This is a genomic window from Micromonospora sp. WMMA1998 (genome assembly GCF_027497375.1).
GTDB lineage: Bacteria > Actinomycetota > Actinomycetes > Mycobacteriales > Micromonosporaceae > Micromonospora > Micromonospora sediminicola.
Genome location: NZ_CP114911.1, coordinates 889,688 through 946,387, shown reverse-complemented (window position 1 = coordinate 946,387; position 56,700 = coordinate 889,688). Strand labels below are relative to the sequence as shown.

The window sequence follows — 56,700 nt, the reverse complement described above, 5'->3', positions numbered from 1 at the left end:
GCGCCGCCCAACTGGTCGTCGGCGTCGAACTGCTCGGCGGCGCGCCGACCCTCGCCCACCTCGCCGTCGCCTCCGCCGTCGGCGGGGTCGCCTCCGCCTTCGCCATGCCCACCGCGTCCCCGCTGGTCGCCGGCGTCGTCGACGGCGCGGGACGGCAGCGGGCCAACGCCCTGCTCGGCGCCACCACCAACGCCAGCCGGCTCGCCGGCCCGGCCCTGGCCGGCCTGCTGGTCTGGACCGCCGGCCCCGGCTGGGCGTTCGTCATCGACGCCGCCTCGTTCGGCGTCAGCGCCGCGCTGCTGGCCGCCATCCACGTCCGGCACGTGCCGGTCGAACGCCGCTCACTGCGCGCCGACCTGATCCTGGGGTGGCGGGAGGTCCGCGCCCGCGACTGGTACTGGAGCAGCCTGGTCGCCCACGCCGTCTGGAACGGGGCCGCCGCCGTGCTGCTCACCGTCGGCCCGGCCGTCGCCGTCACCCGGCTCGGCGGCGAGGGCGTCTGGGTGCTGCTGCAACAGGCCGGGGCCGTCGGGCTGCTGGTCGGTTCACTACTGGCCACCCGCGCCCGCCCCCGCCGCCCGGTGCTGGTGGGCAACCTGGCGCTGGCCACGTACGCGGCGCCGCTGCTGCTGCTCGCCGTGGCCGCGCCCGCCGCGCTGACCGTGGCCGCCTACTGCCTGGCGCTGAGCGCCCTGGGCTTCCTCAACCCGGTCTGGGAGACCGTGGTCCAGGCCCGCTTCCCCACCGAGGTGCTGGCCCGGGTCACCTCCTACGACTGGCTCATGTCGCTGGGCGCCATGCCCCTCGGCTACGCCCTCGCGCCGCTCGCCGCGTCGGCCTGGGGCGCCTCGACGCCCCTCGCGGTCGCCGGCGTGCTCGTGCTGCTCGCCTGCGCCGGAACCGCCGCCGTGCCCGGCGTACGCCGGGTGGGTTGGACCGTCGCCGCCGCACCGGCGCGCCCGGAGCCCGCGCGGCGGTGACCCCCGCCGGTCAGAGCGGGTGCCCGGTGGTGGCGTCGACGCTGTCGGGGACGGCGTCGTGCCGGTCCCCCACGCTGGACGTGCCGGACGGCTCGAACATCAGGATCGAGGCGCCGTCCGGCGCGTACGGCCGGTGCTGCACCCCGCGTGGCACCACGAACACCGCGCCGCGCGGCAGCGTCACCTCGCGCTGCGCCCCGTCCGCGCCGTCGCGCAGCGCGATGCGCAACTCCCCGTCGAGCACCAGGAAGAACTCGTCGGTACGGTCGTGGGCGTGCCACACGTGCTCGCCGGCCACCTTCGCGATCCGGACGTCGTAGTCGTTGACGGTGGTGACGATCCGCGGACTCCACAGCTGGTCGAAGCGCGCCAGGGCGGCGGCCAGCTCGATCGGCTCAGGGTTCATCCGACCATCCTCGCGCACCGGCGGCGGTCACAGGGGACGGTGCATGACGTGCAGGCCCACCCGACCCCGCGTCGGGTGGGCGAACGACTCCGGCACGGTGCCGATCACGGTGAAGCCCAACCGCCGGTACAGCGCCACGGCCGCCGCGTTGGTCTCCACCACGGCGTTGAACTGCATCGCGGCGAAGCCCTGCCGGCGGGTCCAGTCCAGCGCGTCCTCGCACAGCGCCCGGCCCACGCCGCGACCCCGCGCGCCGGCGGCCACCATGAAACTCGCGGTCGCCACGTGCGAGCCCGGCCCGGGCCGGTTCGCGCCCATCTTGGCGGTGCCGAGCACGGCGCCGTCGTCGTCCACCGCCACCGAGGTACGCCCCGGCGGGCGTTCCACCCACACGTCGTGGGCCACCTCGGCCGGCCAGGCGGGGTCGTAGGGGAACGTGTCCCCGGCGGTGACGACGTCGGAAAAGATTGGCCAGACCTGGCCCCAGTCGGCGTCGGTGTAGTCACGGATGCGCACGGCGGGCACGCTAGCCGGGACCCGACCGTCCGGCCACCGGATTCCGGCCACCCGGCCGAGCCCGGCGGGACGACGGCGGACCGCCCCGCCGGGTCATCATGGGCGGGTGGCCGAATCAGTCGCCGACGTCGATCGCCGCGAGGCCGCCACGCCCGCCGGGCCGCCGCCGGCCGGGCCACGCACGGCGGTCCCCTGGCTGGTCGGCGCCGCCCTCACCACCGTCCTGCTGGCCCTCGCCGGCCGCTACGGCTACCACCGCGACGAGCTCTACTTCCTGCTCTGCGGCCGGCACCTCGACTGGGGCTACGTCGACCAGGGGCCGCTCGTGCCCGCCCTGGCCCGGCTGGCCGACACCGTCGCGCCGGGCAGCCTGGTGCTGCTGCGTACCCCGTCGGCGGTCATCGGCGGCGCCGCGGTGGTGCTGGTCGCCGCGACCGCCCGGGAGTTCGGCGCCGGCCGGGTCGCCCAGTCGGCGGCGGCGGTGCTCGCCGCCGCCTCGGGCATCGTCCTGGCCGGCGGGCACCTGCTCAGCACCACCAGCGTCGACCTGCTGGTGTGGCTGGTCGCCGCGTGCTGCGTGGCCCGGATGCTGCGCACCGGCGACACCCGCTGGGCGCTCGGCGCCGGGCTCGCCCTCGGCGTGGGAATGCTCAACAAGCCACTGCCCGCCCTGCTCGGCGTCGGACTGGTCGCCGGGGTCGTGATCGCCGGGCCGCGTCGCCTGCTCCGGGACCGGTGGGTGCTGGCCGGGGCGGTGATCGCCGTGCTGCTCGCCGTGCCGTACGGGGCGTGGCAGGCCGCGCACGGCTTCCCGCAGCTCTCCGTCGCCTCGGCCATCGCCGGTGGCGACAGCTCCTACAGCGGTCGGCTGGACGCGCTCGTGCTGAACCTGCTCATCATCAGCCCGTTCGCCGTCCCGGTGTGGGTGGCCGGGCTGGTGGCGCTGCTGCGCCGGCCGGCCTGGTCGGCGTACCGGGCGTTGGCCTGGGCGTGGCTGGTGGTGGTCGCGGTCGTCGTGCTGGCCGGCGGCAAGGGCTACTACGACGCGCCGCTGCTGCTGGTGCTCACCGCCGCCGGTGTGACGCCCACCCTCGACTGGGCGCGGCGCGGTGCCGCCCGGGCCCGGCAGACGGCGCTCGCCACCGCCGCCGTGCTGATGGCGGCCAGCAGCGCGGTGCTGCTGCTGCCCACGCTGCCGGCCGACCGGCTGCCCGGTTTCGTCGTCGCGGCCAACTACGACGCCGGCGAGACGATCGGGTGGCCGGAGTTCGCCGATTCGGTCGCCGCCGTGCACCGGGGTCTGCCGCCGGCCGAACGCGACCGGGTGGTCGTGCTCACCGCCAACTACGGCGAGGCCGGCGCGCTGGCCCGCTACGGCCCGGCGCGTGGCCTGCCCCGCGCGTACTCCGGACACAACAGCATGGTCACGTTCGGCCGGCCGCCCGACGACGCCGACGTGGTGATCGCCGTCGGCTGGTCCCGACCCGACCGGCTGCGCTCCTGGTTCACCGAGGTCACCGAGGCCGGCCGGGTCGACCAGCGGGTCGACGTCGACAACGAGGAGAACGGCGGGCCGATCTTCGTCGCCCGTGGTCCGCGCCGCCCCTGGTCGCAGATCTGGGACAGCGAGGTCCGACACGCCTCCTGAGGCCGCCGGGCCATACTTGTCGCCATGCTCTGGGGTGTCAGCGGGCCGCTCTTCCTCCTCGACTACCTGGGGGCGGTCGTCGTGGCCGCCGCGATCGCCCTGGCCGTACGAGAACTGACCGGCCGGCGGGCCCGCGGCGCGACGCCCGACCGGGTCGAACTGGCCTACCTCACCGACCGCGCGCTGCTGGCCTGCCAGGTGGGGATCGCCGCGCTGCGCCGCGCCGGCGGGGTGAGCACCGGCGAACTCGCCACGCTGCGCGCCGACGGCCCCCCACCGGCCCGACCACCCGCGCTGGTCCGCGCCCTGCACACCGCGCTGCGCCGCCCGCAGACCTGGGCCGCCGTCCTCGCCGACCCCGACGTCGGTCGGGCGCTGCGCCGGATGGTCGGCCGGCTGGTCCGCGACGGTTGGCTGCTCACCCGCGCCCAACGCCGCCGGATCGCGCTGGGCACCCTGCCGCTGTTCGCGGTCGCCGCCGTCGGCGTGACCCGGCTCGTGGACAGCGCCGTCGAGGGACGCTCCGCCGGTGGCCCGGCGTCGGTCGCCGGGCTGCTGCTGTGCTGCCTGGCCACCGCGCTGGGCGGCTGGTGGCTGACCGAGGTGCCGGAGACCGGCGCCGCCGCCCGCCGCCTGCTGCGCCGGCTACGAGGCGAACACGCCGACCTCGACCCCGAACGCCGCCCCACCTGGCAGGGACGGGACACCGACGCGCTGCTGACCGCCATGGCGCTGTTCGGTCCCCGCCCGCTGCTCGCCGTCGACCCGGCCTTCGCCGTGCAGGTCGGCGTCGATCCGGAGCGCGGCCGACCCCGCCCGGAGCCGAAACCCGCCCGCCGCTGAGCCCTCGGCAGGCGGCGGCGACGCCGATGCGGCAGAGTGGCCCCACGACCGCGAGCAGGAGGTGACCCGTGGACGGCCCGACCGGGGTGGTGTTCCCCCCGACCACCGACGGCCGGCGCAGCACGACCGCGCTGGGACGCGCCGTGGTCGCCGACGCGCTGCGCGCGGTCGACCCCATCGGCGCGCGCTCCGCCGAGCACGAGACCGACTGGCGGCGGGGCTACGTCGGCCACTTCCGCCGCCTGGTCGAGGCCGGGCTGCTCTCCCGCGACGCCGCGCTCACCGTCGCCCGCGACGGTCTCGCCGCGCTGCACACCCGCATGCGGTACGCCCCGCCGCACGGCGGCCCCGAGACCACGCCGGCCGAGGCGCTCGCGTCGGACGACCGGGAGCCGCCGCTGCGGACCGCCACGGTCACCGGCGCCGGGCCGGTGGAGCGCGAGCTGTCCCTGCCCTACCGGGGGCAACGCCTGCGCGGCGACGACCTGCGCCGCCGGCTCGACGCCTGGGTCGACGCCGGGGTCATCGAGCCCAGCTGCGCCGAGGCGGTCGGCCTGGTGCTGGCCAACCCGGACTGGCTGGACCTGCGCGACCAACGGATCGTGGTGCTCGGCGCCGGCGCCGAAATGGGCCCGCTGCCCTCGGTGCTGCGCTGGGGCGGCGACGTCGTCGCGGTCGACCTGCCCCGCCCGGAGATCTGGCGCCGCGTCCTGCACACCGCCCGCCGCCACGGCGGCCGACTGCACCTGCCCGTGCCGCCCGGCGCCGGGGACGACGACGCGGCGCTGACCGCCGCCGCCGGGGCGGACCTGCTGCACCGCCTCCCGCAGGCCGCCCGCTGGCTCGCCAGGCTCGACGGCCGGCTCGTGCTCGGCAACTACGTCTACGCCGACGGCGCCACCAACGTCCGGGTGGCCACCGCCGTCGACGCGCTCACCGTCGAGCTGACCCGGCAGCGCCCGGACGCCGCGCTGGCGTTCCTGGCCACCCCCACCGACGTGTACGCGGTCCCCGGCGACGCGGTCGCCCACGCCGAGCGCGGGTACGCCGCCCGTGGCCCGGCCCGACGGACCCTGCGGCTGATCTCCGGCGGCCGGCTGCTGCACCGCAACTACCCGCCCGGCGCCGACCCGGGCATCAACGACAGCCTGGTCCCCCAGCAGGGCCCGAACTACGCGTTGGCGAAGCGAATGCAACGCTGGCGCGCCGCGGTGGCCCGCGACGCCGGCGCCGTCGTGTCGTTCACCGTGGCGCCGCCCACCCGCACCCGGTCGGTGCTGCGCAACCGCGCGCTCGCCGCCGCGTACGCCGGGGCGCACCGCTTCGGCGTCGAGGTGTTCGAGCCGGCCACCAGCAACACCCTGATGGCCGCGCTGCTCGTGCACGACCTGCGCACCGGCGGTGGACCGGCGCAGGAGCACCCGTGGCGGGACGAAACGTACGCGGCGGCACACGGCGGACTGTGGCGCGTGCCGTACGCGCCGCGCAGCGCGCTCGGCCTGGCGGTGCTGCTGGGCCTCGGCGGGGCCCGGGCCTGAGCGGGTTTCCTTGTCTTGGGCGCCGGGAAGGCTCTCGTATGGCCGAGACATTCGTGAGCGAAGACCTGAAGACGCTGCAGTCGATGGCGCGCGGGGCCGGGATTCCGGATGCCGAGCGTCTGTCCCACGACGACCTGGTGGAGGTGTTGCGCCGGGCCGGGCTGGCCGACGGCAGCCAGGACGACTGGCCGGACCAGCCGATCGAGGATCCGGCGCACCTGGCCGGGCTGCCGCGCAGTTCGCTGCGGCAGGGTGACGAGAGCACCGGCGGCCGGGCCGCCGAGGAAGCGATCGGCGCCCGACCCGGCGAGTCCGGCACCGAGATCGACGACCGCACCGAACGCTGACCGTGGGAACGGGCGGCTCCCGCGGAGCGGGGGCCGCCCGCCTGTGCTGCCGGCACCACGACTGGGGCGTGCCGACCGGTTCCGGGAGGCTCGCCGGCAAACCGGGCATCAGTCCCGCCGCTGACAACCGATCGGGCCGCCTGATCTGTCTCCTCAGAGGCGGGCTCCACAGGGGAGCCCAGGTCAGGTCAGGCGGTGGCTCTGTTGCGCAGAAACTCGATCTTGGTCCTCGTTCCGATGCTGGCGGCTGTCGGCCTCGTCGCTCCCGGCCCGGCTGTCGCCGATGCCGCCGCTTCCTCCCCTCGCGTCGCCTCCAGCCCGTCTCACCGCACCCCCTTCCCGTCCCGCATCGCGTTGCCGGACGGCTTCACACCGGAGGGACTCACCATCGGCCGCGGTACCACGGTCTTCGTGGGCTCCATCCTCGACGGCGCGATCTGGCGGGGTGACCTGCGCACCGGACGGGGCGCCGTCCTGGTGCCGGGGGTGCCCGGCACCGACAAGGCGGGACTGAAGGTGGACGCGCGGGACCGGCTCTGGACCGCCGACTTCTCCGGCGGCGGCGCAAGCGTCTACCACGCCCGGACCGGTGCCCTGCTGGCTCGCTATCGATTCACCGATCAGCCCGGAAGCCTGGTCAACGACCTGGTGATCACTTCTCGGGCGGTGTACTTCACCGACTCCACCCGAGCGGTGCTGTACGTCGTGCCGCTTGGCCCCGGTGGCCGACTGCCGGCCGGCTCGGCTGTCCGGACGCTCGCCCTCAGCGGACCGGCGGCCGAACCGGACGCGTTCGCGAACGGGATCGTCGCGCTGCCCGACGGGGACCTGCTGGTCGCCCAGATGCTCGCCGGCCGGCTGGTCCGGGTCGATCCGGCCACCGGCGCCAGCCGCGTGTTCGACCTCGGCGGCTACTCCGTCAGTCGGGCCGACGGGTTGGTGCGGCGGGGCCACACCCTCTACGTCATCCGCAACCTGACCAATGTCGTGGCCGTCTTCCGGCTGTCGCCCGGGTACGACTCCGCGACCCTCGTCCGAGAGATCACCGACGTGCGACTGCGGGTGCCGGCGACCGGCGACCTCCTCGGGCCCTGGCTGTACGTGGTCAACGGCCGGTTCGACGTCGAACCGACACCGAGCACCGACTACGACATCGTCCGGCTGCCCGCCTGACAGCGAGACGACGACCGCCTGACCGGGGCCGAGGGCCCCGGTCAGGCGGTGGGCAGCAGCGGCCGGCGCGTCTGCCACACCCGCCACCAGCGTCGCCGGGCGACCCCGCCGAGCCCGGCAAGGGGCCGGCATCTGGCGGACCGGGGTCAGGACCGCAGCGCACTGTCGGAGGACCTCTCTACGCTTTCTGCATGCTGTCCCAGGTGACCGGCCTGTCCCGGCACTTCACGGAGGAATCACTGCGCTCCTACCTGCTGGCCCGCTCACAGCGCCTGCCGACGGGCTGTCTCGTGGTGCGTGGATATGGCAGCCAGCGCGGCGTCTACCAGAAACTCGCCGGACGCGCTTGGGCACACATCGCGGCATACGCGGTCTTCGTCGGCGGCTACCGGCCGGACCTCGACGTCCATCACGACTGCGGCGTGCCCGACTGCATCGAGCCGACCCACCTGCGTCAGCTCGGTCACGCCGACAACTGTCGGGAACGTCGACAGCAGCCGCTTTGCCGTAACGGACACGACCGGGAGGTCGACCCCGCCACCGGACGCTTCCGGAAGGCGTGTCGTCGCTGCAACAGCGAAGCGCAGAGGCGGTGGCGTGAGCGGCGCGCGGCCGAGGTGGCTGCGGCCAAGGCGCTCTATCGGCCGTGACCTGGGTCTGCTGGCGGCGGGATACACCAGCCTAGCGCATTACGCACAGGAACTGTCATTATGATGCAACGACCTTTCGTCCGTTATGTCGGAGCCAAATATCGGATTAGCGTTACCGGTAATCCGGAAAATGCGGCGCGGGCCTTCGGTAAAGCGCTTGAGACGTCCCTCGGCCCTCGCTTACGGTCGCCGCGACCCCGCACCCCTGAGGACAGAGGACGAACCCGCGTGACCCCACCTGCTCTCTGAACCTGACACGCCTTCCACCCACCCCGAGCCGACGCTTCCCCGTCGGCTCCGCCGGGCTGCCTCCGCGCGCCCGGTCACACGGCGATCGAGGCCGCGCGTCATCGGCCTCGGGTCAGGTCTACAGAGATCAGGTTTCCCCTCCTCATGTCTTCGTCACCCCATGTCGTGCTGCCCTGGTTCGTCCGCCGGACCAGGCTTCCGCTGCTGTCACTGCGCTGTGTGGACTGCCGATCGGAGTCCGCCACCACCGGCGACGGCCGGTTCCGGGTCAACGCGAACGGCAAACTGCTCGACGTCTGGCTGCTGGTCCGGTGCGTCTCCTGCGACCGGACCAGCAAGCTGACCGTTCACGAGCGGGCGCCGGTCAGCTCGCTCGACCCGGCCACGCTCCACGGCTACCACGTCAACGACCCGGTCCTGGTCGCCGCCGCACTGGTCGACCCGGCGCTGGCCCGGCGCGGTCGCTTCACGTTGGACTGGACGGACGCCTGGCGGCTGGACACCCCGACCGAACGGCCCGCCGAGGCGTGGCCGCTGCGGGTCGAGGTCACCTTCGAGGACCCGGTACCGGTGCGTCCGGACCGGCTCATCGCCCACGGGCTGGGCCTCAGCCGGCACGAGGTGCTGCGCCGGGTCAAGGGCGACGTGCCGCTGCGCCGCCCGCGAAGCACCGACTTCACCTTCACGGTGCTGGCCGAGGGCTAGCGGACGCGCCGGTCGCGGCGGGCGGGCCGCCCGCCGCGACCGGCGCCTCGGCGACACTTGCGGAGTGACGACGACGATCGTGCCCATTGCCTGTGCCCATCCGGCGTTCGACCAGACTGCGGCCCTGTTCGACGCCTACCGGGTGCACTACGGCCTACCATCATCTCCCGAGCTGACCCGCTCCTGGCTGCACGACCAGCTCTCGCAGCACCGGATCTCCGCGGCTGCCGCCGTCCAGGGCGATCAGGTCTGTGGCTTCATCACGGTCACGGTCATGCCCGCATCGCTCATGCTGGGCACCGCATGGTCGATCCGTGACCTGTACGTGGCCCCGCGCCATCGCCGTAGCGGTATCGCTGACGCACTCCTGCAGCACACCATCCACAGTGCTCGCGCTGCTGGTGCCTCTCGTCTGTCGCTCCAGACCGAGACCGACAACGTCCCGGCCCTGACGCTCTACGCCCAGGTCGGCTTCCGGCCCGTCACCGGCCTGGAACTCCTCAATCTCCGCCTCGACCCCATCCCGGAAGATCCAGGAGACAGGACCTAGGCTGGTTCCGTCGATGCGGATCCATCTCAGGAGGCACGATGGCGGATCGGGCACGGGAGGTCGTCGAGCGGATCCTGCGCGCCGGCCGGGACGGCGACGTCGAGGCGTTCGTGGCGCTGATGGCCCCCGAGGGCTACATCGAGTGGCCGTTCCGCCCCGCTGGCGTGCCCGGCCGGGTGCGGGGGCGGGCCGATGTCCGCCGGCACCTGATCGAGACGGCCGGGACCCTGATCACGTTCGACGAGTACCGCGACGTGGTGATTCACGAGACGCTCGACCCCGAGGTGGTCGTCGTGGAGTACGAGGCCGTCGGCAGCGTGGTCGCCACCGCAGAGCCGTTCGAGCAGACGGTGATCGCCGTGTTCCGCGTCCAGGACGGACTCGTCGTGTCCTACCGCGACTACATCAACCCGCTACCGCTGATGGAGGCGCTGACCGGCGGCGCGGGAAACCGCTGAGGCGAACCACGGAAAGGCCGGGTCCATGGGACACGACGACCAGCTCCGACACTCCTCGTCGTTCGGCGCGGCGGCGACCGCGTACGCCGAACACCGCCCGGACTACGCGCGCGACGCGGTGCGGTGGGCGCTCGCACACGCGCCCGGCCCGCGCGTGCTCGACCTCGGCGCCGGCACCGGCAAGCTCACCGCCGGGCTGCGCACGGCCGGCGTCGACGTCAGCGCGGTGGAACCCGATCCGGCGATGCTGGCCGAGCTGCGCCGCGCGCTGCCGGACGTCCGCGCGCTGCCGGGCAGCGCCGAGGCGATCCCGCTGCCGGACGCGTCCGTCGACGCCGTGCTGGCCGGCAACGCGATGCACTGGTTCGACATGGCCGTCGCCGGTCCCGAGATCGCCCGGGTGCTCGCGCCCGGCGGCACCCTGGCCGGCCTGTGGAACGTCCTGGACGACCGGGTTCCCTGGGTCGCCGAGTTGGCGCGGGTCAGCGGGAGCGCCGCCGTCGGCCCCCGGGACACACCCGCCTCCTGGCGTGTGGAGACGGCGCGGATGCACGTCCCAACCGACGGCGTCGCCCGCTTCGATTCGCCGGAGCAGGCCGAGTTTCCGCACGGACAGCGTCGCACCGCCGACTCCCTGGTGGCGACGCTGGCCACCCGCGCCGGGATGCTGGTCATGGCGGCGGAGGAACGCGACGCCACGCTCGGCCGGATCCGCGCGTTCCTGGCGAGCCGCCCGGAGACCGCGGCCGGCGAGTTCACGCTTCCGATGCTGACCTGCGTGCTGCGGGTGCGGTGGCGCTGAACCCGCGCGGATGCGGACGACATCGGGCCGGCAGCCTCGCGGGAGCGCAGGACCGGGTGGCGCTCCTCCCAGGCGTGCCGCACCCCCCGGGGAAGGTAGAGCTGGGGCCAGAGTCGGACGAGGGTGGGGCCGTGCAACCAGGTGCGTAGTTCGTCGGATCGGACGGCTTCGGTGAGCACGGTCTCGTACATCCAGGTCAACAGGCCCGGCCGGTCGAGGTCGACGTGCCGGTCAGGCTGCCAGAACAGGCGGTGGGGCAGCTCGACGACGCCGGTGGTCGGGCCTCTCAACTCGCCGAGATCAGCGACCACGGCGGGCCGTCGTCCCGGCCGCGCCTCGTGCGGTCGACGCGAGCTGCGGACGAAACCGCTCGGATCCATGTCCCCAGAATGGGCCCTGCTGACCTGCGTTCGGCCACGCCGGGCGCGGCCGGTCAGGAATCGGCGTTCCACACTTTTGTGCGGCGGCGCCCGGTCAGCGGCGCCACCAGCGCCAGCCGCGGCGGGTACGCGCCGGGGGTCGACCGGTGTCCTGCAGCTCCACCGTCGCGGCCACCGTCCGCTCGGCCGCGACGCGTTCCCGGTCGGCCCGCCACCGGCGCACCGCCTCGTCGACGTTGACCGGGCGGACCACCACCCGCGGCCCGGTCGGGGTGCGCAGCCAGGCCACCACCTCCGTGTTGAGCGCGGCCACGTACGACCGCACCGCCTCCTCGGTGGGCAGGTCGCGCAGCTCGGCCGGGAGCTGCTCGACGCGGCGGCGCAACTGCAACGGCGTGGGCAGCATCAGGTCGGACGGGATCTGTTCCCGCTCCATGAAGCTGCGGATCCACCAGCCCTCGTCGTAGGGCAGGTCCCGGCCCGGGATCGGCTTGCCCGCGCCCGGCAGGTTGTCGAACTCGCCGCGCTCCTGGGCCGAGCGGATCTGCGCCTCGACCGCGGCCTCCCAGCCTGTCGTCACCGCCGTCACCTCCCGTACCCACCATATCCGCCGGTCTCCGACCAGGGTCAGCGTCGGACGGGCCCGGGGTTGTTCCCGGCCATGCCGGGAGCAGGCGTAGCGTGCCCGGCATGCGCGACTGGCTGATCGGGCTCGGGGTGGCGCTGGCCTGCCTGGTGGTGAGCTGGGCGGTGCTCGTGCTGCTGGCCCGGCGGCTGCCGCCCGGGCCGCTGCGTGACCTGGCCGCGTTCCTGCCCGACTGCTTTACCACGGTGCGGCGGCTGCGCCGGGACCCGAGGGTGCCGCGCCGCGCCCGGATCGCGATCGTGGTCGCCGGTGTCTGGGTGGCCAGCCCGATCGACCTGATCCCGGAGTTCCTGCCGGTGATCGGCCCGCTGGACGACGTCGTGGTGGTCGCCCTTGCGCTGCGCTACGCCGGCCGGCAGGTGCCCCGGCAGGTGCTGCTCGACGCGTGGCCGGGCGAGCCGCGCCTGCTGCTGCGCCTGCTCGGCGCCCCGGCGGACTGACGGTCAGGGCAGCCGGCGGACGTGCCGGTGCCCGTCGCGGGGATACGGCGGGCGGGCCGGCAGCACCTCGACGAAGGCGTAGCCGCTCTTCTCCGCCACCCGGCAGGAGGCCGGGTTGTCGATCTGGTGCAGCAGCTCCAGGCGGGTCAGCCCGCCGGCGGCGAACCGGGCGAACGCCCAGCCGGTGACCGCCTCGACCGCCCGGGGCGCGACGCCCCGCCCGCGCGCCGGCGCCGCCGTCCAGTAGCCGACCTCGGCGTCCGGCCGCCCCGGCCGGACCTCCTTGAGCACCACGCAGGCCACCAACCGCTCCCCCGGCGCGTCCTCCACCACGGCGAAGCTGAACCGGCGGTCGGCGGCCCAGCCCTGCCGGCTGCGGCGCACATAATCCCGCGCCTCGGCCGGGGTGGTCACCGGGCGGCTGGTCCAGGCCCGCAGCACCGGGTCCCGGTAGGCCTCCAGCAGCGCGTCGGCGTCGCCGTCGCGCCACGGACGCAGCAGCAGACCGGGCGCGGTGGGGGTGGCGTCGGCGGACAACACGATCGACATCCGGCCAGTATGGCCTCGTTCGGGTGGCGCGCGTCACCCCGCGCGGCGGCCGGAGCAGGGCCGTGGCGTCACCGCCGGCGGCGTAGGGTCCCGGGCAGGACCGACGGCGGGAGGGCGACATGGTCACGCTCGGTGCGGTGGTGGGGATCGCCCTGGTGGCGCTCGGTCTGGTGCTCACACCCGGGCCCAACATGGTCTATCTGGTGTCCCGGTCGGTCACCCGGGGCCGGCGGGCCGGCCTGGTGTCGCTGCTCGGGGTGGCGGTCGGGTTCGGCGTCTACCTGGTCGCCGCGGTCGCCGGCATCGCCACCGTCTTCGTGCTGGTGCCGCCGCTCTACACGGTCGTGAAGCTGGCCGGCGCGGCCTACCTGCTCTGGTTGGCGTGGCGCACGCTGCGCCCGGGCGGCCGGTCCGCGTTCACCCCGGCGCCGCTGCCGCCGGACCGGCCCCGCCGGCTGTTCACCATGGGTCTGGTCACCAACCTGCTGAATCCGAAGATCGCCATCCTCTACGTGTCGCTGCTGCCGCAGTTCGTGGACCCGTCGCACGGGCACGTGGCGGTGCAGAGCCTGCTGCTCGGGCTGACCCAGATCGGCATCGCGCTGACCGTGAACGCCCTGATCGTGCTCAGCGCGGGGTCGGTGTCGGCGTTCCTCACCCGCCGGCCGGGCTGGGCCCGCGCCCAGCGTTACGTGATGGGCACGGTGCTGGCCGGGCTCGCGGTGCGCATCGCCGCCGACCGCTCGCGCGCCGCCGTCGCCACCCCCTGAGGCGGTACGCGCGTCAGCGCCGCGCTTCGCGCAGCACCGCCACGCCGCCCGGCGCGACGGTGAGCACCTCCGCGACCGGCTCGTCGGTGAGCAGCTCGTGTCCGGCGGCCGGCACCCGCTGCGGCCGGTCGGTGTGGTTGAACAGGTACAGGCGGGTGTGGTCGCCGGCGTGTCGGCGTACCGCCTCGACGCCCGGGGGCGCCTCGGGGCAGGTGGGGCCGACGCCGGCGAGGCGGGCCACGTCGGTGAGCAGCCGCCGGTAGGTGTCGTCGTCGGGGCGGGTGGAGACGTACCAGGTGTGGGCGCCGCCGACCCGGTGCCGGGTCACCGCCGGCCGGCCGTCCAGCACCCCGCCGATGTACGCGGTGACCGGTTCCGCCCCGGCCAGGTGCACCGTCTCCGACCAGATCCGGCCGATCCCGCCGCTGGTCAGCGGCACCCGCTCGTCGTCGGCGAGCGGGTGGAACTCTTCCACCCGCACCCCGAGCAGGTCCCGGTACGCGCCGGGGTAGCCACCGGGACGCACGCGGGCGTGCTCGTCGGCGACCCCGCTGAGCCAGGTGACCAGCAGGTGCCCGCCGGCGTGGACGTGGCGGCGGACCCAGTCGACGGTGGCGTCGGAGGCCAGGTAGAGCGCGGGGAGCAGGAGCAGTCGATGCCCGTCGAGCGGGTCGCCGGGGGTCACCAGGTCGGCGGTGATGCCGGCGTGCCACAGCGCCCGGTGCGCGGCGGCCACCTCGCCCGGGTGGTCGAGGCCGTCGCGGGGCATGCCGGGGTGGCGCAGCGCCCAGCCGCTGGCGGTGTCGTGGGCGATCGCCACGGCCGCCTGCACCGCACCGGAGGCGGTGCCGGCGAGCCGGCCGAGCATCGCGCCGAGCCGGGTGGCCTCGCGGAACACCCGGGTGTCCGCGCCGGCGTGCGACACCACCGCGGAGTGGAACCGTTCCGCGCCGCCGGCCGGCGCGCGCCACTGGAAGAACATCACCCCGCCGGAGCCGCGGGCCACGTGCGCGAGGCTGTGCCGGATCATCCGGCCCGGTTCCTTGGTGTGCATCCGACCGCCGGCATGGATCTGGTTCGGCGCGCTCTCCATCAGCAGCCACGGCACGGGACGGCCGGCCCCGTGGCGGGCCCAGCCGCGCGCGAGGTCGGCGGTGAGCGCGGTCTGTTCCTCGGCGCCCCGGTCGGTGCGGGACGGGTAGTGGTCGACGGCCACCAGGTCCACCTCCCGCGCCCAGCGGGCGTGGTCGACGGGCACCCAGTCGCCGAGCGCGTAGTTGGTGGTCACCGGCACCGCCGGGTTCGCCGCGCGCAGCAGGTCCCGCTGCGCGGTGTACGCGGACAGCAGCGTGTCGGACCAGAACCGGCGGAAGTCGAGCAGCTGCCCGGGGTTGCCCAGGTACTGCGTGGCGCGGGGCGGGGCGACCTGCGCCCAGTCGGTGTAGTGCTGACCCCAGAAGCTGGTCACCCAGGCGTCGTTGAGCGCGTCGAGGTCGCCGTACCGGTCGGTGAGCCAGCGGCGGAACGCCGCCTCGACGTGCGCGCAGTGGCAGGTGGTGCCGTACTCGTTGTGCACGTGCCACAGCGCCAGCGCCGGGTGGTGGGCGTACCGGGCGGCCAGCGCCTCCGCGATGCTCCGGGCGGCGGCCCGGTAGGCGGGCGCGGCGGCGCAGTAGGTGTCCCGGCTGCCGTGGTGCAGGCGTACCCCGTCGGCGGTGACCGGTAGCGCGTCCGGGTGGGCGAGGGAGAACCAGGGCGGCGGCGAGGTGGTGGGGGTGGCGAGCGCGGCCCGGATGCCGGCGTCGTGCAGCAGGTCCAGCACCCGGTCGAGCCAGTCCAGGGTGTAGCGGCCCGGTGCGGGCTCCAGGCGGGACCAGGCGAACACGCCGACGGTGACGAGGTCGACGCCGGCGGCGCGCATCAGCGCGACGTCCTCGCGCCACACCGCCGGTGGCCACTGCTCCGGGTTCCAGTCGCCGCCGTACCGGAGCCGACCGTCGGCCCACAGTCCTTTAGTTGTCATCCAAGCCAAAGTAAGAACAGGTGAGCGCGAAAGTCAATGTGGGCACGCATTGACAGTTAGTTGTGGTTCCAAAGAAACTGGCGGAACCGCCCGTGTCGCCGCGAGGAGACGCCCATGCCCTACCGCCCGCCCCTGGTCCCGTTCGAGACCTTCGTGGCCGACCCGCCCGACCTGCCGGTGCGCGCCCCCGGCGAGGAGGGCGCCGACGACGTGCTGCGGGCCGAGGTGGCCACCATCGACGCGCACGGGGTCACGCTCACCGCCACCTGCGCCTCCGGCCGCGCCGTGGTCGCCCGGGTGGAGGCCGCCGGCCACGGCATCCTGCGGGTGCGCCTCGCCGACGACCTCGCCGTCCGCAGCCGCTCGGCGCGGGCGCTTGCCCTGGTCCGGCCCGCCCCGCACCCGGCCGTGGTCAGCGTCGACGACGCGTACGCGCACGTGGACGCCGGCGCGGTGGTCGCCGAGGTGCGCCTCGACCCGTGGGGGCTGCGGTTCCTCACCCCGGACGGCCGGCTGCTGCTGGCCGCCGACGCCGGCACCCGGGACATCAGCGGCCGGCGGCGCACCCTGCCGCTCGGGCGCTCCACGGTGGACGGTGAGCCGGCGGCCTGGCACGAGAGCTTCGTCGCCCCCGGCGACGAGCGGTTCGTCGGCTTCGGGGAGAAGTTCACCCCGCTGGACAAGCGCGGACAGCGACCGCTGATGTGGAACTTCGACGCCTTCGGTGGGGAGTCCGAGCGGTCGCACAAGAACGTGCCGTTCTACCTCTCCGACCGCGGCTACGGGGTGCTCGTCGACAGCGGCCTGCCGGTGCAGTTCGACGTCTGCGCCAGCACCCACAGCAGCGTGCAGGTGCTCGTCCCGGACGACCTGCTCGACTACTACGTGCTGGCCGGCCCGACCCCGGCGCAGGTGCTCGACCGGCTGGACGCGCTGACCGGACGGCCCTACCTGCCGCCGCGCTGGGCGTTCGGGGCCTGGATCTCCTCCGGCTTCTTCCCGGACAGCCAGCAGCGCGTCCTGGAGCGGGCCCGGCTGATCCGCGAGCGCGACATCCCCTGCGACGTGCTGCACCTGGACTGCTACTGGCAGGTCGCCGGGCGCTGGTCGGAGCTGCGCTGGGACGAGCGGGCCTTCCCCGACCCGGCCGGGATGCTCAAGGACCTCGCCGAGCAGGGGTTCCGGGTGTGCCTGTGGATGAACCCCTACCTGATGACCGACAGCCCGCTCTACGCCGACGCCGAGGCCGCCGGCTACTTCCTGCGCCGCCCGGACGGCGCCACGTACGTCGCCGACACCTGGCACGGCAGCTATCCGGTCTGCGCCATCGTGGACCTCACCAACCCGGCGGCGGTGCGCTGGTTCCAGGGCCTGCTGCGCCCCCTGCTCGCGCAGGGCGTCGCGGTGTTCAAGACCGACTTCGCCGAGGCGGTGCCCGCCGACGCCGTGGCGCACAACGGCATGACCGGCGTCGAACTGCACAACGTGTACGCGCTGCTGTTCAACGACGCGGTCGCCGACGTCACCGAGGAGGTGGCCGGGCACCGCACGGTCTGGGCACGCTCCTCGTACCTGGGCGGGCAGCGGCACAGCGCCCAGTGGAGCGGCGACGTCAACGCCACCTGGCCGGGCCTGGCCAGCACGCTGCGCGGCGGGCTCTCCCACGGCCTGTCCGGGGTGCCCTTCTGGAGCCACGACACCGGCGGCTTCCACGGCACCCCGGATCCGGACCTGTACGTGCGCTGGACCCAGTTCGGCGCGCTCTCGCCGCTGGTCCGCCTGCACGGCACCACCAGCCGGCTGCCCTGGGACTTCCCGCCCGAGGCGGAACGGCACGCGGTGGCCGCGCTGCGGCTGCGCTACCGGCTGCTGCCGTACCTCTGGTCGGCGGCCGTGGACGCGGCCCGCACCGGCGCTCCGATGCTGCGCGCGCTGCTCGTCGACACCCCGGACGACCCGACCGCCTGGACCACCGACCTGCAGTACCGTCTCGGCCGCGACCTGCTGGTCGCGCCGGTGCTCGACCCGTCCGGGGAACGCGCCGTCTACCTGCCGGCCGGCGACGACTGGCTGGACGCGACCACCGGGGAGAGCCACACCGGCGGCCGACACCTGCGGGTACGCGTGCCGATCGACCGCCTGCCGTTGTACGTGCGACGCGGGGCGCTGGTCCCGGTGACCCCGGCCGCCCCCACCGTCGCCGAGGGGCCGTTCCGCGACGTCACGCTCGTGGCCTGGGGCGGCGCCGACGGCGTCACGGTGGTATGCGACGAGACCGGCGACACCACGGTCACCACCGCCCGCGACGGCGACACGCTGCACGTGCGGGTGGACGGTCCGCTGGACGTGCGCGGGGTCTCGGTGGTCGGGGCGGACCCGCCGCGCCGGATCGTGCTCGACGGCGAAACCGTGCCGGCGACCCCGTTCGAGCCGTGGTTCGGGGGCTGACTCCGGCCGCCCGGACCGTCGCCGATTTAGTTTAAGCTGTAGCCGAAACCGGGGCCGGGCGCAGGAGGCGGGCAGTTCGTGATCAGCATCGACCGGCCGTCACGGACGGCCGACCTGAGCGACGTACGGGTGGCCAACCGGGCCGCGGTGCTGCGGCACGTCCGGCTGCACGCCCCCTGCTCGCGGGCCGACGTCGCCGCCCGCACCGGGCTCAACAAGGCCACCGTCTCCAGCCTCGTCGGCGAGCTGATCGAGCACGGTCTGCTGCGCGAGACCGGGCTGACCGAGAACCGGGTGGGCCGCCCGGCGACCATGCTCGTGCTCGACGGCTCCCGCTACGTCGGGCTCGGCCTGCGCATCGGCGCCGACGAGCTGGTCGTGGTCGCCGTCGACCTGGCCGGCGAACGGGTCCTCATCTGGCGACGGGCGTTCGCCGCCGCCACCGCCGGCCCGGACGAGACCGTGGCGGCGCTCGCCGCGCTGGCCCGGCGCGCGATCAACCGGGTCACCGGCGCGGGCCGCACCGTGCTGGGCCTCACCGTGGGCGTGCCCGGTCCGGTGGACGCCGACGGCCTGGTGCCGGCGGCGCCGGCAGTGGGCTGGCGCAATGTGCCGCTCGCCGCCGCGCTGCGTCGCGCCCTGCGCGACCCGGGTTTCCCGATCGGCGTCGACACCGACGCCAACCTCGCCGTCTCGGCCGAGCTGCGACACGGTCCGTACGCCGGCACGGCCGACCTGGTGTACCTCACCGGCGGGCCGACCGCCGGGGTGGTCAGCGGCGGGCGGCTGCTGCGTGGCGGCCGGGGCTTCGCCGGCGAGATCGGCCACCTGCCGGTGCTGCCGGACGGGCCGGCGTGCGGGTGCGGTCGGCGGGGTTGTCTCGCCGCGCTCGTCGGCGTGGACGCCGTGGTGCGCCGCCTGCTGCCGGACGCCACGCAGGATGGTCCGATCACCGACCACCTGCCGGAGATCGAGCGGATCCAGGTGCTCGCCCGCGCCGGGGACGACCCGGTGCGGACCGGGCTCACCGAGGTCGGCCGGCAGCTCGGGCGGGCGGTCTGCGTCCTGGTCGACCTGCTCGACCCGGAGGTCGTCGTGCTGGGTGGGCACCTGGCCGCGCTCGCGCCGTGGCTGCTGCCGGCCGTCCGCGCCGAACTCGCCGACCGCACCCTGGCACCGCCGCCGGTGGTCCGGGTCGAGGCCAGCACGCTGGGCTCGGAGGCCAGCGCCCTCGGCGGCGCCACCGCCGCACTGGCCACCGTGGAGGCCGGGCAGCTGCCCGCCGCCTGACCCCTTGACCGCGCCCGCGCGGGGTGCCAACCTCGGTAACGCCGTCACCGCGACCGGGCAACCCGGTGCCGGCGTGTTTTTCGGCGGTCGTCGAAGCGCTTCACCACCGCTCCGGGCCGACGCCGCCGCCCGACCACCACCCCCTTTCCGCGTGCGCGCCGCCGTCTCCCGGCCCGGTCGTCGAAGCGCTTCGACGACCGGGGTGCCGCACGCTTCCCCGGAGGCGCCCGCCATGACCGATCCCGTCGCACCCCGTCCCGACGACCTGCTGGCCCGGCTCACCCTGCCGGAGAAGCTCGGCCTGCTGCACCAGTGGCAGGCGCCGGTCCCCCGGCTCGGCCTACCGGCGTTCCGCACCGGCACCGAGGCGCTGCACGGGGTGGCCTGGCTCGGCGAGGCCACCGTCTTCCCGCAGGCGATCGGACTGGCGACCAGCTGGAACCCGGACCTGATCCGGGCGGTCGGCGCCGCCGTCGGCGACGAGGTCCGGGCCAAACACCAGGCGGACCCGGGTCGGGTCGGGCTCAACGTGTGGGCGCCGGTGGTCAACCCGCTGCGCGACCCCCGGTGGGGCCGCAACGAGGAGGGCTGGTCCGAGGACCCGTGGCTGACCGGGTGCCTGGCCACCGCCTACGCCCGCGGGCTGCGCGGCGACCACCCCACCCGGCTGCGGACCGCGCCGACACTCAAGCACTTCCTCGGCTACAACAACGAGACCGACCGGGCGGTCACCTCCAGCGACCTGCCGCCGCGCGTGCTGCACGAGTACGAGCTGCCGGCGTTCCGCGCCCCGCTGGCCGCCGGGGCGGCGGTGGCCGTGATGGCGTCGTACAACCTGGTCGACGGCGTGCCGGCGCACCTGAGCCCGCTCATCGACGGGGAGCTGCGCGGCTGGGCCGACGACGAGGTGCTGGTGGTCGGCGACGCGGGCGCGGTCGGCAACATCGCCGGCGCGCAGGCGTACCTGCCCGACCACGTCACCGGCTTCGCCGCCGCGCTGCGCGCGGGGATCGACAGCTTCACCGAGGACGACGACGACCCCGGCCCCACAGTGGCCCGGCTCACCGAGGCCATGGCGCGCGGGCTCGTCACCGAGTCCGACGTGGACCGCGCGGTCCGGCGGATCCTGTCGGTCCGCACGCGCCTGGGCGACCTGGACCCGCCCGGCCACGACCCGCACGCCGGTGTGCCGGCCGACGTGGTGAACTGCGCCGCGCACCGGGAACTCGCCCGGGAGGCCGCCCGCCAGTCGGTGGTGCTGCTGCGCAACGACGGGCTGCTGCCGCTGGCCCCGGACACCCGGGTCGCGGTGCTCGGTCCGCTCGCCGACACCGTGCTCACCGACTGGTACAGCGGCACGCCGCCGTACGCGGTGAGCGCGTACCGGGGGCTGCTCGGCCGGCTGCCCGACGTGCGCACCCACTGCGGCGCGGACCGGATCACGTTGCGCGTCGGCGACCGGGCCGTGCGGTGCGTCGACGGCGCACCGCTGGCCCTCGGCGACGGCGCACCGACGGAGTTCGACGTGGTCGACTGGGGGCAGGGCGTGGTGGCGCTGCGGGTGGCCCACCACGGCCGGTACGTCGGCGCGCAGGACGCCGGCACGCTGGTCGACGACCGTCCGGGCCCGGGCGGCTGGGTGGTCCGGGAGACCTTCCGCCTGCACCACCGGCCCGACGGCACCGCGCTGCTGCACCACCTGGCCACCGGCCGGCACGTCGGCGTCGACCCGGACGGCCGCCTGCGCGTCGACACCGGCGACCCGGCCGGGTTCACCGTCGACCTGGTCGTCGACGGCGCCGCCGAGGCCGCCGCGCTGGCCGCCGCCGCCGACGTGGCGCTGGTGGTGCTCGGCAACCATCCGATGGTCGGCGGGCGGGAGACCGAGGACCGGGTCGACCTGGCGCTGCCCACCGGCCAGCAGGACCTGCTGCGCGCCGTGCGGGCGGCGAACCCGCGTACCGTGCTGGTGCTGACCAGCAGCTACCCGTACGCGGTGGGCCGGGCGCACCTGCCGGCGGTGCTGTGGAGCGCCCACGGTGGACAGGAACACGGCAACGGGCTGGCCGACGTGCTGCTCGGCGCCGCCGACCCGGGCGGCCGGCTCACCCAGACCTGGTACGCCGACACCGCGGAGCTGCCCGACCTGCTCGACTACGACGTCATCGGCGCCGACGCCACCTACCTCTACCACCGGGGCGAGCCGCTGTACCCGTTCGGGCACGGGCTCAGCTATGCCTCGTTCGACTACGCTGACCTCCGGCTGAGCACCGCCACGGCGCACGCCGGCGAGGAGGTGCAGGTGAGCGTCGAGGTCACCAACACGGGCCGCCACCCGGGCACCGAGGTGGTGCAGCTCTACACCCGGCAGCGTCGTTCCCGGGTCAAGCAGCCGCTGCGGCAGCTGCGCGACTTCGCCCGGGTCACCCTCGACCCGGGGTGCGCGGCCCGGGTGACGCTGCGGCTGCGTACCGCCGATCTGGCCTGGTGGGACGAGACCCGCGCCGCGACGGTGGTGGAAGACGCCGTCCACTCGGTGCTGGTCGGCCGGTCCGCCCGGGACGTGCGGCTGGTCGGCGCGCTCGCCGTCACCGGCGGCGACACCGCGCCGGTGACCACCGACGGGCGGTCGGGGGCCGCCCGGTGACCGGCCGGGCCGCCGGTGACCAGGTCACCATCGCCGACGTGGCCCGCCACGCCGGGGTCGCCGCCAGCACCGTGTCGTACGTGCTCAGCGGCAAGCGCGCCATCTCGGCCACCACCCGGGGCCGCGTCCTGGCCAGTGTCCGCACCCTGGGCTACCACCCCAACGCGGGGGCGCGGGCGCTGGCCAGCCGCCGCGCCAACGTGATCGCCCTGGTGCTGCCGCTGCGCACCGGCATGCAGGTGCCGGTGGTGATGCGGTTCGCCACCGCGGTGGTCACCACCGCCCGCCGCCACGACCACGACGTGCTGCTGGTCACCGCCGACGAAGGGCCGGCCGGGCTGCACCGGATCGCCGGCAGCGCGCTGGTCGACGGCGTCCTGCTGATGGACGTGGAGCTGGAGGACTCCCGCGTGCCGCTGCTGCGGGAGCTGGCGCTGCCCGGCGTGCTGATCGGCCACCCGACCGACAGCAGCGGGCTGGCCTGCGTGGACCTGGACTTCCGGCGGGCCGGGGAGCTGTGCGTGGAGCACCTGGCCGGCGCGGGGCACCGGCGGATCGCGTTGCTCGGCGCGCCGGCCGCCGTCTACGCGCGGGGCACCGGCTTCGCCCACCGCACCCGGGCCGGCGTGCTGGCCGCCGCCGACCGGCTCGGCGTCGACGCGGTGGCCCGGCCCTGCGAGGAGGGGCCCGCGGCGGTGCGGCGGGACCTGGAGGCGCTGCTGGCCGACCACCCCGACGTCACCGGGCTGGTGGTGCAGAACGAGTCGGCCGTCGGGCCGGTGCTGGCGACGTTGCCGCTGCTGGGCCGCCGGGTGCCGCGGGACGTCTCGGTGGTCGCGGTGTGCCCCGACGAGCTGGCCGAGCAGTCCGGGCTGACCGGCGTGCCGGTGCCCGCCGAGGAGGTCGGCCGGCAGGCGGTGACGCTGCTGATGCGGCGGCTGCGTGACGAGCCGGTGCCGGAGGTGACCCTGCTGGAACCCCGGCTGACCGTGCGCGACACCAGCGGCGGCGCCGGTCGGTGAGGGCCGCTCAGAGGTTGTCCGGCCGGCGCAGCGCCGGGTGGTGCTCGCCCGGTGCCGCGTACCAGGGCGGGGCGTCGTCGGTGAGCGCGGTGCCGATCCGCAGCCGCGACCAGTCGTCCAGGTCGGGCAGCGCGTCGAGGGCGAACCAGGCCACCGCCAGGGACTCGTCGCCGTCGGCGGTGGCGGTGCCGCCCACGGCCCGGCAGCGGAACCAGATGTTGAGGTATTCGCAGGCGTCGCCGTTGGGATAGACCACCGGGTGGGTGGCCACGCCGGCCAGCCGCTCGATCGCCACCTCGACGCCAGTCTCCTCGCGTACCTCGCGCAGCAGCGCGTCGGCGGGCTGCTCGCCCGGGTCCACCGTCCCGGCGGGCACCGACCAGCGGCCGTTGTCGCCGCGCCGGGCCAGCAGCACCCGCCCCACCTCGTCGGTCACCACGCCGCTGACCCCGTAGAGCATGAGCAGGTCGTGGCCGACGTGCTGGCGCAGCCGGGCGATGTAGGGCGACACGGGCATGGCGAGCAGGCTACCCGCGGGCCTGGCGGTGCCGCCGGACCATCCCGGCGGCCAGCGCCGCGCCGTCCAGGTCACCGGCGGCCACGCGCCCGGCGACGGTACGCCGCACCAGCCGGTCGGCCAGCGCCGGCGCGTGCCGGGCCAGGGCCAGCTCGACCCGGCCGCGCCGGGTGGTGGCCACGTCGCGGGGCGCGCGCCGGGCGGCGGCGGCGCGCAGGATCGCGGCGACCACGCCCTCGACCGGCTCGGGCCGGGACACCCCGCTCAGCGACAGTCCGGCCGCCACGGTGCTGTCGTGGATCGGGGAGGCGACCATGCTGGGGTAGACGACGCTGACCCCGACGTGCGTGCTGACCTCGTGGCGCAGCGCGTCGGCGTACGCGACCAGGGCCCGCTTGCTCACCCCGTACGCGGCCGCGAGGGGTAGCGGCAGCACCGCCATCCGGCTGGCCACGAAGATCACCCGGCCGCGGGCGGCCTCCAGGGCGGGCATCGCCGCGGCCGTGGTCCGCCAGGCGGCGAGCAGGTTCACCTCCAGCTGCCGGCGCACCACCTCGTCGGGGGCCAGCTCGGCCGGGGCAGGACCGCCGACGCCGGCGTTGTTGACCAGCAGGTCCAGCCCGCCGAGCCGGTCGACGGCGGCGGCCACGGCGGCCGGCGTCGCGGCCGGGTCGGTCAGGTCGACGCCGAGCACCGGGGGCGTCGCGTCGGCGTCGGCGTGCAGGTCCAGCCCGACCACGTGCGCGCCGGCGTCGGTCAGCGCGGCGCCCAGGCGGCGGCCGAACGTGCCGCGCGCGCCGGTGACCAGCACCCGCCGCCCCGCGAGCGCGCTCACCGCGCCGCTCCGGCCCGCCGGCGGCCGGCGGCCAGTTCCCGGCGCAGCTCGGCCAGGTACGCGTCGAAGTCCACCCGCATGTGCGGCCGGCGTTGTCCCCAGCGGGCGGTGGCGGCGCGCAGCTCGGCGCGGCAGGCGGCGGCCTGGCGGTCCGGCTCCGGCGGCGCCCAGGTGCCGGCCAGTCGGGCGGCGACGAGCCGGGCCTGCGCCTCGACCAGCGGGAACGCCGCGCCGGTGGACTGCATGAGCCCGACGAACGACAGGCCGGGGGCGTCCAGGTGGAACACGTGCCGGTACAGCGGCAGCCGGTCGGCGCCGTCGCCGAGCAGCGCCGGGTCGAGGAACGGCACCTCCACCCGGTAGCCGGTGCACCAGAGCACCAGGTCGACCTCGTCGACGCGGCCGTCGGTGAACTCGACGCGGTCGCCGGCGAAGCGGGCGATGCCGGGACGGGCCTGGACGTCGCCGTGGGTGAGCCGGGACAGCAGCGTGTCGGAGAGCGTGGGGTGGTCCTGGAGGAAGCCGTGCTCCGGGGCGGGCAGCCCGTAGCGGGCGGGCGGGCCGACGGTGGCGGTGAGCATGCTCTGGCTGATCCGCTGGCGCAGCCGCCAGGGCAGCCGGCGGGCCAGTGCCCCGTTGAGCGTGTCCGACGGGCGGCCGAGCAGATACTTGGGCACCACCCAGACGCCCCGGCGCAGCGACAGCAGCGTGCGGGTGGCGGCGTACGAGGCGTCGACGGCGATGTCCATGGCGGAGTTGCCGCCGCCGACCACCAGGACCCGCCGGCCGGTGAGCTGCTCGGGGCCCCGGTAGTCGTGGCTGTGCATCTGCTCGGCGGCGCATTCGCCGGGGTAGGGCGCGGGCCGGTTCGGCACCCGGTTGTGCCCGTTGGCGACCACGACCGCCTCGACGTCGACGGTCACCGGGCCGTCCGGGCCGGTGGCGTGCACCCGCCAGCCGTCGCCGACCCGGGTGACCAGATCGACGGTGTGCCGCAGCCGCACCGCGTCGCGCAGGCCGAACCGGTCGGCGTAGTCGCCGAGGTAGCCGGCGACGCGGGTGTGATCGGGGTAGTCGGGCCAGTCGCCGGGCATCGGGTGGTCGGCGAACTCGGTGCGCCCCCGGCTGGTGTTCAGGTGCAGCGTCCGGTACGCCGGCGAGCCGGGTGCGCCGTAGACCCACAGGCCGCCGAGAGTGTCGGCGGCCTCGAACGCGACCGCCGGCACGCCGGCGTCGCCGAGCGCCTTGAGCGTGGCCAGTCCGGCCGCGCCGGCGCCGACGACCGCGACCCGGGGTGGTGCCGACATGCCCGCCTCCTTTTATCCAACGACTGCTGGATAATCCCCGGTGGGCCCGACGCCGTCAAGGGGTGGCCGGCGGGTAGAGCCCGTCGAGGAGGCGGTGCACGAACGCCCGGAACTCACGCCGCTCCCGCGCTGCGGAGCCGGAGCGCGCGGCGAGCGCCACCACGTGCCCGTGCACCGCCCAGACCAGGCTGCGCACGGTCACGTGCGGGGCCGGCTCGACCAGCGCCCCGGCCCCCGCCGCGGCGGCGAGCAGGCGTTCGACCTGCGCGTACAGCGGTGCGGAGTAGCGCCGGTCCAGCTCGGCGTGCCGCTGCGGCTCCAGCCAGCGGCGCAGCCACAGCGCGGTGGTCTCCGGCCGGTCCTCCAGGAAGTCGACGAACACGTCGACCAGCTCGTGCAGCGCCCGCAGCGCCTGACCCGGGCCGGCCGCCAGGGCCTCGGCCGCGCGCTGCCCGGCCGCCTCCAGGACCTCGCGCTCGGCACTGAACACCCGGGCGAAGCAGGCGTCGTAGAGCTGCGCCTTGGTGCCGGTGTGGTGGGCCACCGTGGCCACGTCGACGCCGGCCGCTGCCGCCACGTCCCGGACGCTGACCGCGTCGAACCCGCGCTCGGCGAACAACGCGGTCGCGGCGGCGAGCACGAGGTCGTGGGTCGGTCGCTGGTCGTCGCGGCGGGGCCGGCCCGGTCGCCGGCGGGGCATGGTCATCCGGCCATTGTTCCCCCTACAATCCAGCATCCGTTGGATTGGGGCGGCGCGCCCCGGGACAGGAGACGGCATGACCGGGCTGGACCAGCGGCGCGACGACGCCGTCGCCCTGCCACGCGGCCCGCTGGTCGGGTTCGCCGCCGGCTCGCTCGGCATGGGTGTCTGGGTCACCGTGCCCGGGCTGCTGCTGCTCTACTTCCTCACCGACGTCCTCGCGGTCGCCCCGTGGCTGGCCGGGCTGACCCTGCTGCTGCCGAAGATCGCCGACGTGCTGCTGCACCCGTGGATCGGGCACCGCTGCGACGTCGAGCAGGCGCGCCGGGGTCACCGCCGGCGGCTGCTGCTGGCCGGCTGCGCGTTGCCGGTGGCGTTCGCCGCGCTGTTCGCCGTGCCCGGCGACCTCACCGGCGCGGCCGCCGCGGGCTGGGTGGCGGTGCTGTTCGTGGCCGGCAACCTGCTGTTCGCCGCCTACCAGGTGCCCTACCTGGCCACCCCGGCCGACCTGCGGATCGGCTACCACGAGCGGACCCGGCTGATGGCGTTCCGGATGGTGGTGCTGACCCTCGGCATCCTGGTCTCCGGGCTGCTGGCGCCGCTGCTGACCGGCGGCGACGACGCCACCCGGGCCGGCTACCTGCGGATGGCCGTGGTGCTGGCGGCCGGGATGCTCGCCGCGATGGCGGTCGGCGTGGTCGGGATCGACCGGCTGCGTCGTACCGCCGCCGCCCCGGCGGCCCCGCACGGCGCCGGCGGGTGGCGGACGCTGGCGGCCAGTCTGCGCGACCGGCAGTTCCGCGCGCTGGTCGGCGCCTACCTGGCCATGTCGACCACCACCCACCTGGTCCTGGCCGGGGTGCCCTACTACGCCGAGTACGAGCTGGGCCGCCCCGGGCTCACCACCGTGCTCGTGGCCGCGTTCGTCGCGCCGGCGCTGCTGGTCACGCCGGCCTGGCTGGCGCTGGCCCGCCGGGTCGGCAAGCAGCGCGCCCTGCTCGCCGGGCAGGCCGCGTTCGCCGCCGGGTCGCTGGTGCTGGCGGTCGGGCGGCCCGCGGGGCTGCCGGTGCTGGTCGCCGCCGTGGCGGTGCTCGGGGTGGCGTTCGCGGGCATGCAGCTGCTGCCGTTCTCCATGCTGCCCGACGTGATCCGCGCCGCCGGCACCGAGCGGGCCGGCACGTACACCGGGGTGTGGACCGCGACCGAGGCCACCGGCGCGGCGCTCGGCCCCTACGCGTACGCGCTGTGCCTGGCCGCCGGCGGGTTCGTCGCGTCCTCGGCCGGGCAGACGGTGACCCAGTCCCCGGCGGCGCTGGACGCGCTGCGCTGGGGCTTCGGTCTGCTGCCCGCCGCGGTGATGGTGGTCGCCGTGCTGGTGCAACGCCGCTACACCCTCGACGGCGCGGCCCGCGCCGGGACCGGCCACTAGACTTCGCCCCCGATGGACGTCGAGCCCGCCACCGAGACCCGCCCCTGCGCCCACTGTGGCCGGGAGGTGCCGCAGCGCGTCGGTGCGGGCCGCCCGTTCCGCTACTGCCGGGACAACGACGGCGCCTGCCAGCGCGCCGCCCGCAACTCGCGGATGCGCCACCGCAACTCCCCCGGCCTGCCCGGGCAGGTGGCGCGCACCTGGGAGGCGGTGGACCGGCTCGACCAGATCGTGGAGACGCTCAGCGAGGCGCTGCACGCCGAGCTGTCCCCGGCCGGGGTGGAACGGCAGCTCGCCGAGCTGCGCGCGGAGACGGCCGCGCAGGTCGCCGCCGCGCACGCCGAACGCGACGAGGCCCGCCGCGACGCCGAGGACGCCGCCGCGGCGGCCACCCGCGACCGGCAGGACGCGCGCGCCGCGTACGCCGAACGCGACGCCGCCCGGGACCGGGCCGACCGCGCCGAGTCGGCCGCCACCGTCGCCGCCGAACGGGTCGCCGCCGCCGAGGCCGCCCGGGACGCCGCCCGCGCCGAGGTGGGCGCCGCCCAGGCGCTGCGGGTGCAGGCCGAGCGGGACCGCGACGCCGCCCGCCACGAGCTGTGCACCGTGCGGGCCGAACGCGACGGCGAGCGGCACCGGGCCGCCGAGCTGACCGCCGAACGGGACACCGCCCGCGCCGACGCGGAACGAGCCATCCGCTCGGCCGCCGAGGCCCTCGACCGGGCCGAGCGGTCCCGCGCCGACGCGCAGGCCGCCGCCGCCCGGGCCGTCGAGGCCGAGCAGGCGGCCCGGGCCGCCGCGGAGCGGGCCGACGCCGAGGCCGCCGCCGCGCGGCAGGCGCTCGTCGCGCGGGACCGCGCCGGCGCGGCCCGGGCCGAGGCCGAGGCGGCGCTGGAGCGACTGCGCGCCGAGGTGGCCGCCGCGGTGGAGCAGGCCGCCGCCCGTACCGTCGAGCGGGACGGGCTGGCGGCGGAGCTGGCCGACGCGCGACGGGCCGCGAGCGCCGCCGAGGCCCGGGCGGGCGACCTGGCAGCCCGCTCGGCCGCGGCCGAGGCTGAGCGGGACGCCGCGCAGCGACGCGCCGGGCAGCTCGCCGACCAGGTCAGCGACCTGGCCGCGGCCCTGGCCCGGCTCGGCACGCGTACCGGCTGACCGGCCACGGGCTGGGACGGGACAGCGCCGCACCCGCTGCCCGGGGAGGATCGGGGCATGGGAAAGACGTACGAGCGCATCGACGGCCGGCTGCGGGACTTCATCGAGGCGCAGCCGATGTTCTTCGTGGCCACCGCCCCGCTGTCCGGCGACGGCACCGTCAACCTCTCCCCCAAGGGTCTGCGCGGTTGCCTGGCGGTGCTCGACGAGCACACCGTGGCCTACCTCGACTTCGCCGGCAGCAACGCCGAGACCATCGCCCACCTGCGGGAGAACGGCCGGGTCACGCTGATGTGGTGCGCGTTCGCGGGCCCGCCGACCATCGTGCGGGTGCACGGGCGCGGCGAGCCGGTGTTCCGCGACGACAGCCGCTGGCCCGATCTGCTGCGGCACTTCCCCGACATCGACCCGACTCCGCACGGGCTGCGGGCGGTGATCGTGGTGCGGGCCGAGCTGATCCGCGACACCTGCGGCTACACGGTGCCGCTGATGAGCTACGACACCGACCGGGACCTGCACGGGCGGCGGTTCGCCCGGGAAGACGACGCGTCGCTGAGCGCCTACTTCGCCGGCAAGGAGCACGTGGTCACCAGCATCGACGGGCTGCCCGGCCTGCCGCTGCCGTTGCCGCCCGTCCCGGCGGGGTGAGCCGGCGGTCAGTGGATGCCGGCCATCAGGCCCCGGATCTGGCGGGTGAACATCACCGCGGCCAGGCCCAGCACCACCGAGGCCAGCCCGAAGGTCAGGAAGTAGGTCGCCTGCGACCAACTGTCCGCCAGCCGGGCCACCTGACCGCCGATGGCGTCGCCGACGGCGGTGGCGAGGAACCACAGGCCCAGCATCTGGCTGGCGTACTTGACCGGGGCCAGCTTCGTGGTGGCCGACAGGCCCACCGGGCTCAGCGACAGCTCACCGGCGACCTGGATCGCGTACACGGCGACCAGCCACCACGGCGAGACCAGGTCGCCGCCGACGGCGGCCTGGGCGGCGGCGGCCATCAGCACGAACGACAGACCGTTGAGCACCAGGCCGACGGCGAACTTCGTCGGCGTGGACACCCGGTGGCCGAGCTTGAGCCACAGCCACGCGGCCAGCGGCGCGCCGACGATGATGAGGATCGGGTTGACCGACTGCAGCCAGGACGCCGGGAAGGTGAACCCGCCGACGTTCCGGTCGGTCCGGTCGGCGGCGAAGATGTTCAGCACCGACCCGGCCTGGTCGTAGATCAGCCAGAACGACGCGGCGAAGACGAACAGCCACACGTAGGCCTTCATCCGGCTGCGTTCGGTGTCGCTGATCTCCCGGTCGGTGAGGATCCGCGCGAAGTAGGCGACGGTCACCAGCACGGTGACCACGGTGAGCAGGTTGACCACCGTGTCGACGGTGAACCAGCCGGCCAGCAGCAGCACGAGCAGGACCAGCAGCACCACGGCGGTGGCCACGCCGACGCGGGTCAGCGCCCGCCGCCGGTCGGCGCCGAGCAGCGGGTCGGCCGGCCGTGCGCCGGCGTCGCCGAGGTTGCGCCGCCCGGCCACGTACTGGACCACGCCGAAGGTCATGCCGATGGCGGCGGCGCCGAACCCGAGATGCCAGTTGATCTTCTCGCCGAGGAAGCCGGTGATCAGCGGGGCGATGAACGCGCCCAGGTTGATGCCCATGTAGAAGATGGAGAACCCGGCGTCGCGGCGGGGTGAGTCCCGCTCGTAGAGGTCGCCGACCATGGTGGAGATGTTCGGCTTGAGCAGACCGGTGCCGAGCACGATCAGCGTCATGCCGGCGAACACGCTCCACCCGGTGGGGATCGCCATCACGTAGTGGCCGGCGGCGATGACCACGCCGCCCCACAGCACGCTGCGCCGCGCGCCGATGAGCCGGTCGGCGACCCAGCCGCCGGGCAGCGCCATCAGGTAGACCATCGCGTTGTAGGTGCCGTAGACGGCGTTGGCGCTGGACTCGCCGATGCCGAGCCCGCCGTCGGCGACCGCGGCGGTCAGGTAGAGCACCAGGATGGCGCGCATGCCGTAGAAGCTGAACCGCTCCCACATCTCGGTGAGGAAGAGGGTGGACAACGCCCGTGGGTGACCGAAGAAGGTCTTCCCGGCGGGCGGTCGTGCTCCGACCGGCGCGTCACTGGTCATCGTCACCTCCGGCACGCATGTGGGCCGGTAACATCCCCGTTGACAGGCGAAACACTCCACCGATTCGGCCCGGCCGGGGACGACCCCGCCGGGCAGCTGTCATGGCCGGTTACCCTTGATGCTTCCGACCCGCGTACGGCCCTGTCGGCGTGGGTGGGGAATGGGCGGGCGGTGACCGGCCGTTACACCTGAAGACCAGCACCACGGACGAGGGGAAGTCGATCATGGGCGAGCGTATGCTGCGCGGTAGCCGGCTGGGCGCGGTCAGCTACGAATCCGACCGCAACACGGAGCTCGCGCCGCGTCAGACCCGCGAGTACCTGTGCGCCAAGGGCCACCAGTTCGAGGTGCCGTTCGCCGTCGACGCCGAGGTCCCGACGACCTGGGAGTGCAAGTTCGACGGCAGCGTCGCCCGGCTGGTCGACGGCAGCGAGCCGGAGCAGAAGAAGGCCAAGCCGCCGCGCACCCACTGGGACATGCTGCTGGAGCGCCGCTCGATCGCCGAGCTGGAGGACATCCTCGCCGAGCGGCTGCAGGAGGTCCGCACCCGCCGCGGCCGCGCCTGAGCACCCGTGAACGACCGAGACGCCCCCGGAATCATCCGGGGGCGTTTCGTCACGTCCGGGGTGTCAGCGGTCCACGATCTCACCCTCGATGGCCCGGCCGGGCTCGGCCACCGGCGGCTGCTGCGGTGTGGGCGTCGGTTGCGACTGACCCTGGTAGACGCGCACCCGGCGCGGCCCGAACAGGTCACCGGCGACCATCGACGACACCCGCCGCTCGGTGGCCCGGCGCACCCCGCCGCCAGCCAGCCGACGCACCGGCGGCACCAGCAGCAACAACCCCACCGCGCCGCTGACCAGACCCGGCAGCGCCAGCAGCAGCGCACCCAGCAGGCCCACCAGCCCGTCGGTGACCTGCGGCCCCGGCGGCTGGCCGGCCTGCGCGGCGGCCCGGAACCCCCGCCACGCCCGCATGCCCTCCCGGCGCAGCAGCGCCAGACCCAGCAGCGAGGCCGCGAACACCAGCAGCAGCGCCGCGCCGAACCCGACGGCCCGGCCCACCAGGACGAAAACGGCCAGCTCCAGCAGCGTCAGCAGCAGCAGGGCCGGTGGTAGGTATCTCAGTCCTCGGCGCATCTCACCTCATCCGCCCGGTGTGTCGTCACGCCCCTCCAGCATGACACGCCCGCGCTCACGGCCACCGGGCCAACGCCGCCGGCCGGCCCCGCACCGCCGCCCGCCGGTCCCGCACCCCCCACCGGGTCACCCGCCACAACGCCTCCGCCACGATCAGCGGGCTCATCTTGCTGTCGCCGTGCTCCCGCTCGGCGAACGTGATCGGCACCTCGACGATGCGCACCCCGGCGCGGTGCGCCAGCCGGGACAGCTCCACCTGGAACGCGTACCCCTGGGACCGCACCGAGTCCAGGTCGATCGCGTCCAGCGCGCTCGTCCGGTACACCCGGTAGCCGCCGGTGGCGTCGCTGACCGGCATACCCAGCGCCAGCCGCGCGTACAGGTTCCCGACGCGCGACAGCAGCAGCCGCCGCCACGGCCAGTTCAGCACCCGCGCGCCGCGCGTCCACCGGGAACCGATCACCACGTCGGCGTCGCGGGCCGCCGCCAGCAGCGCCGGCAGGTCCTCCGGGGCGTGCGAGCCGTCGGCGTCCATCTCCACCACCGCGTCGTAGCCACGCCGCCGTGCCCACGCGAAACCGGCCAGATACGCCGCGCCGAGACCTTCCTTGCCCGGACGGTGCAACACGTGCACCCGCGGGTCGTTCCCGGCGATCGTGTCGGCGATCGCGCCGGTGCCGTCGGGGCTGTTGTCGTCGGCGACGAGCACGTCCACCGCGGGCGCCGCCACGCGGACCCGGTCGACGATACGGCGCACATTGTCGGCCTCGTTGTAGGTGGGGATGACCACCAGGACCCGCCCCAACCCGGGATGGCCGACCGTCCGCCTGTCGGCTGCCACGCCCACCGTCGCACCGCCTCCCGCTCGTCGCCTCAGCCGGCGGTGGCCCTCCGGCGGCGGCGCAGCACGGCCGCGCCGGCCAGCGCCGCGACGGCGAGGGCCGCGAGCGCCACCTCCGGCCACACCCCGACCGTGGTGGCCGGGGTACGCCCGTCCCCGAGTCGCATCTGCCGCACCACCACCTCGGCGGTGTTGAACCCGGTCGCACCGTCTACCCGCCCGTCGGGGGAAACGAACCCGGACACCCCGACCGTGGAGGCCATCAGCGCGGACCGGCCGTGCTCGACGGCCCGCAACCGCACCATGGCCAACTGCTGGCGGGCCTCGGCCACGTCGAACGTGGCGTTGTTGGTCTGCACCACCAGCAGTTGCGCGCCGCCGGTGACGGTGTCCCGGACGATGCCGTCGTAGGCCACCTCGAAGCAGATCACGTCGCCGAGGGTCACCGCGCCGGTGTCCAGCACGCCCGGGCGGGTGCCCGGGACGAAGTCCGAGCGCACCCGGTCGACCTCGGCGCTGACCTTGCGGGCGATCGAGCGCAGCGGCACGTACTCGGCGAACGGCACCGGGTGCCGCTTGGTGTACAGCTGGCCCAGGTCGGCGCCGCTGCCGGGCCGCCACAGCAGACCGGCGTTGCGGACCTGCCCCTGACCGGGGCCGAGCAGCACCGCGCCGACCAGGATCGGCGCGCCGATCGCGTCGGCGGCCTGGGAGATCCGGTCGCCGGCGCCCGGGTTGCGCAGCGGGTCGATGTCGCTGGAGTTCTCCGGCCACACCACCAGGTCGGGGCGGCGCTGCGTGCCCTGCGTGACCCGTTCGGCCAGTTTCAGGGTGGCGTCGACGTGGTTGTTGAGCACCGCCTGCCGTTGGGCGTTGAAGTCCAGTCCGAGGCGGGGCACGTTGCCCTGCACGATGGCGACGGTGACGGTGTCACCGGCCCCCCGCACCCCGGTCGGGACGGCCGTGCCGGCGGCCACGACCGCGACGAGCGCGGCGGTGAACCCGGCCACCGGCCGCCACTGCCCGGCCGTGGCACGCCAGTCCCGCCAGACCAGGGTCAGCAGGATTCCGCCGGCGAGCGCGACGGCGAACGTGACCAGCGGCGCGCCGCCCAGCGCGGCCAGCCGCAGCAGCGGCGACGTGTCCTGGCTGAACGCCAGCCGCCCCCACGGGAACCCGCCGAACGGGGTGCGGTCGCGCAGCGCCTCCTGCCCCACCCACAGCACGCCGGTCAGCAGCGGCCACGCCGCCCGGTGCCGGTCGGCCAGCGGCGACACCCAGGCGGTGGCCGCGCCCAGCAGCGCCAGGTAGCCGGCCTGCAGCAGCGACAGCAGCACCCACGGCAGGTAGCCGGTGTGCAGGTTGGTCCATTCCAGCAGCGGCGCGAACAACGCCACCCCGGCGAGGAAGCCCAGCCCCGCGCCGGCGCGCAGCCGCCGCCGGTGCGCCGCGGCGGCCAGCAACGCCACCCCCACCGGCGCGAGCGGCCACAGCCCGTACGGGGGGAACGCGACCAGCAACGCCAGACCGGCCAGCACGGCTGCCGGCACGGCCAGCGTCAACGGCAGGGGACGCGCGTCGGCATCCGGGCGTGCCCCATCGGTGGCACGGGGCTGTTCCCGGTCGAGCGTCGTCACCGGCACCTCACCACGATCACGGGCCGAAGGCTACCCGGCCGGACCGTCGACCGGCCCGGCCGGTGTGGGCCGGACCACCGGGGGCAGGCGACAATCGGGCGTATGCGGTTCGGTGTCCTCGGCCCCACCCAGGCGTACGCCGCCGACGGCACCCCGCTGCCCGTCGGCGGGCAGCGGCTGCGTGCCCTGCTGGCGTTGCTGCTGCTCGACGCCGGCCGCACGGTGCCGCCGGGGCGGCTCGTCGACGGCGTCTACGACGCCGAGCCCCCGCAGCGGGCCGCCAACGCGCTGCAGTCGCAGGTGTCGCGGCTGCGCCGGCTGCTGCCCGGTGTGGAGATCGAGTTCGGTCCGGCCGGCTACCGGCTGGCCGTCGACCCGCAGCAGGTCGACGTGCACCGGTTCACCGCCCTGGCCGAGGCCGGCCGGGTCGCGCTCGCCGCCGGCGACCCGGGCCGCGCCGGCGCGCTGCTGCGGCAGGCGCTGCAACTGTGGCGCGGCGAGCCGCTGGCGGACGTCACCGGCACGGTGCTGGCCGCCGAGGCGGCCCGGCTGCGGGACCTGCGCCTCGCCGCGGTCGAGGACCGTGTCGAGGCGGAACTGGCGTCCGCGCCGGCCGGTCCGCCGCTGATGGCGGAACTGCGGGCGCTGGTGGCGGCGCACCCGCTGCGGGAGCGGCTGTACGGGCAGCTGATGCGCGCGCTGCACGGCGCCGGCCGACGCGCCGAGGCGCTGGCCGTGTACGCCCGGGCCCGGGAGGTGCTCGCCGACGAGCTGGGCGCTGACCCGTCGGCGGAGCTGACCGCGCTGCACACCGCCCTGCTGCGCGACGACGGGCCGCCGGCCGGTGGCACGCCGGCACGGCTGCCGACGCCGCTGACCAGTTTCGTCGGCCGGGAGCGGGAACTGCGCCGGGTCGGTGAGCTGCTCGCCTCGGCGCGGCTGGTGACCCTGCACGGGCCGGGCGGCGCCGGCAAGACCCGCCTGGCCGTCGCCGCCGCGAGCCGCCACGACGCCCCCGTGTGCCTGGTGGAGTTGGCGTCGGTGGCGCCCGGGTCGGCCGTGGCGCCGGCGGTGCTGGCCGCGCTGGACCTGCGTGACGCCGGGCTGCGCGCCCCCGGCGGCCCCCGTGACCTCACCGACCGGTTGGTGGCGGCGCTGACCGGCCGGCGGCTGCTGCTCGTGCTGGACAACTGCGAGCACGTGGTCGACGACGCGGCCCGGTTGACCGCCCGGCTGCTCGCCGCCGCACCCGGCCTGCGGGTGCTGGCCACCAGCCGGGAGCCGCTGGGTCTCACCGGCGAGGCGATGTGCCCGGTGGGTGGGCTGCCGGTGCCGGCCGGCCCGGTGCCACCGCAGGCCGCCGCCGCCTACGCCGGGGTGCGGCTGTTCACCGACCGGGCCGCCGACGTCGCGCCGGGCTTCACCCTGGACGCGGACACCACGCCGGCGGTGCTGCGGATCTGCCGCACCCTCGACGGCCTGCCGCTGGCCCTGGAGCTGGCCGCGGCCCGTTTGCGGGCCCTGCCGGTGGCGCAGGTGGCGGCGCGCCTGGACGACCGGTTCCGGCTGCTGCGCCGCGGCGACCGGGCGGCGCAGCCCAGGCACCGCACGCTGGAGGCGGTGGTGGGGTGGAGCTGGGAGCTGCTGGACGAGCCGGAGCGGCGACTGGCCGCCCGGCTGGGCGTGTTCGTCGGCGCCGCCGACCTGCCGGCGGTGCAGGCGGTGTGCGGGCCGACCGGCGACGACGACGTCGTCGACGTGCTCACCGGGCTGGTCGACAAGTCCCTGGTGGAGGCCGACGACGGACGGTACCGGATGGTGGACACCATCCGCGCCTACGCGGCGCGGCGGCTCGCCGACGGCGGGGAGGCCACGCGGGTGCGGGCCGCGCACACCGCGTACTTCCTGGACCTGGCCCGGGCCGGCGACGCCGGCCTGCGCGGTGTCGGCCAGGACCGCTGGCTGCGCCGGTTGGACGCCGCCCGCGACGACCTGCACGCGGCGCTGCGCCGGGCGGTGGACGACGGGCACACCGAGGCCGCGCTGCGGCTGGTGGCGGCGCTGGCGTTCTACTGGTGGCTGCGGGGGCTGCGCGGCGAGGGCGCCGCGCTGGCCGGGCGGCTGGTCGACCGGCTCGACGCGGCGCCGGCCGGCCTCGACGAGGAGTACGCGTTGTGTCTGCTGGTCGCCACGCTCGCCGGCGCCGGCGACGCCACGGCGGTCGCCACGGCCTCCCGCATCCTGTGGGACCGCGACCGGCCGCCCCGACATCCGTTCCTGCTCTACCTGTCCGGCATGGCCAGCGGCCCGCCACCGCCGCAGCGGCTGGCCGTGCTGACCGACCGGGCCAGCCGGGAGTGGCTGCTCGGCGCCGACCCGTGGAGCCGGGCGCTGGGCGTGCTCGGCACCGCGACGGTGCACCTGCTGCACGGCCACCACGACCGGGCCCGCGCCGACCTCACCGAGGCGCTGGCCGGGTTCCGGGCGCTCAACGAGCGGTGGGGCATGATCCTGGCGCTGAGCACGCTCGCCGAGACCGCCTACCGGGAGGGCGACGCCCGCGCGGCCGCCGCGCCGATGGCCGAGGCGCTGCGCCTGGTCGAGCAGCTCGGCTCCACGCTGGACCTGGCGGAGCTGCTGCGCACCCGCGCCGACGGTCGCCTGCTCGTCGGTGACCTGACCGGCGCGGGCGACGACTACCGGCGGGTGCGCCGGATGGCCGGGCCGGCCGGCGCGCCGGAACTGGTCGCCGCCGCCGACCTGGGGCTCGGGGAGATCGCCCGCCGCGACGGCGACCCCGACCGTGCCCGGACGCTGTGCGAGCGGGCCCTCGCCGGGTGCCCGTCGGGCTGGTTCGGCGCGGAGGTGGTCCGGTTGGCGGCGCGGGTGACGCTCGGGCAGCTCGCCGACGCCGCCGGTGACCCGGCGGCGGCCCGCGCCCACTACCGGCGCGTCGTCACCGCGACCGTCGGGGTGTGGGACGTCCCGACCGTCGTCGCCGCGGTGGACGGGCTGGTCCGGCCGCTGCTGGCCGACGACGGGCCCGAACGGGCGGCGTACCTGCTGGGGGCCCTGTCGGCGCTCCTGGCCGGCACCGGCGCGGCCGACGCGCCGGCGGTCGCGCCGGTCGCCGACGCGGTCCGGTCGCACCTCGGCGCGGCGGCGTTCGCGGCGGCGTTCACCCGCGGCGCCGCGCTGGCGCGGCCGCAGGCGGTGGCCGTGCTCGCCGCCGGCTGACCGCGCCACCGCCGCCCGGTCAGCGCGCGGTGCGCCCCCGGTCAGCGGCGCCGGCGACGCTGGCGCCATGACCGATGAGACGACGGCCGTGCTGGCCGAGGGGTTACGCAAGCGGTACGGCCCGACCACCGCCCTGGACGGGTTCGACCTGGCGGTGCCGGCGGGCACGGTGTGCGGGATGCTCGGCCCCAACGGGGCGGGCAAGACCACGGCGGTGCGGATCCTGACCACGCTGCTGCGCGGCGACGGCGGGCGGGCCCGGGTCGCCGGGCACGACGTGGCCGCGTGCCCGCAGCGGGTACGCGAGGCGATCAGCCTCACCGGGCAGTACGCGGCGGTCGACGAGGTGCTCAGCGGCCGGCAGAACCTGGTGCTGTTCGGCCGGCTGCGGCGCCTGCCGGCGCGTACCGCCCGTCGCCGCGCCGACGAGCTGCTGGACCGTTTCGGGTTGGCCGCGGTCGCGGACCGGTCGGCCGGCACCTACTCCGGTGGGATGCGCCGCCGCCTGGACCTGGCCGCCAGCCTGGTCGTACCGCCGCGGGTGCTGTTCCTCGACGAGCCGACCACCGGGTTGGACCCGCGCAGCCGCAACGGGTTGTGGACGGCGGTGCGGGAGCTGGTCGCCGACGGCACCACGGTGCTGTTGTGCACCCAGTACCTGGAGGAGGCCGACCAGCTCGCCGACCGGGTGTGCGTGCTCGACGCCGGCCGGGTGGTGGCCGAGGGCACCCCGGAGCAGCTCAAGGCGCGCATCGGCGCCGACCGCATCGAGCTGGTGGTGCGCCGCGCGGCGGACGTGCCGGCGGCGGCGACGGTGCTCGAACGGGCCACCGGGGCGACGGTGACGGTGGACAAGGAGCTACGTCGGGTGGACGCGCCGGTCACCGACCGGATCGCCGTGCTCACCGCGGTGCTGCGGCAGTTGACCGACAGCGGGGTGCAGGTGGCGGACGTGCTGGTGCGGCGACCCACGCTGGACGAGGCGTTCCTGCGGTTGACCGGCCACCCCGCGCACGCGCGGCCGCGAGCGGAGGTGCCGGCGTGACGGCGCTCGTCGACGGCTGGGTGATGGCCGGACGGAACCTGCGGCACGTGGCCCGCTCCCCCGAGGAGATCGTGCTCTACTTCACCCTGCCGATCATGTTCGTGCTGGTGTTCGGCTACGTGTTCGGCAGCGGCATGGCGGTGCCCGGCGCCGGCAGCTACCGGGAGTTCCTGCTGCCCGGGGTGTTCGTCATGACGATGCTCTACGGTCTCGGCGCCACCGCCTCGGCGATCGCGGTCGACGCCGGCCGCGGCGTGGTGGACCGCTTCCGCTCCCTGCCGATGGCGCGCTCGGCGCCGCTGTCCGGGCGCGCCGGCGCCGACCTGGTGCGGGCGTGCCTGGAGATGGCCACCCTCGTGGTGTGCGGCCTGCTGGTGGGCTGGCGGTGGCGTGAGGGCCTGCTCGCCGCACTCGCGGCGGTGGCGCTGATCCTGCTGCTGCGCGCCGCGCTGACCTGGGTGGGGATCCTGCTGGGCCTGCTGGTGCCGAACCCCGACACGGTCGGGGTGGTGGTGTTCCCACTGGCGTTTCCGCTGACCGCGCTGTCGAACGTGTTCGTCGCACCGGAACTGATGCCCGACTGGCTGGGCGCGGTCGCGGCGTGGAACCCGCTGTCGGCGACGGTCGCGGCCGTGCGGGACCTGTTCGGCAATCCGGGTGTCGGCGCGGACTCGTGGCCGGCGCGGCACGCGCTGCTGCTGGCGATCGCCTGGCCGCTGGCGCTGATCGCGGTGGCCGCCCCGGCGGCGGTGCGCCGCTACCAGCGGCTCGGCCACTGACCCGGCCGGTGACGGAAATCGGGGCGCGGCCTAAGCCGCGCCCCGATGCTCCCAGGCCCTCCCCGGCCGGTGGGGCGAGGACGATCGGCGCCGACCTTCGGACCGACCGGACGTGGACTGGCTGCCCCCGCCTGGCCGTTGTCTACTGGCCGTTCCTCTCACCCTGCCCGTACACCGGTAACCGCGGCCGGTTCGCGCCGCCCCGCCGACCCCCGCCCGCTGGACCTGGCCGCCGCAACCTTCCGGTCACTCGGCCAGCGGACGAAGGGACGAAGCGAACAACAGCCGCTTCCCGTAGTAGGACTCAAAGACGGTACGGCGTAGACCCCCGCCGCTGTCAACCCACCCCGGCCTGTCGTGTGTTGCGCCACGGCGTGTCGCGTCGGCGCGTCTCGATGCGTGGACGGACGGTCAGCCGACGAGGTGGCGGCGCAGCACCGCCGCCGCCGCACCCGGATGCTCGTCGGCGAGCAGCCCGGCGGCGGCCAGCACGTAGTCGACGTCGACGACCGGCCGGGCGGCGCGCGGCAACGGCCACCCACCGGCGTGGTCGGTGAGCACCGCGTCGAGCACCGCCGCCGCGTGACCCGGCCGCGCGTGGCGCAGCACCCCGCCGGAGCCGACGAGCAGCCGCACCTCCCGCAGGTCCCGGCCGGCGCGTTCCCCGGTGGCCGCGCCCCGGGCGTGCCGCCGCAACGCCACCGTCGCCGCGAGGGTCGCGATGCGCCGGTCCGCGGCCCGGTCGGCGTCACCGGCGGCCAGGAACCCCGGGTCGGCGGCCCGCACCGCCGCCGCCGCGGCCAACGGCCCCTCCTCCCCCGGTTCGAGCAGCCGCTCCTCGGCGGCGGCCCGCACCACACCCGGCGCGCTCCACCGCATGCCCAGGTCCCCCTCGACGGTGCGGGCCCGCCACAGCGTCCCGGCGACCTCCTGACCGGGGCCGCTGTCCCGCTCGTCGGGGGTGAGCACCGAGTACACGTCGGTGGTCGCCCCGCCGACGTCCACCACGGCCAGGTCACCGCCGAGGGTGTCGGCGAGGACCTCCACCCCGGTCAGCACCGCGTCGGGCGTCGCCGCGCGGACCAGCCGCGCGAACCGGGCGCCCCGCGACAGCCGCTTGCCGCCGATGACGTGCCGCAGGAACACCTCGCGGATCGCCGCCCGGGCCGGCGCGGGCGCCAGCACCCCGATGCGAGGCAGCACGTTGTCCGCGACGGTCACCGGCACGCCCGCCGCCACCAGCACGGCGGACAGGTCGTCGCGGACGTCGACGTTGCCGGCCAGCACCACCGGCACCCGCCAGCGCGCCCGCGCCAGCCGGGTCGCGTTGTGGGTGAGCGTGTCGGCGTCACCGCCGTCGGTGCCACCCACCAGCAGCACCACGTCCGGGCGGGCCGCCCGCAACGCCGACACCTCGGCCGCGCCGAGCCGGCCCGCGGCCACGTGCACCACGTTCGCCCCCGCCGACAGACCCACCCGCCGGCCCGCCTGCGCCGTGACGAGGGGCTCGTAGCCGATCACCGCCAGGCGCAGCCCCCCACCGGCCGACGAGCACACATACCACGGCACGTCGCCCACACCCGCCGACGCGGTGGCCGCGCCGACCGCGGCGTCCAGGCCGTGCAGCACGTCCGTGCCGACCGTGGTCGGCGCGGACGCCGCGCCGACCAGCCGACCGCCGTCGAGGTCGACCACCGCCGCCTTCGTGTACGTCGACCCGACGTCGGCGCACACCGCCACGTTCACGCGCGGCCGCCCGTCGCTCGCGGGGCTCGCAGGACCGGCTCGCTCCTCGCGCTCACGGGGCTGGTCTTCGTTCGCGACTGCGGGGCTCGCAGGACCGGCTCGCTCCTCGCGCTCACGGGGCTGGTCTTCGTTCGCGACTGCGGGGCTCGCAGGACCGGCTCGCTCCTCGCGCTCACGGGGCTGGTCTTCGTTCGCGACTGCGGGGCTCGCAGGACCGGCTCGCTCCTCGCGCTCACGGGGCTGGTCTTCGTTCGCGACTGCGGGGCTCGCAGGACCGGCTCGCTCCTCGCGCTCACGGGGCCGGCGGCACGACCACGGTGCCCGTGGCGGTGACCGCGACGATCGGAGGGTCCAGCACCTCGGCCGCCGACTCGCCCCGGTCCGGGCGGCCCCGGCACACCACCGCGCAGCTCAGCTCCAGCGTCCGGCTGCGCGAGCCCACCCGGGCGACCCGCGCCGTCACCTCCACCACGTCACCGGCCCGGATCGGCGCGGTGAACCGCACATCCGAATAGCCGGCGAACAGCCCCTCGTCGCCGTCGGTGCGGATGCACACCTCCGTGGCCACGTCACCGAACAACCCCAACGCGTACGCCCCGTCGACCAGGTTTCCCGCGTAGTGCGCGTGGGCGTACGGCACATACCGGCGGTGGGTGACGGTCAACCCCAGCCGGGGATCCTGCTCGCTCAACTGCTCGCCTTCCTGGAGGTGATCAACGCGTGGACGAGGTAGCTGGCGACCTCGCCCGGGGTGGTGCCGCGACCGAAGATCCGGTCGACGCCCAGCTCGCCGGTCATCGTCTCGTCGAATCGGGGCCCGCCGACGATCAGCAGGGGCCGCTTGCCGGCCGGCATGGCCTCCCGGAACGCCGCCGACATCTCCCGCGTGTTGTGCAGGTGCGCGTCGCGCTGCGTCACCACCTGCGACACCAGCACCGCGTCGGCCTTCTCCTGCCGGGCCGCCTCCACCAACTCCGGCACGCTGACCTGCGCGCCCATGTTGGTGACCTTCAACTCCCGGTAGTACTCCAGGCCTTTCTCCCCCGCGATGCCCTTGACGTTCAGGATCGCGTCGATGCCCACGGTGTGCGCGTCCGTGCCGATGCAGGCTCCCACCACCGACAGCTTGCGCCGCATCCGCTGCTTCACCACCGTGTTGACCTCCTTGGCCGACAGCAGCGGGAAGTCCCGTTCCACCACCTGCACCTGGTCCAGGTCCACCAGGTGGTTCACCCGCCCGTAGACCACGAAGAAGGTGAACCCGTCACCGATGGGCTTGGCGTGCACCAGCATCGCCGGGTCCATGCCCATCCGGTTGGCCAACTGCACCGCGGCGCCCTCGGCCCGCTTGTCGTGCGGCACCGGCAACGTGAACGACACCTGCACCATGCCGTCACCGGTGGTGTCCCCGTACGGCCGAACGATCTTCTTCTCGCTCACGACGGCTGCTGCTCCAGGATCTCCGTGGCCGGGTTGAAGTAGTCGGCCTCGTGCCTCGCGACCCCGTCGAGGCCCTTGCCACGGTCCGCGGGCCGCTTCATGATCCCGAACGTGCCCTCGGCGATCGCCGTCAACAGCGACTGCTCACCGATGCGCTCCAGCAGGTCCACCGCCTCACCGAGCACCCGGTGCGCCCGCTGCTGGATGAACCCGCCCGGCGCCGGCACGAAGTCCTCGTGCAACCCGCCCGCCGCGCCCAGCACGTACCGCACGTTCTGCAACGCGATGTCCCGGTCCGACAACCACGGCGTCACCACCGCCTCGGTCATCATCCCCACCAGCAGGATGCCCTGCCCGGTCATGGTCCCGACCAGGTTGAAGAACCCGTCCAGCAGGTTGCCCCGGAACACGTCCCCGGTCATGTGCTTCGTCGGCGGCATCCACTTCAACGGCGCGTCCGGGAACAACTCCCGTGCCAGCAACGCGTGCGCCAACTCCAACCGGAACGACTCCGGCACCTCCGGGTTGATCTCGAACGCGTGCCCCAACCCCAGCAACCCGTCGGACAACCCCGCCTCGTGCGCGAAGAACTCGTTGAGCAACTGCGACACCGTCACCGTGTGCGCCTCGTCCACCGCGTCCGCGGTGGTCAGGTAGTTGTCCTCACCGGTGTTGATGATGATCCCCGCCCGCGCGTGCACCTGACGGGAGAACCGCTGGTCCACGAACGTGCGGATCGGGTTGATGTCACGGAACAGAATCCCGTACATCGAGTCGTTGAGCATCATGTCCAGCCGCTCCAGGCCGGCCAACGTCGCCATCTCCGGCATGCACAGCCCCGACGCGTAGTTCGTCAGCCGCACATACCGGCCCAACTCCCGCGACGACTCGTCCAACGCCGCCCGCATCAACCGGAAGTTCTCCTGCGTCGCGTACGTGCCCGCGAACCCCTCCCGGGTCGCCCCCTCCGGCACGTAGTCCAGCAACGACTGCCCCGTCGACCGGATCACCGCGATCACGTCCGCGCCGGCCCGCGCCGCCGCCTGCGCCTGCGGAATGTCCTCGTAGATGTCACCGGTCGCCACGATCAGATAGATCCACGGCCGCTGCTTCGGATCCCCGTGCCGCTTCACCAGGCGGTCCCGCTCGGCGCGCCGCCGGTCGATCTGCCGCACCCCCGCCGCCACCGCCCGACGCGCGGCCCGCCGAGCCGCCGTCGCCGCCTTCGCCGTCGGCTGCGCGAACCGCACCGACCCCGCCGCGGCCTTCTGCGCCAGCAACGTCACGTCCGTGACGCCCTCCCGCGCCATCGCGTCGAACACCGGCACCGCCACCCCGTGGCCCAGCCCCACGTCGGCCACCACCGCGTCCACCAGACGGTTCACCCACGGGATGCCGTCCGGGTCCGCGCCGGTCACCCCGGCCAACCGCAGCACCGCCCGCTCCACCGACACCGTGGTGTGGCTGCGCGCCAGATCCACCACCGGCTGCCCGGCCCGACGCGCCAACTCCCGCGCCCGCGCCACCAACGCCGGATCCAGCCCAAGCTTCCCTGTCACGAACTGCCTTCCTGATAGATCACGTCACCGCGCAACACCGTGGCCCGGCACACCGGCAGCGGCGTCGGATCCGCCGGACCCCGCTGCTCCGGGTCCTCCGCCTGCAACACCGGCAGACCCCGCTCCACCCCCGCCGGGGTGTCCCACACCGCGAACGTCGCCGGCGCCCCCAACGCCAACACACCCTCGTTGTCCAGGTGCACCGCCCGCCAACCACCCCGCGAGTGCGCCGCGAACGCCGCCCGCACACTCATCCGCTGCCCCGGGTTGTGATGCGCCGCCGCCGCCCGCACCGACCCCCACGGATCCAGCGGCGTCACCGGCGAGTCCGACCCGAACGCCAACGCCACCCCGACCCCGTGCATCGCACCCATCGGATTCGACTCCAACGACCGGGCCAGACCCAACCGCGACTCGTACATCCGACCCGCGCCACCCCACAACCGGTCGAACGCCGGCTGCATCGACGCCACGATCCCGTACTCCACGAACCCGGCGATCAACCGCTTGCTCATGATCTCCGCGTGCTCCACCCGGTGCCGCGCCGCCCGCACCCGATCCGTGCCCAACGTCCGCGCCGCCGCCGCGAACCCCTCCAGCACCGTGCCGATCGCCGCGTCCCCGATCGCGTGGAACCCGCCCTGCATCCCGTGCGCCGCGCAGTCCACCAGATGATCACGCACCTGCTCCGCCGTCACGTACCCGTGCCCGCACGCCCCCGGCTCACCGTCCAGGTACGCCGCCGACACATGCGCCGTCCGCGACCCCAACGCCCCGTCCGCGTACAGGTCCCCGCCCGCGCCCACCGCACCCAGGTCCCGGGCCTTCGCCGCACCCAGCAGCTCACCCCAGTACCCGTACACCTCCGGCACCCCGTCCCCGGACACCGCCAGCAGACCCGTGAAGTCCGACTCGTCCGACGTCCCCGGACCACCGCACTCGTGCACCGCCGCGATCCCCAACGACGCCGCGTGCCGCAACGCCGCACGCTGCGCCACCACCCGCTGCGCCGCCGACACCGACCCCAGCGCCGCCTCCCGCACCACATGGTGCGCGTCCCGCCGCAACCAGCCCGACGCGTCGTACCCGGGCGCCGCCACCACATCCGGACACGCCGCCAGCAACGCCGCCGACACCAACGCCGAATGGATCGACGCCTGCGACAGGTACACCCGCCGCCCCCCGGCCGCCCGGTCCAACGCCGCCGCGTCCGGCACCACCGGCGCCGCCCACGTCGACTCGTCCCAACCGTGCCCCAGCACCACCGCGTCGCCCGGCAACCCCGCCGCGAACGCCGCCACCGCCTCCAGCAGCTCACCGGCCGACCGCACCGCCGACAGATCCAACCCCGACAGGGCCAGACCCGTGTCCGTCGCGTGCACGTGCGCGTCCACGAACGCCGGCGTCACCAGCGCCCCGCCCAGCTCCACCACCCGGTCGGCCACCGGCGCGTCCGCGTCCGCACCCAACCAGGCGATCCGCCCGTCCCGCACCAGCAGCGCCGTCGCGCTCGGCTCGGCCGGACAGTGCAGCACTCCACCGCGATACAGCGTCGAGGGGTTCGTCATGGCCTCAGTCTGCCGCCAGCCGCGCCTCGAACAGCCCGCGCACCCCCGGCTCGGCACGCAACAACTCCAACGCCAGCTCCGCGTGCCCCGGCACGTACCCGTTGCCCACCAGCATCGTCACGTCCGCCGCCAGGCCCTCCGCGCCCAAAGCCGCCGCCGCGAAACTCGTCGCCATCGAGAAAAAGATCACCGTACCGCCGTCCGCCGTGGCCAGCACCGCGCCGTGCTCACACCCCGGCACGTCCACGCACACCACCGTCACGTCCGCCGGCACACCCAACGCCGTCGTCACCGCCGTCGACAGACCCACCGGATCCCGGGCGTCCGCCACCGCCACCACGTCGGCCACCCCGGCCGCCGTCAGCGCGTCCCGCTCCGCCGCCACCGGCACCACCCCGACCGTACGGCCGGCGCCCGCCCGCCGCGCCGCGGCCAGCGACAACGACCCGCTCTTGCCGGCCCCGCCGATCACCGCCACCGACACCGGACGCGGATCACCCTCCCGCGCCCGCCGCGCCACCTGCTCGGCCACCACCCGCGACGTCAACGCCGGCGCCCCACACACGTCCAGCACCGCCAGGGACAACTCCGGGTGCAGGTCCGCCGGCAGCACCGCCGCGATCGACCGCGCGAACAGGATCGCGTACCCGTCGCACGGCACCTGCTCGCTGCGCCCGTCCCACCGGGCCAGGCCGTCGGAGATCGTCAACGGCGTCAGCGTCAACGACACCAACGTCGCCACCCGGTCCCCCGGCCGCAACCCCAGCGGCGAGCGGCGACCCGCCTCCTCCACCGTGCCGATCAGCATGCCGCCCGACCCGGTCACCGGGTTCTGCATCTTCCCCCGGGTCGAGATGATCTCCAGCACCTCGGCGCGGACCTTCTCCCCGTCCCCGCCGTGCTTCTCCGCCAACTGCCGGAAACTCGCCGCGTCCAGGTTCAGCCGCTCGACCCGGATCCGCACCTCGTTCGCCGCGATCCGGGGGTCGGCGTCCAGCCGCCAGGCCGCCTGCGGCAGCACCCCCGCCGGTTCCACGACTCGGTGCAGACCCACCGGTGACGTCACGCCGACCCCCTATGTTCAGCCGCCCGAACCCCCGGTCAGGGCTCGCGTCGCGGGAAAACTTCCGGCAGACTAATTTCTTTACCGCAGATTTTCCAGTAGCGTTCGCACCCGCTGATCAACCGCACCGCACGACGAGGAGGGGCCGTGACCCAGACCCAACCGGTGGAGACCATCCCGACGTCCCGCCCCGCGCCCGTCGCCGTCCCCACCGCCGGACAGCCCTACGAATACCGGCGCGCACCCCTGGTCGAACCCGACTGGACCCGCTTCCCCGGCTGGCGCCACGTCACCCGCGACCAGTGGGAGAGCGCCCAGTGGCAGCGCGTCAACTGCGTCAAGAACATCAAGCAGCTGCGCACCGTCCTCGGCGACCTCGTCGACGAGACCTTCTACGCCGACCTGGAGGCCGACCAGAAGGCCCTGGCCACCATGTCCATGCTGGTGCCCCCGCAGATGCTCAACACCATGGTGCCGTTCGCGCCCATGAGCACCGAGGCGCTGCTCGCCGACCCGGTCCGCCGCTACATGATCCCGGTCGCCTCCGACCGGCGCACCGACTGGCCCTCACACCCCTACGCCAGCCGCGACAGCCTCCACGAACACGACATGTGGGTCGCCGAGGGACTCACCCACCGCTACCCCACCAAGGTCCTCGCCGAGCTGCTCTCCACCTGCCCGCAGTACTGCGGCCACTGCACCCGCATGGACCTCGTCGGCAACTCCACCCCCGCCGTCGACAAGCTCAAGCTCACCCTCAAACCGGTCGACCGCTACGACGCGCACATCACCTACCTCAAGGCCCACCCCGGCGTCCGGGACGTGGTCGTCTCCGGCGGCGACGTCGCCAACGTGCCGTGGCGCAACCTCGAGTCCTACCTGATGCGCCTGCTGGAGATCGAGACCATCCGCGACATCCGGCTGGCCACCAAGGCGCTCATGGGCCTGCCGCAGCACTGGCTCCAGCCCGACGTGGTCGAGGGCCTGGAACGGGTCGCCCGCACCGCCGCCCGCCGCGGCGTCAACCTGGCCATCCACACCCACGTCAACCACGCCCAGTCGCTGACCCCGCTGGTCGCCAAGGCCGCGCAGACCGCGCTCGACGTCGGCGTCCGCGACGTGCGCAACCAGGGCGTGCTCATGCGTGGCGTCAACGCCACCAGCGAAGACCTGCTCGACCTGTGCTTCGCGCTGCAGGGCGAGGCGGGCATCCTGCCGTACTACTTCTACATGTGCGACATGATCCCCAACGCCGAGCACTGGCGGGTCCCGGTCTGGCACGCCCAGCAGCTCCAGCACGACATCATGGGCTACCTGCCCGGTTACGCCACCCCGCGGATCGTCTGTGACGTGCCGTTCGTCGGCAAGCGCTGGGTGCACATGCTCACCGACTACGACCGTGAGCGCGGCATCTCCTACTGGACCAAGAACTACCGCACCTCGATCGAGTCCGCCGACCTGGAGGCGCTCAACAAGCGCTATGCGTACTACGACCCGATCGACACCCTGCCCGAGGCGGGTCAGTCGTGGTGGCACGCCCACCGCGACGACTGACCGTCGCACGCACACCGTCGCCCCCGCCGGCTCAGCCGGCGGGGGCGACGTGCGTCCGGGTCACTTCTCGAACGCGTCCTTGACGTCGCGGCCGGCCTGCTTGACGTCCTGCCCGGCCTGACGCGCCCGCGCGGTGCTCTGCTCACTGGCGCCCTCGGCCCGCAACCGCTCGTTGTCGGTGACGTCGCCGATGCGCTCCTTGGCCATGCCGCTCATCTCCTGGGCCTTCATCTTCGCCTTGTCGGTGAAGCTCATGTCGCCCTCCTCGTCAGCGTGCGGCTTGCCCTTGTCGCGTCCCCGGTGCCGGGCTCGACAAACGCCGTTGACCGGTGCACATCCCCTAAGGCGTCCTAGGACAATAGGTCAGAACGGTTGCCGGTGCCGGCCCGGCGGGCGTGGTTGACTGGGCGGGTGAACGAGATGCTGCTGATCCGGCACGGCGAGACCACGTGGAGCGCCAGCCACCGGCACACCTCGTACACCGACCTGGAGCTGACCCCCGACGGTGAGCGGCAGGCCCGCGCGCTCGCTCCCCTGCTCGCCGGCCGGCGCTTCGTCCGGGTGCTGTCCAGCCCCCGGCAGCGCGCCACCCGCACCGCCCACCTGGCCGGGCTGACCGTCGACGCCACCGACCCCGACCTGGCCGAGTGGAACTACGGCGAGTACGAGGGCCGCACCAGCGACGCCATCGGGGAGGAACGGCCGGGCTGGAGCATCTGGACCGACGGCGGCGGCCCCGGCGGCGAGTCACCGGCCGAGGTGGGCGCGCGACTCGACCGGGTGCTCGCCCGGGTCGCCCCGCTGCTGGAACGGGGCAGCGTCGCACTGGTCGGGCACGGGCACAGCCTGCGGGTGCTCGGGGCGCGGTGGATCGGCTTGCCCCCGTCGGGCGGCGGACTGCTGCGGCTCGACACGGCCACGCTCAGCGTGCTCGGCCACGAGCACGGCCGGCGGGTCATCCGGCGCTGGAACCTGCCGGCTCCGTCGCCGACCGGGACCGACCCCGACCGGGCAGCTCGGCACTGATCCGCGGCGGGCGGTTCTCGTACGGCGTGGACAGCACCACGGTGGTGCGGGTGGTGACGTTGGCCGAGGTGCGGATCTCCTGCAGCAGCCGTTCCAGGTCGGCCGGGCCGGCCACGCGCACCAGCAGGAGATAGAAGTCCTCCCCCGCGACCGAGTAGCAGGAATCGATCTCGGGCAGGTGGGCCAGCCGCTCCGGCGCGTCGTCGGGCTGCGACGGGTCGAACGGCCGAATCGCCACGAACGCGGTCAGCGGCAGGTCGAGCGCCTCGAACGACACCCGTGCGGCGTACCCCTTGACCACGCCACGCTGCTCCAGCCGGCGGACCCGCTGGTGCACGGCGGACACCGACAGGCCCACCCGCTCGGCCAGGTCCGTGTACGACAGCCGACCGTCCCCGGTCAGCGCGGCGACGATGGCGCGGTCGATCTCCTCCACGCGGCGCAGCCTAGCCGCAAAAGCGCTCCCACGCCGCACCCGGCCCGCCGGGGTGACGCTCAGCGCGCCGTCCGGTCGCGCACCGCGTCGGCGGCGTAGTTGAGCACCTCCGCCATGTCCTCCTCGTCCAGGAACGGCAGATCGGTGAGGATGTCGGTGACGGACATGCCCTCGGCCATCATGGCCAGCAGGGTGGCCACGGGGACGCGCGACTGCCGCACGCAGGGCGCACCCCCCATGACGTCGGGGTCAACGGTGATCCGGGGGAAGGTCACCGCGACAGGTTAGCCCTTGGCCAGGGCGCGGGAGATGACCAGGCGCTGGATCTGGTTGGTGCCCTCGACGATCTGGAGCACCTTCGCCTCGCGCATGTAGCGCTCCACCGGGTGGTCGGCGACGTAGCCGGCGCCGCCGAGCACCTGCACCGCGTCGGTGGTCACCCGCATCGCCACGTCGGTGGCGAACAGCTTCGCCTTCGCCGCCTCGATCGAGTACGGCCGGCCGGCGTCGCGCAGCCGCGCGGCCGCGAGCGTGAGCGCCCGGGCGGCGGAGATCTGGGTGGCGGCGTCGGCCAGACCGAACCCGAGCCCCTGGAAGTCGATGATCGCCCGGCCGAACTGGCGGCGCTCCCGGGCGTACCCGACCGCGTAGTCCAGGGCCGCCTGCGCCAGCCCCACCGCACAGGCGGCGATGCCGAGGCGACCGGAGTCCAGCGCGGACATGGCGATGGTGAAGCCGGCGCCCTCGCCACCGACCAGCCGCTCGGCGGGCACCCGCGCGTCGTCGAAGGCGATCTGCGCCACCGGGGAGGCGTGCAGGCCCATGGTGCGCTCGGCGGCCTGCGGGTGGATGCCCGGCGTGCCCCGGTCGGCCAGCAGGCAGGAGATGCCCTTCGGGCCGGGCCCGCCGGTGCGGCAGAAGATGTTGTAGAAGTCCGCCACCCGGGCGTGCGTGATCCACGCCTTGGTGCCGGTCACCACGTACGCGTCGCCGTCGCGGACCGCCCGGGTGGTCAGCGCCGCCGCGTCCGAGCCACCCTGCGGCTCGGACAGGCAGTAGGCCCCCAGCAGCTCCCCGCCGATCATGTCGGGCAGCAGCTTGCGCTGCTCGTCGCTGCCGAACTGCGCCACCGGGTAGCAGGACAGCGTGTGCACGCTGACCGCCTCGGCCACGGCCAGCCACCGGCTGGCGAGGATCTCCAGCACCTGCAGGTAGACCTCGTAGGGCTGGGCGGCGCCGCCGTGCTCCTCCGCGTACGGCAGGCCGAGCAGGCCGGCGCGGCCCAGGGTGCGCAGCACCTCGCGGGGGAACTCGGCGCGCTCCTCGAAACCGGCGGCCCTCGGGGCCAGCTCCCGGTCGGCGAGCTCGGTGGCGAGGTCCAGCAGGTCGTGGGCCTCGTCGGTGGGCAGGATCCGGTCGACGTTCATAGCGCGATGAGCTCCGTGGGGGTGGTGTTGAGCCGTTGCCCGCCGTCCGTCGTGCAGACGACGATGTCCTCGATCCGGGCGCCGTACCGCCCGGCGAGGTAGATCCCGGGTTCGACCGAGAAGGCCATGCCGGCCTCCAGCGGGCGCGGGTTGCCGGTCACCACGTACGGGTCCTCGTGGGTGTCGAGGCCGATGCCGTGCCCGGTGCGGTGCAGGAAGGCGTCGCCGAAACCGGCGGCGGTGATCATGTCACGGGCGACCGCGTCGAGGTCCTCGGCGGTCACCCCGGGGCGCACGGCGGCCACGGCGGCGTGCTGCGCCTCCCGCAGCACCGCGTAGAGGTCGGCGAACCCGGCCGGCGCGGGACCGCCGGCGACGTAGGTGCGGGTGCAGTCGGAGCGGTAGCCCGAGGGCATGGTGCCGCCGATGTCGACCACCACCGGCTCACCCGCGCCGATCGGCCGGTCGGAGGTGCCGTGGTGCGGGCTGGCACCGTGCGGGCCGGCGGCCACGATGACGAAGTCCACAGCGGCGTGCCCGGCCGCGCGGATCGCGGCGGCGACGTCGGCGGCGACCTCCCGCTCGGTACGGCCCGGGCGCAGCCACTGCCCCATCCGCCGGTGCACGGCGTCGATCGCCGCGCCCGCCTCGGCCAGCGCCGCCACCTCGGCCGGCGACTTGCGGATCCGCAGCTCGCGCAGCACCTCGGAGGCGAGCCGCTGGGTCGCGTCGGGCAGCGCGGCGCGCAGGGCGAGCACCTGCTGCGCCCACATCCGGTCGGCGATCCCGACGGCGCGTACCGGGCCGGGCAGGGCGGCGCGGACCAGCGGCCACGGGTCGTCGCCGTCGGCGTGGTCGACGATGCGGAAGCCGGCCCCGGGGGCGGCCTCGGCGTCGGGGCGTTCCAGCACCGGCACCACGAGCGTGGGCTCCCCCTCGGCGGGCAGCACCAGGCAGGTGAGGCGCTCGCTCTCGCGGGCGTCGTAGCCGGTCAGCCAGCGCAGGTCGGAGCCGGGGGTGAGCAGCAGCGCGTCCAGGCCCGCCGCGGCGGTGGCGCGCCGGGCCGCGGACAGTCGCCCGGCCGGGTACAGCTCCTCGGTTCCCACAGCCGAAGCTTAACGGTCGTTCGGGCGACGGCGGGAGTCCGGCCGGCGCTCCGTCGCGCCCGGCGTCGTCCTGTCGTACCGGTGGGCCATGATCCTTGTCGTCACAGCGGCACGGGTCACGGGCCGGCGACGGCGGTCCGGCGTGCCCGGAGCCGGTCGCCGGCGGGGAGGTCGGAAACGATGACGGAGGCGACGGACGCCTCGTGGCGGCACCGCAGCGTGCTGCGGGTGGCGCCACCGGCGCGGGCGCGCAAGCTGGCCAAGGTGCCCTTCGTGGAGCTGGCCGACGGCCGGCTGCAGGGGGTGGTGTCCAGCGGTTCCGACGTGGAGCGGGTCTACGTCTCCTCGGTCGCCGCCGGCAGCCACGCGGTCAACTGCAGCACCAACAACAACCGGCCCTGCGGCGGGCTGCGCGGCAGCCTGCTCTGCAAGCACCTGCACGCGCTGGCCGACGAGGCCGTGCTGCAGTACGGGATCGAGCAGGTGGCCCGCTACCTGCGCGTCGACGTCGGCGACGGCGTCGACAGCGGCACCGACCTGCTGGCCCGCACCGACGCGCGGCACGAGCCCGGCCCGGCGGCGGTGGTGTTCAGCCGCTTCCTGCGCCACCTGGCCTACCTGGAGGTCCCGCCGAGCACCACGGCGGTGCCGGAGCTGCACTGGTTCCCGGCCACGGCGGGGGTGCGCTGATGCTCGCCGCCCACCTCGCCCGGCTCACCGACGGGCCGGTCCCCGGGCTGGCCGAGACGCTCGCCGTGGTCGACGGCGTCGACGACGCGCTGACCCGCGGCCTGGCCCGGGTGAGCGAGCCGGACGCCGCCGCCTGGGCCGCGTTGGCCGGCGCGGTCGCCGGCACCCCGCTGGCCGACCGCACCGCCGACGCGGTCCGCGCGGCGACCACCGGCGCGCCGACCGAGGCGCACCTGGCCGTCCTCGCCGGCGCCCGCGCGGCGTTGCTCGGCGCGGCGCACGACGCGCTGCTCGACCGGGTCGACGCGGCGCTCGGCCGCTCCCGGGCCCCCTGGGCCGCCGCGCCCGACCTCGCGCCGGATCCGCCGCCCGCCGTCGCCGGGGCGCGGGCCTGGCTGCACGAGCTGGCCCTCGCCGGCTGGCGCGGCGCCGACCACGACCTGGTCTCCGACGCCGCCGCGCCGGTGGAGGCCGCACTCGCCGTGCCGGGCCTGCGCCGGCTCGCGGTGCTGCTGGACGGCCTCGCCGCCGAACTGCGCGCCGGCCTGCCGGTGGCCGCCATGCCCCGGGTGCCGGCCCGCCGGTGGGCCGACCTGTGGTCCCGGGCCGTCCTGCTCGCCGCCGGGGGTGCCACCGAGGCCGCTGCCCCGGACACCGTCTCCGGCCGCCTGCTGCCGCTCGGCGTCGACGTGCACGAGCACGACACCGCGTTCCAGGCGCAGCTGCACGCCCTGCTCGAACCGGCCGGCGGCGGCGACGTCCGCCTGGTCCGGGTCACCGTGGCCGCGGCGAAGGTCGCCACCATCGTCGGGTCGGCCGGCTGGCGGCTGCTCGAGGCGTACCCGGTCCTGCTCAAGGCCCTGGCCGAGCGGCGGGCCGTGACCGTCACCGACCTGCCCGCCCACGGCGGCGACCTGCGCTGGGTCGACGAGCGGGCCGAACTCGCCGACCCGACCGACCCGTTCGCCGCCGCCCGGGTGCTGCTGGCCGGCGCCACCGCGGCCGCGACCCCGCCGCTGACCCGGCACCCGGCCGCGATCGCCGAACCGGTGCTGGTCGAGGGCTACACCGCCCGCGACGACGACGGCGGCCTGTTCTTCGACCTCGACGGCCGCGCGGTCCCGGTGGCCGTCGACCGGCTGCCGGCCGCCGGGCCGCTCACCCCGGCGTCGGTCGCCGCCTCCACCGCCTGCCTCGCGCTGCTGCGCTGGGACGACGGCCGTTGGCTGCTGCAACCCCTGGCGGTGCGGGCCACCGTGAAACGGCAGGCCGTCGAGGCGCACAACGGCGACTGGGCGTGCGGCGTCACCGACCCGAAGACGGCGAAGGCCGAGGCCAGGGCGGGCGACGCCGTGGCCGTGCTGCGCGAACGCGCGGGACGGTTGCTGCGCCGATGACCGACGACCGCGCCCACGCCAACCGCCGCCAGGTGCTCTACTGGCGGCTGCTCGCCCGCCTGTTCCACCCCGACGAGCAACCCGGCCTGGAGTCGGCGAGCGTCGCCGTGGTCGACGACCTCGGCCTGCCCGCCGCGCTGCTGGACCCCGCCGTCTCCGTCGACACCGTCGTGCAGCGCTTCCCGGCGCTCGCCGACGAGCTGCGCGGCCTGCTCACCGACGACGACACCCCGGGCACCGCCGGGCCGTTCCAGCCCGGCGAGACCGGGGTACGCCGCGCCGCGCTGGTGTCCAAGCTCCTGCTCAACGTGTTCGCCACCGGCTCCGGCGAGGTCAGCGCCGGACAGCTCGCCCGCTGGCAGGCCGACGCCGGCTGGTTCGAGCAGGCCTGCGGCGTCGACGCCGGCGAGCTGCGTCGCGGCGGCGCCGGCCTCGGGGCCACCCTCGCCGGCATCGAGGGCGACCTGGTCAGCCGGATGCGGCTGCGCGAGGTGCTCGCCGACCCGACGTTGGCCGCCCGGCTCACCCCGAGCATGTCGCTGATCGAGCAGCTGCTGCGCGACAAGTCGAACCTGTCGGGGGTGGCGCTGGCCAACGCCAAGTCGTTGATCCGCCGCTACGTCGACCAGGTCGCCGAGGTGCTGCGCACCCAGGTCGCGCAGGCCACCGTCGGCACGGTCGACCGGTCGGTGCCGCCCAAGCGGGTCTTCCGCAACCTCGACCTGGACCGCACGATCTGGCAGAACCTCACCAACTGGAGCCCGGACGACGAGCGCCTCTACGTCGACCGGCTCTACTACCGGCAGACCGCCCGGCGGACCACCCCGGCCCGGCTCGTCGTGGTGGTCGACCAGTCCGGCTCGATGGTCGATTCCATGGTCAACTGCACCATCCTCGCCTCCATCTTCGCCGGGCTGCCCAAGGTCGACGTGCACCTGATCGCGTACGACACCCGGGCGCTGGACCTCACCCCCTGGGTGCACGACCCGTTCGAGGTGCTGCTGCGCACCAACCTCGGCGGCGGCAACGACGGCCCGGTCGCCATGGCCCTGGCCCGCCCCAAGATCGTCGAGCCGCGCAACACCGTGCTGGTGTGGATCTCCGACTTCTACGAGTTCGACAGGTCGCAACCGCTGTTCGACGGCATCGAGGCGGTCCACCGCTCCGGGGTGAAGTTCATCCCGGTCGGCTCCGTCAACAGCTCCGGCCACCAGAGCGTCAACCCCTGGTTCCGGCAGCGCTTCAAGGACCTCGGCACCCCCGTCATCTCCGGCCACATCCGCAAGCTCGTCACCGAGCTGAAGAACTTCCTCACCTAGGAGAGCACCCCTGATGTCCGACATGCTCCGCGCCCCCGCCGAGGTCAAGTACGCCGACGAGCTGGCCTACCTGGAATCGGTCGACACCGGGCCGAAGCCGTTCTCCTGGCGGCTGAGCCCGCGCATGGTCCGCCTGTTCGTGCTCGGCTCCGAACGCGCCGACGGCCTCGACCGGGAGATCCCGCAGAAGTGGTTCGGCGACCGCAGCTTCGTCGAACGCAGCATCGTCACCCTCGCCTCCGACCGTGGCCTGCTGCTCGTCGGCGACCCCGGCACCGGCAAGAGCTGGCTCGCCGAGCTGCTCTCCGCCGCCATCTGCCGCAACTCCACGCTGGTCGTGCAGGGCACCGCCGGCACCACCGAGGACCACATCAAATACTCCTGGAACGTGTCCATGGTCATCGCCCGCGGCCAGTCCCGCGAGTCGATGATCCCCTCGCCGATCATGACGGCGATGGAGCAGGGCGTGATCGGCCGCTTCGAGGAGCTGACCCGCTCCACCAGCGACGTCCAGGACGCCCTCATCTCGATCC

At 75.1% G+C, this 56,700-nt stretch carries 54 protein-coding genes and 1 pseudogene (2 of these 55 only partly in view); 30 read left to right on the top strand and 25 right to left on the bottom strand.

The features are described from left to right. Window positions 1–980: the 3' portion of an MFS transporter gene (locus O7600_RS03765; protein ID WP_281592307.1), read on the top strand. The gene continues 250 nt to the left of window position 1, outside the view; the window shows 980 of its 1,230 coding nt (coding positions 251–1,230); its start codon lies beyond the left edge, outside the window; it ends in the stop codon at window positions 978–980. A 10-nt stretch (window positions 981–990) separates the two neighbouring features. Here the strand turns inward: O7600_RS03765 and O7600_RS03760 are convergent, their stop codons facing one another. Together O7600_RS03760 and O7600_RS03755 are read right to left on the bottom strand one after the other, a co-directional pair. Next, the gene (locus tag O7600_RS03760; protein ID WP_281592306.1) at window positions 991–1,386 is read right to left on the bottom strand and encodes a cupin domain-containing protein; all 396 of its coding nucleotides are present in this window, start codon (window positions 1,384–1,386) and stop codon (window positions 991–993) included. 27 nt (window positions 1,387–1,413) lie between these two features. Beyond that, on the bottom strand, window positions 1,414–1,902 hold the full coding sequence (locus tag O7600_RS03755) for a GNAT family N-acetyltransferase (protein WP_281592305.1): 489 nt from the start codon (window positions 1,900–1,902) through the stop codon (window positions 1,414–1,416). 106 nt (window positions 1,903–2,008) lie between these two features. On the opposite strand from O7600_RS03755, the gene O7600_RS03750 reads away from it, so the two are divergent. From O7600_RS03750 to O7600_RS03705, 10 genes are all read left to right on the top strand, one after another. Continuing rightward, complete coding sequence (locus O7600_RS03750; RefSeq protein ID WP_281592304.1) at window positions 2,009–3,550, top strand: glycosyltransferase family 39 protein; 1,542 nt, start codon at window positions 2,009–2,011, stop codon at window positions 3,548–3,550. A 24-nt stretch (window positions 3,551–3,574) separates the two neighbouring features. After that, window positions 3,575–4,393 (top strand): TIGR04222 domain-containing membrane protein, encoded by an 819-nt coding sequence (locus O7600_RS03745; protein WP_281592303.1) that lies wholly within the window; start codon window positions 3,575–3,577, stop codon window positions 4,391–4,393. 68 nt (window positions 4,394–4,461) lie between these two features. Further along, entirely contained in the window at window positions 4,462–5,931 is a 1,470-nt protein-coding gene (locus O7600_RS03740; RefSeq protein ID WP_281592302.1) for a hypothetical protein, read from the top strand. A gap of 38 nt (window positions 5,932–5,969) precedes the next feature. Then, window positions 5,970–6,278, top strand: coding sequence for a hypothetical protein (locus O7600_RS03735; RefSeq protein ID WP_091574451.1), 309 nt, complete (start codon window positions 5,970–5,972; stop codon window positions 6,276–6,278). Window positions 6,279–6,689: 411 nt separating this feature from the next. Then, a complete protein-coding gene (locus O7600_RS03730; RefSeq protein WP_281592301.1) occupies window positions 6,690–7,451 on the top strand; it encodes a superoxide dismutase in 762 nt (253 codons plus the stop codon). 191 nt (window positions 7,452–7,642) lie between these two features. Next, the gene (locus tag O7600_RS03725; protein ID WP_281592300.1) at window positions 7,643–8,101 is read left to right on the top strand and encodes an HNH endonuclease; all 459 of its coding nucleotides are present in this window, start codon (window positions 7,643–7,645) and stop codon (window positions 8,099–8,101) included. A 393-nt stretch (window positions 8,102–8,494) separates the two neighbouring features. Next, the gene (locus tag O7600_RS03720; protein WP_281592299.1) at window positions 8,495–9,055 is read left to right on the top strand and encodes a DUF1062 domain-containing protein; all 561 of its coding nucleotides are present in this window, start codon (window positions 8,495–8,497) and stop codon (window positions 9,053–9,055) included. Between the two features lie 64 nt (window positions 9,056–9,119). Then, complete coding sequence (locus tag O7600_RS03715) at window positions 9,120–9,605, top strand: GNAT family N-acetyltransferase (RefSeq protein WP_281592298.1); 486 nt, start codon at window positions 9,120–9,122, stop codon at window positions 9,603–9,605. Between the two features lie 38 nt (window positions 9,606–9,643). Beyond that, complete coding sequence (locus O7600_RS03710) at window positions 9,644–10,063, top strand: nuclear transport factor 2 family protein (protein ID WP_281592297.1); 420 nt, start codon at window positions 9,644–9,646, stop codon at window positions 10,061–10,063. A 25-nt stretch (window positions 10,064–10,088) separates the two neighbouring features. After that, entirely contained in the window at window positions 10,089–10,865 is a 777-nt protein-coding gene (locus O7600_RS03705) for a class I SAM-dependent methyltransferase (protein WP_281592296.1), read from the top strand. Between the two features lie 41 nt (window positions 10,866–10,906). On the opposite strand, the pseudogene O7600_RS03700 reads toward O7600_RS03705, so the two are convergent. Together O7600_RS03700 and O7600_RS03695 are read right to left on the bottom strand one after the other, a co-directional pair. Continuing rightward, window positions 10,907–11,245: pseudogene (locus tag O7600_RS03700) on the bottom strand (hypothetical protein); the annotation flags it as partial. A 94-nt stretch (window positions 11,246–11,339) separates the two neighbouring features. Then, entirely contained in the window at window positions 11,340–11,825 is a 486-nt protein-coding gene (locus tag O7600_RS03695) for a DUF1992 domain-containing protein (protein ID WP_281592295.1), read from the bottom strand. Between the two features lie 110 nt (window positions 11,826–11,935). Between O7600_RS03695 and O7600_RS03690 the strand changes: the two genes are divergently transcribed. After that, entirely contained in the window at window positions 11,936–12,331 is a 396-nt protein-coding gene (locus O7600_RS03690) for a DUF1232 domain-containing protein (protein ID WP_281592294.1), read from the top strand. A gap of 3 nt (window positions 12,332–12,334) precedes the next feature. Here O7600_RS03690 and O7600_RS03685 read toward each other — a convergent pair whose 3' ends face one another. Continuing rightward, complete coding sequence (locus O7600_RS03685) at window positions 12,335–12,880, bottom strand: GNAT family N-acetyltransferase (RefSeq protein ID WP_281592293.1); 546 nt, start codon at window positions 12,878–12,880, stop codon at window positions 12,335–12,337. A gap of 119 nt (window positions 12,881–12,999) precedes the next feature. Here O7600_RS03685 and O7600_RS03680 point away from each other — a divergent pair, with 119 nt between their 5' ends. Beyond that, on the top strand, window positions 13,000–13,650 hold the full coding sequence (locus O7600_RS03680; protein ID WP_281592292.1) for a LysE family translocator: 651 nt from the start codon (window positions 13,000–13,002) through the stop codon (window positions 13,648–13,650). 13 nt (window positions 13,651–13,663) lie between these two features. Here the strand turns inward: O7600_RS03680 and O7600_RS03675 are convergent, their stop codons facing one another. Beyond that, on the bottom strand, window positions 13,664–15,673 hold the full coding sequence (locus O7600_RS03675) for a beta-galactosidase (RefSeq protein WP_281592291.1): 2,010 nt from the start codon (window positions 15,671–15,673) through the stop codon (window positions 13,664–13,666). Window positions 15,674–15,787: 114 nt separating this feature from the next. Here O7600_RS03675 and O7600_RS03670 point away from each other — a divergent pair, with 114 nt between their 5' ends. From O7600_RS03670 to O7600_RS03655, 4 genes are all read left to right on the top strand, one after another. Next, the gene (locus O7600_RS03670) at window positions 15,788–18,121 is read left to right on the top strand and encodes a TIM-barrel domain-containing protein (protein WP_281592290.1); all 2,334 of its coding nucleotides are present in this window, start codon (window positions 15,788–15,790) and stop codon (window positions 18,119–18,121) included. A gap of 78 nt (window positions 18,122–18,199) precedes the next feature. Next, the gene (locus tag O7600_RS03665; RefSeq protein WP_281592289.1) at window positions 18,200–19,411 is read left to right on the top strand and encodes an ROK family transcriptional regulator; all 1,212 of its coding nucleotides are present in this window, start codon (window positions 18,200–18,202) and stop codon (window positions 19,409–19,411) included. Between the two features lie 232 nt (window positions 19,412–19,643). Then, entirely contained in the window at window positions 19,644–22,058 is a 2,415-nt protein-coding gene (locus O7600_RS03660) for a glycoside hydrolase family 3 protein (protein WP_281592288.1), read from the top strand. Further along, window positions 22,055–23,080, top strand: a complete 1,026-nt coding sequence (locus O7600_RS03655; RefSeq protein WP_281592287.1) for a LacI family DNA-binding transcriptional regulator — start codon at window positions 22,055–22,057, stop codon at window positions 23,078–23,080. The genes O7600_RS03660 and O7600_RS03655 overlap by 4 nt, the downstream gene beginning before the upstream one ends. Window positions 23,081–23,087: 7 nt before the next feature. Here the strand turns inward: O7600_RS03655 and O7600_RS03650 are convergent, their stop codons facing one another. Genes O7600_RS03650 through O7600_RS03635 form a run of 4 tightly spaced genes read right to left on the bottom strand, consistent with a single transcriptional unit; the run spans window position 23,088 to window position 26,445 of the window. Next, entirely contained in the window at window positions 23,088–23,597 is a 510-nt protein-coding gene (locus tag O7600_RS03650; RefSeq protein WP_281592286.1) for an NUDIX domain-containing protein, read from the bottom strand. Between the two features lie 10 nt (window positions 23,598–23,607). Further along, window positions 23,608–24,432, bottom strand: coding sequence for an SDR family oxidoreductase (locus O7600_RS03645; protein WP_281592285.1), 825 nt, complete (start codon window positions 24,430–24,432; stop codon window positions 23,608–23,610). Continuing rightward, window positions 24,429–25,739 (bottom strand): NAD(P)-binding domain-containing protein, encoded by a 1,311-nt coding sequence (locus tag O7600_RS03640; RefSeq protein ID WP_281592284.1) that lies wholly within the window; start codon window positions 25,737–25,739, stop codon window positions 24,429–24,431. Before O7600_RS03640 ends, O7600_RS03645 begins: the two co-directional genes overlap by 4 nt. 55 nt (window positions 25,740–25,794) lie before the next feature. Continuing rightward, the gene (locus O7600_RS03635) at window positions 25,795–26,445 is read right to left on the bottom strand and encodes a TetR/AcrR family transcriptional regulator (RefSeq protein WP_281592283.1); all 651 of its coding nucleotides are present in this window, start codon (window positions 26,443–26,445) and stop codon (window positions 25,795–25,797) included. 70 nt (window positions 26,446–26,515) lie between these two features. Here O7600_RS03635 and O7600_RS03630 point away from each other — a divergent pair, with 70 nt between their 5' ends. Genes O7600_RS03630 through O7600_RS03620 form a run of 3 tightly spaced genes read left to right on the top strand, consistent with a single transcriptional unit; the run spans window position 26,516 to window position 29,668 of the window. Continuing rightward, window positions 26,516–27,868 (top strand): MFS transporter, encoded by a 1,353-nt coding sequence (locus O7600_RS03630; protein ID WP_281592282.1) that lies wholly within the window; start codon window positions 26,516–26,518, stop codon window positions 27,866–27,868. A 12-nt stretch (window positions 27,869–27,880) separates the two neighbouring features. Further along, on the top strand, window positions 27,881–29,020 hold the full coding sequence (locus O7600_RS03625; protein WP_281592281.1) for a hypothetical protein: 1,140 nt from the start codon (window positions 27,881–27,883) through the stop codon (window positions 29,018–29,020). Window positions 29,021–29,077: 57 nt separating this feature from the next. Beyond that, window positions 29,078–29,668, top strand: a complete 591-nt coding sequence (locus tag O7600_RS03620; protein ID WP_281592280.1) for a pyridoxamine 5'-phosphate oxidase family protein — start codon at window positions 29,078–29,080, stop codon at window positions 29,666–29,668. An 8-nt stretch (window positions 29,669–29,676) separates the two neighbouring features. Here the strand turns inward: O7600_RS03620 and O7600_RS03615 are convergent, their stop codons facing one another. Further along, window positions 29,677–31,158, bottom strand: coding sequence for a peptide MFS transporter (locus tag O7600_RS03615; protein ID WP_281592279.1), 1,482 nt, complete (start codon window positions 31,156–31,158; stop codon window positions 29,677–29,679). Window positions 31,159–31,382: 224 nt separating this feature from the next. Between O7600_RS03615 and O7600_RS03610 the strand changes: the two genes are divergently transcribed. Next, on the top strand, window positions 31,383–31,724 hold the full coding sequence (locus tag O7600_RS03610) for an RNA polymerase-binding protein RbpA (RefSeq protein WP_046564157.1): 342 nt from the start codon (window positions 31,383–31,385) through the stop codon (window positions 31,722–31,724). A gap of 63 nt (window positions 31,725–31,787) precedes the next feature. Here O7600_RS03610 and O7600_RS03605 read toward each other — a convergent pair whose 3' ends face one another. Genes O7600_RS03605 through lnt form a run of 3 tightly spaced genes read right to left on the bottom strand, consistent with a single transcriptional unit; the run spans window position 31,788 to window position 34,706 of the window. Further along, the gene (locus O7600_RS03605; protein WP_281592278.1) at window positions 31,788–32,297 is read right to left on the bottom strand and encodes an FxsA family protein; all 510 of its coding nucleotides are present in this window, start codon (window positions 32,295–32,297) and stop codon (window positions 31,788–31,790) included. Window positions 32,298–32,352: 55 nt separating this feature from the next. After that, the gene (locus O7600_RS03600) at window positions 32,353–33,144 is read right to left on the bottom strand and encodes a polyprenol monophosphomannose synthase (protein ID WP_281592277.1); all 792 of its coding nucleotides are present in this window, start codon (window positions 33,142–33,144) and stop codon (window positions 32,353–32,355) included. Between the two features lie 26 nt (window positions 33,145–33,170). Beyond that, window positions 33,171–34,706, bottom strand: a complete 1,536-nt coding sequence (gene lnt / locus O7600_RS03595) for an apolipoprotein N-acyltransferase (RefSeq protein WP_281594062.1) — start codon at window positions 34,704–34,706, stop codon at window positions 33,171–33,173. Window positions 34,707–34,877: 171 nt separating this feature from the next. Here lnt and O7600_RS03590 point away from each other — a divergent pair, with 171 nt between their 5' ends. The 3 genes from O7600_RS03590 to O7600_RS03580 all read left to right on the top strand — a co-directional run bounded on the left by O7600_RS03590 (window position 34,878) and on the right by O7600_RS03580 (window position 39,836). Then, window positions 34,878–38,012: a BTAD domain-containing putative transcriptional regulator gene (locus tag O7600_RS03590; protein WP_281592276.1), complete on the top strand. Its 3,135-nt coding sequence runs from the start codon at window positions 34,878–34,880 to the stop codon at window positions 38,010–38,012. Window positions 38,013–38,079: 67 nt separating this feature from the next. Then, entirely contained in the window at window positions 38,080–39,057 is a 978-nt protein-coding gene (locus O7600_RS03585) for an ATP-binding cassette domain-containing protein (protein WP_281592275.1), read from the top strand. Further along, window positions 39,054–39,836, top strand: a complete 783-nt coding sequence (locus tag O7600_RS03580; RefSeq protein WP_281592274.1) for an ABC transporter permease — start codon at window positions 39,054–39,056, stop codon at window positions 39,834–39,836. Before O7600_RS03585 ends, O7600_RS03580 begins: the two co-directional genes overlap by 4 nt. 411 nt (window positions 39,837–40,247) lie before the next feature. On the opposite strand, the gene O7600_RS03575 is transcribed toward O7600_RS03580, so the two are convergent. The 6 genes from O7600_RS03575 to O7600_RS03550 all read right to left on the bottom strand — a co-directional run bounded on the left by O7600_RS03575 (window position 40,248) and on the right by O7600_RS03550 (window position 47,203). Next, window positions 40,248–41,582, bottom strand: a complete 1,335-nt coding sequence (locus O7600_RS03575; RefSeq protein WP_281592273.1) for a glutamate mutase L — start codon at window positions 41,580–41,582, stop codon at window positions 40,248–40,250. Window positions 41,583–41,874: 292 nt separating this feature from the next. Then, window positions 41,875–42,273: a hotdog domain-containing protein gene (locus O7600_RS03570; protein ID WP_281592272.1), complete on the bottom strand. Its 399-nt coding sequence runs from the start codon at window positions 42,271–42,273 to the stop codon at window positions 41,875–41,877. Then, entirely contained in the window at window positions 42,270–43,022 is a 753-nt protein-coding gene (locus O7600_RS03565) for an OAM dimerization domain-containing protein (protein WP_281592271.1), read from the bottom strand. The genes O7600_RS03570 and O7600_RS03565 overlap by 4 nt, the downstream gene beginning before the upstream one ends. Continuing rightward, the gene (locus tag O7600_RS03560) at window positions 43,019–44,581 is read right to left on the bottom strand and encodes a lysine 5,6-aminomutase subunit alpha (protein ID WP_281592270.1); all 1,563 of its coding nucleotides are present in this window, start codon (window positions 44,579–44,581) and stop codon (window positions 43,019–43,021) included. The genes O7600_RS03565 and O7600_RS03560 overlap by 4 nt, the downstream gene beginning before the upstream one ends. Beyond that, window positions 44,578–46,149, bottom strand: a complete 1,572-nt coding sequence (locus O7600_RS03555) for an amidohydrolase family protein (protein WP_281592269.1) — start codon at window positions 46,147–46,149, stop codon at window positions 44,578–44,580. The genes O7600_RS03560 and O7600_RS03555 overlap by 4 nt, the downstream gene beginning before the upstream one ends. A 4-nt stretch (window positions 46,150–46,153) precedes the next feature. Then, a complete protein-coding gene (locus O7600_RS03550; protein WP_281594061.1) occupies window positions 46,154–47,203 on the bottom strand; it encodes a zinc-binding alcohol dehydrogenase in 1,050 nt (349 codons plus the stop codon). A gap of 156 nt (window positions 47,204–47,359) precedes the next feature. Between O7600_RS03550 and O7600_RS03545 the strand changes: the two genes are divergently transcribed. Further along, window positions 47,360–48,766 (top strand): lysine 2,3-aminomutase, encoded by a 1,407-nt coding sequence (locus O7600_RS03545; protein ID WP_281592268.1) that lies wholly within the window; start codon window positions 47,360–47,362, stop codon window positions 48,764–48,766. A gap of 60 nt (window positions 48,767–48,826) precedes the next feature. Here O7600_RS03545 and O7600_RS03540 read toward each other — a convergent pair whose 3' ends face one another. Further along, window positions 48,827–49,021, bottom strand: a complete 195-nt coding sequence (locus O7600_RS03540; RefSeq protein WP_281592267.1) for a CsbD family protein — start codon at window positions 49,019–49,021, stop codon at window positions 48,827–48,829. Between the two features lie 156 nt (window positions 49,022–49,177). Between O7600_RS03540 and O7600_RS03535 the strand changes: the two genes are divergently transcribed. After that, window positions 49,178–49,792, top strand: a complete 615-nt coding sequence (locus O7600_RS03535; protein WP_281592266.1) for a histidine phosphatase family protein — start codon at window positions 49,178–49,180, stop codon at window positions 49,790–49,792. On the opposite strand, the gene O7600_RS03530 is transcribed toward O7600_RS03535, so the two are convergent. The 4 genes from O7600_RS03530 to O7600_RS03515 are packed head-to-tail and all read right to left on the bottom strand — an operon-like array spanning window position 49,722 to window position 52,761. After that, on the bottom strand, window positions 49,722–50,228 hold the full coding sequence (locus O7600_RS03530; RefSeq protein WP_281592265.1) for an Lrp/AsnC family transcriptional regulator: 507 nt from the start codon (window positions 50,226–50,228) through the stop codon (window positions 49,722–49,724). The two genes, O7600_RS03535 and O7600_RS03530, sit on opposite strands and share 71 nt — an antisense overlap. Window positions 50,229–50,287: 59 nt before the next feature. Next, window positions 50,288–50,503: a DUF433 domain-containing protein gene (locus tag O7600_RS03525; protein WP_091574488.1), complete on the bottom strand. Its 216-nt coding sequence runs from the start codon at window positions 50,501–50,503 to the stop codon at window positions 50,288–50,290. A 9-nt stretch (window positions 50,504–50,512) separates the two neighbouring features. Further along, the gene (locus O7600_RS03520; protein WP_281592264.1) at window positions 50,513–51,655 is read right to left on the bottom strand and encodes an acyl-CoA dehydrogenase family protein; all 1,143 of its coding nucleotides are present in this window, start codon (window positions 51,653–51,655) and stop codon (window positions 50,513–50,515) included. After that, complete coding sequence (locus tag O7600_RS03515) at window positions 51,652–52,761, bottom strand: Xaa-Pro peptidase family protein (RefSeq protein WP_281592263.1); 1,110 nt, start codon at window positions 52,759–52,761, stop codon at window positions 51,652–51,654. The genes O7600_RS03520 and O7600_RS03515 overlap by 4 nt, the downstream gene beginning before the upstream one ends. A 219-nt stretch (window positions 52,762–52,980) precedes the next feature. Here O7600_RS03515 and O7600_RS03510 point away from each other — a divergent pair, with 219 nt between their 5' ends. The 4 genes in view from O7600_RS03510 to O7600_RS03495 are tightly spaced (at most 13 nt apart) and all read left to right on the top strand, a layout consistent with a single transcriptional unit that may run on beyond the window. Continuing rightward, complete coding sequence (locus O7600_RS03510) at window positions 52,981–53,451, top strand: hypothetical protein (protein WP_281594060.1); 471 nt, start codon at window positions 52,981–52,983, stop codon at window positions 53,449–53,451. After that, the gene (locus O7600_RS03505) at window positions 53,451–54,848 is read left to right on the top strand and encodes a hypothetical protein (protein WP_281592262.1); all 1,398 of its coding nucleotides are present in this window, start codon (window positions 53,451–53,453) and stop codon (window positions 54,846–54,848) included. Before O7600_RS03510 ends, O7600_RS03505 begins: the two co-directional genes overlap by 1 nt. Then, window positions 54,845–56,167: a VWA domain-containing protein gene (locus O7600_RS03500; RefSeq protein WP_281592261.1), complete on the top strand. Its 1,323-nt coding sequence runs from the start codon at window positions 54,845–54,847 to the stop codon at window positions 56,165–56,167. The genes O7600_RS03505 and O7600_RS03500 overlap by 4 nt, the downstream gene beginning before the upstream one ends. 13 nt (window positions 56,168–56,180) lie before the next feature. Next, window positions 56,181–56,700, top strand: the start of a protein-coding gene (locus O7600_RS03495; RefSeq protein WP_281592260.1) for an AAA family ATPase. Its footprint extends 596 nt past the window's final position; the window shows 520 of its 1,116 coding nt (coding positions 1–520); the start codon lies at window positions 56,181–56,183; its stop codon lies off the right edge, out of view.

Coding starts and splice junctions, on each gene's coding strand:
- O7600_RS03760 (WP_281592306.1), bottom strand. CDS start 1,386: ATGAACCCTGAGCCGATCGAGCTGGCCGCCGCCCTGGCGCGCTTCGAC.
- O7600_RS03745 (WP_281592303.1), top strand. CDS start 3,575: ATGCTCTGGGGTGTCAGCGGGCCGCTCTTCCTCCTCGACTACCTGGGG.
- O7600_RS03735 (WP_091574451.1), top strand. CDS start 5,970: ATGGCCGAGACATTCGTGAGCGAAGACCTGAAGACGCTGCAGTCGATG.
- O7600_RS03725 (WP_281592300.1), top strand. CDS start 7,643: ATGCTGTCCCAGGTGACCGGCCTGTCCCGGCACTTCACGGAGGAATCA.
- O7600_RS03720 (WP_281592299.1), top strand. CDS start 8,495: ATGTCTTCGTCACCCCATGTCGTGCTGCCCTGGTTCGTCCGCCGGACC.
- O7600_RS03710 (WP_281592297.1), top strand. CDS start 9,644: ATGGCGGATCGGGCACGGGAGGTCGTCGAGCGGATCCTGCGCGCCGGC.
- O7600_RS03705 (WP_281592296.1), top strand. CDS start 10,089: ATGGGACACGACGACCAGCTCCGACACTCCTCGTCGTTCGGCGCGGCG.
- O7600_RS03690 (WP_281592294.1), top strand. CDS start 11,936: ATGCGCGACTGGCTGATCGGGCTCGGGGTGGCGCTGGCCTGCCTGGTG.
- O7600_RS03685 (WP_281592293.1), bottom strand. CDS start 12,880: ATGTCGATCGTGTTGTCCGCCGACGCCACCCCCACCGCGCCCGGTCTG.
- O7600_RS03680 (WP_281592292.1), top strand. CDS start 13,000: ATGGTCACGCTCGGTGCGGTGGTGGGGATCGCCCTGGTGGCGCTCGGT.
- O7600_RS03675 (WP_281592291.1), bottom strand. CDS start 15,673: ATGACAACTAAAGGACTGTGGGCCGACGGTCGGCTCCGGTACGGCGGC.
- O7600_RS03670 (WP_281592290.1), top strand. CDS start 15,788: ATGCCCTACCGCCCGCCCCTGGTCCCGTTCGAGACCTTCGTGGCCGAC.
- O7600_RS03660 (WP_281592288.1), top strand. CDS start 19,644: ATGACCGATCCCGTCGCACCCCGTCCCGACGACCTGCTGGCCCGGCTC.
- O7600_RS03650 (WP_281592286.1), bottom strand. CDS start 23,597: ATGCCCGTGTCGCCCTACATCGCCCGGCTGCGCCAGCACGTCGGCCAC.
- O7600_RS03640 (WP_281592284.1), bottom strand. CDS start 25,739: ATGTCGGCACCACCCCGGGTCGCGGTCGTCGGCGCCGGCGCGGCCGGA.
- O7600_RS03635 (WP_281592283.1), bottom strand. CDS start 26,445: ATGACCATGCCCCGCCGGCGACCGGGCCGGCCCCGCCGCGACGACCAG.
- O7600_RS03630 (WP_281592282.1), top strand. CDS start 26,516: ATGACCGGGCTGGACCAGCGGCGCGACGACGCCGTCGCCCTGCCACGC.
- O7600_RS03625 (WP_281592281.1), top strand. CDS start 27,881: ATGGACGTCGAGCCCGCCACCGAGACCCGCCCCTGCGCCCACTGTGGC.
- O7600_RS03620 (WP_281592280.1), top strand. CDS start 29,078: ATGGGAAAGACGTACGAGCGCATCGACGGCCGGCTGCGGGACTTCATC.
- O7600_RS03615 (WP_281592279.1), bottom strand. CDS start 31,158: ATGACCAGTGACGCGCCGGTCGGAGCACGACCGCCCGCCGGGAAGACC.
- O7600_RS03610 (WP_046564157.1), top strand. CDS start 31,383: ATGGGCGAGCGTATGCTGCGCGGTAGCCGGCTGGGCGCGGTCAGCTAC.
- O7600_RS03605 (WP_281592278.1), bottom strand. CDS start 32,297: ATGCGCCGAGGACTGAGATACCTACCACCGGCCCTGCTGCTGCTGACG.
- O7600_RS03590 (WP_281592276.1), top strand. CDS start 34,878: ATGCGGTTCGGTGTCCTCGGCCCCACCCAGGCGTACGCCGCCGACGGC.
- O7600_RS03585 (WP_281592275.1), top strand. CDS start 38,080: ATGACCGATGAGACGACGGCCGTGCTGGCCGAGGGGTTACGCAAGCGG.
- O7600_RS03555 (WP_281592269.1), bottom strand. CDS start 46,149: ATGACGAACCCCTCGACGCTGTATCGCGGTGGAGTGCTGCACTGTCCG.
- O7600_RS03540 (WP_281592267.1), bottom strand. CDS start 49,021: ATGAGCTTCACCGACAAGGCGAAGATGAAGGCCCAGGAGATGAGCGGC.
- O7600_RS03520 (WP_281592264.1), bottom strand. CDS start 51,655: ATGAACGTCGACCGGATCCTGCCCACCGACGAGGCCCACGACCTGCTG.
- O7600_RS03505 (WP_281592262.1), top strand. CDS start 53,451: ATGCTCGCCGCCCACCTCGCCCGGCTCACCGACGGGCCGGTCCCCGGG.
- O7600_RS03500 (WP_281592261.1), top strand. CDS start 54,845: ATGACCGACGACCGCGCCCACGCCAACCGCCGCCAGGTGCTCTACTGG.